We start from the raw sequence: 57,671 nt of genomic DNA on the forward strand, positions 1-57,671 counted from the left end.
TTTGAAGCAACAGTCTTTGGCTGTGGTTTCTTGAGAAAAACCCGATCAGCAATGGTCGGGTTTTTTTTCGTCTGGCGATTCCTTGCCACTCCTTTCCTTTTCAGGCACCCACCTGGTGCATTGCGCATAAAATACAACAGCTTTCAGTATTTATATAAGTGCTTATATAAATACTGTTACTATCGCTACATGAAACAAGGACTCGGAACACAACTACGCCACCTGATCGAACTGCTGGACGGCGCCGTCCAGCAAGCCTACGCGGATGCTGGCCTCGATTATCGGCCGCGCTACACGCCCGTGATGCGGGTGCTGGCGCAACAGCAGAGCGCGACCATCGGCCAGCTGGCTGAGCTGGCAGGCATCACGCAGCCGGCCGTCACCCAAACGGTGGCACTGATGAAAAAGGAAGGCTTGCTGCTGGTGGCTGCCGATGGCGAGGATGGTCGCCAGCGCGTGGTACGCCTGAGCAGCAAGGGCGAGGCACTGCTGCCCCGCCTGCAAACTTGCTGGCAGGCGACCAAGTGTGCTGCCGACAGCCTGGATGCGGAATTGGCATTTCCTTTATCCACATGCCTGGCGCAAGCCATCACGATGCTGGAACAGCGCTCATTTGGTGAGCGCATCCGGGATACAAGCAAGCAGGTAAAAACAGCGCCCTGAAAACTATCTGAGGAAAGCGACGATGGACAACACCCTGAGCATGGCAACAAAAAAATCCACTCTGGCCCGCCTGATGGCCTATCCCCTGGTGCAGATTGTGCTGGGCATGGTCCTCACCTTTGCCGGGATACCGCTGGTGATGGGTATCGCTTCGCAACTGGTGGAAAAGCCCTATCGCATCTTGTGGCCGCAGTTGCTGGCGGCGGTACTGGTGTGGTTCGGCTACCGTTTCTACGTGCGGCGCATCGAAAAGCGCCAGCCGGCCGAACTGGCAATGCCGGGCATGGCGGGTGAACTGGGGCGTGGACTGCTGCTTGGCGCCGGCTTGGTCTGCCTCACCTTTGTCGTGCTGGCAGCGCTGGGCGTATATCAGTTGAGCGGCGTCAATGCCGTGCATGCCGCGTTGTTGCTGCCGCTGGCCGAACTGGTGCTGGTCGGCATGGCCGAGGAAATGATGTTTCGCGGCATCCTGTTCGGCGTGACGGCACGTGCGCTGGGCAGCAAGGCCGCCATCGTGATTTCATCGCTGGTGTTCGCCCTGGCCCATTTGCCCAATGCCGGTTTTTCGCTGCTGGCCATCGCCGCGATTGTCACCTATGGCGTGCTGCAGGCCGCACTGTACATGCGGACGCGCCGCCTGTGGGTTTGCATCGGCACACATGTCGGCTGGAATTACTGTGTCAGCCAGGTATTTTCCTCGACGGTATCGGGCCATGCAGCCACGGATGGCCTGCTGCGCGGCGAACTGGCCGGCAATGTCATGCTGACGGGCGGCGCCTTTGGTGTGGAAGCGTCGCTGGTGACGATCCTGCTAATCGGCGCCGTCGCCGCCTATGTGCTGCGCCTGGCCTTTGCCGGCGCACCACGCTAGGCTGCAGCACCGGCCTTATTGCCCAGCCACCACCGGCGTGGCGCCGCTCCTGGCCACCCACTCGATCAGCGCATCGACGGCGGCGCGGCCATTGCCGTTGCCCACCAGGTCGCTATTGATCATGGCGACGACCACGCATAGCTGGTTGTTGGCGTCAGGCACGTAGCCGGCGATGGCCACGACATTCTTTAATGTTCCCGTCTTGATGCGGGCCCGCGCGGCGGCCGGGCTGTTCAGCAGGCGCTTGCGCATGGTGCCGTCCAGTGCCACGATGGGCAGGCTGGACTGGAACTCGGGGGCCCACGGACTTTGCTGCATCGCCTGCAGCACGCCGGCCATTTGCGCTGGCGCAATGCGTCCCGTGCGGGACAAGCCGGAGCCGTTGTCGACCAGCATGCCCTGGGTATCGATATGGTGCCGCTGGAACCATTCCTGGATCACTTGCCGCGCCCGGTTGGCCGTGTCTTCCGGTGCCGCCATGGCAACTGGGCGGCTGCCCAGCCAGCCATCGCTTTGCAGGCTGCCCAGGCTGAGGAACAGGGTGCGGGCCAGGGTGTTGTCGGAGGTCTTGTTGATATCGCGCAAGACTTCCGGCAAGGCGCGCGCCACGTGGTCGGCCAGCATGCGCGTACCGATCGGTTCGGCCGTCGGCGGCAAGCCCGTCAACGGCGCTTCGCGCACCGTGCCCGTGATCGTGCCGCCCAGGCGTTTCCACGTGGCGCGGAACAGGCGGTCCGCATAATCGTTGCGATCAAGCACATTGATGCTGGTGGCCTTGCTGCAATTTTGCGGGAAAGTGCCGTGCAGTATTACCTGCAGCTTGCCGCCCGCATCGCGCCGGTATTCTGGCGGACGCCAGCCATCTTCCCATCGCGCGCAACTGCCCTTGACCAGCTTCATGTCGCTGGTGATGCTGACGTTCTCGAGCGGCGGCTGCATGAGGATGCTCAATTGCCGGTCCGTCGAGTTCATATTGATATCGAGCAAATTGGTGTTCAACAACAAGGCATCGGGAATGACGTTGTAGCGGAACTCGGCCGACTCGTCGAACGGTGGCGCGCCGATGTCGGGCCGGGCCGGCTGGAACAGCTGGCGGTCGAGGATCAAATCGCCCCTGATCTTGACGATGCCTTGCGTGCGCAGGGTTTGCAGCATGTGCTCCAGCACGTCCGCGTTGAAATCCGTGTCGGCGCCGCCGCGCAGGATCAAGTCGCCCTTCAGCACGCCATTGATGACGTCGGCGCTGGTGCGCAGTTCCGTGCGGCCGCGGAAGATGGGGCCTAATTGCTCCAGGCCCACGGCCGTCGTCACCAGCTTCATGGTGGACGCGGGCTGCATGCTGCGCTCGGCCCCATGCGACAGCACGGTGGTGTTGCCGCGCAAGACGATGGCGCCCATGGCGTCTTCGGGAATATTCGCGCTGCGCAACAGCAGGCTGACGGATTCGGGTAATTGCGCGTGGGCATTCGACAAGCCGATGCCAGCCAGCAAGGCGGCGATGAGGATGGGACGGAACATGGCTCTCCTTAGTGGAAAAAGACGTAGGCAACGAAGACGGCGGTGATCACGCCAGCCAGATCGGCGATCAGGCCGGCCGTGATGGCATAGCGCGTCTTGCGGATGCCCACCGAGCCGAAGTACAGGGCCACGATATAGAAGGTGGTGTCGGCCGAACCCTGGAACACGCAGGCGAGGCGGCCGACGAAGGAGTCGACGCCGTAGGTGTTCATGGCGTCGATCATCATGGCTTTCGAGCCGGAACCGCTGAGCGGCTTCATCATGGCCGTCGGCAGGGCGGGCACGAAGTCCGTATTGATGCCCAGGTTGGCGAAGAACCAGTTCATGCCACTCATCAGAAAATTGAACACGCCCGCATTGCGGATCACGCTGATGGCCACCAGCATGCCGACCAGGTAGGGAATCACGGTGATCGAGGTCTGGATGCCGCCCTTCGCCCCTTCGATGAAGGCGTCATACACGTTCACCTTCTTGCGCAGGGCGCCGATGATGAAGATGGCAATGACGCTGATCAATACCAGATTGCTGACCACCTTGGAGACCAGCTCGATTTCCTGTTTCGTCAGGTATTGCGTGAAGTACCAGATCATGGCGACGATGGCGCTCGTCATGCCGCCCATCCAGCCCAGCACGACCCGGTTGAGCAAGTTGATGCGCTGTTTGATGGACACCGTGATGATGCCGACCATGGTGGCGACATAGGTGGCGATCATGCACGGGATAAAGATGTCGGACGGGTCGGCCGCGCCGAGGATGGAGCGCTGCGCCATGATGGCCAGCGGAATCAGGGTCAGGCCCGAGGTGTGCAGTACCAGAAACATGATTTGCGCATTCGTCGCCTCTTCCTTGTTCGGATTCAAGGTTTGCAGGCTTTCCATGGCTTTCAGGCCGAAGGGCGTGGCCGCATTGTCCAGGCCCAGCAGGTTGGCCGAGAAATTCATCACCATGTGGCCTGTGGCCGGATGGTCTTTCGGAATTTCCGGGAAGATGCGCGAAAAGAATGGCGCGATCACTTTCGCCAGCCAGCCGACGATGCCCGCCTTTTCACCGATGTTCATGATGCCGAGCCACAAGGTCATCACGCCCGCCAGCGGCAGGGCGATATCCATCACGCCCATGCGCGCCGTCTCGAAGGTGCCGTCGATGATGCGCTTGAAGATATCGGTATCGCCGAGAAACAGCCACTGCAGCACTGCGGCCAGGAAGCCAACGAGGAAAAAGCCGGACCAGATGTAATTAAGTGCCATATGCGATCAGTTCTGTATTTCGGGGAGGTGAAAAGGTGCTGCAAGCAAAGTATAGAGGCAGCCCGATACGAGTTGATGAAAGAATGCAGCAATCGCATGCCAAAAAGTTATAAGCTGGCAGCCTGTTTTCATTGGCGCCCCGTAGCTTGCCCGCGTAGTGTGGGGGATGCCTGTCGCGTATCGCTGTTCGTTACCCTTGTCTGCACTGGATCACTGATGATGTTTTTACGCAAAACCGCCTGCGCTGCCGGCCTGGCCCTGTTGACGCTTTTCACTGCGCCCGCGCATGCCGCCGTCGATGCCCGCGCGAACAAGACCCTGCACTTGTTTTTGAGCACCAGCGAGACGGGCCTGGACCCGGCCGTGGCCTCGGACCTGGCCAGCCTGAACTTGATGGAAAACATCTTCGACCCGCTGCTGCGCTACGACTACCTGGCGCGCCCGGTACAGCTGCAGGGCAATACGGCGCGCGGCTTGCCGACCGTGGAAGATGGCGGCCGCACGTATACCTTTCACTTGCAGCCCGGCATTTTCTTCACACCCGATCCCGCCTTCAAGGGCCAGCCGCGCGAAGTGACGGCGCAGGACTATGTGTACAGCCTGACGCGGCTGTATGACCCCAGCCTGAAGTCGCCGTGGCTGTTCTTGCTGGAAGATAAGCTGGTGGGCGATGCGGCCCTGAAAGCCAAATTCAGCTACGACACGCCGATCGCCGGTTTGCAGGCGCTGGACAAATACACCTTGCGCATCCGCCTCAACGCCATCGACCCGAATTTCCTGTTCTACCTGGCCATGCCGGCGACCGCCGTGATGGCGCGCGAAGTGGCTGAAGCGTACCCGGCGCCGGGGCAGATCGGCAATCACCCCGTGGGCACGGGGCCATTCCTGGTGAAGGAATGGAAGCGCAGCGACAAGATCGTGCTGCAAGCCAATCCGACTTTCCGTCCGACCGTGTTCCATACGGAAGCCAGGGCGCTGGCCGCCTTGCCGGCCGATGCGCGCGTCATCGCCGCCGCGCTGGAGGGTAAACGTTTGCCCCTGGTCGAGCGCATCGAGGTGCGCATCGTTGAGGAATATCAATCGCGCATGCTGGGATTCCTGAAGGGCGAATTCGATTACCTGGAACAAGTGCCGGAATCGATGACGGACATGGTGCTGGAAAACGGCGCCCTGAAACCGGCGCTGGCCGCCAAGGGCTTGCAGCTGACGCGCTTTCCCGTGCTGCAGACGTATTACATGTGGATGAACATGGACGACCCCGTGCTGGGCGGCACGAGCAAGGACAAGCTGGCCCTGCGGCGCGCCATCGCCCTCAGCTACAACAGCCGCGAAGACATCGCGCTGCTGAAAAAGGGGCTGGCCTTGCCGGCGCAGTCGCCGCTGCCGCCGAATGTGCTCGGTTACGACAGGCAGTACCGCAGCCCCGTCGGCTACGATCCGGCGCTGGCGCGCGCCCTGCTGGACCGCTTCGGCTACAAGGCGGGCCCCGACGGTTTCCGCACGCAGCCGGACGGCACGCCCTTGCTGCTCACCATGCATACGGAGCCGAGCACGGTGGGCCGGCTGCGCGACGAATTATGGCGGCGCAACCTGAACGCCATCGGCCTGCGCGTGGAATTTAAAAGCGACAAGAAGACGGAAATCATCAAGGCGTCGCGCCTGGGCAAGGTGCAGATGTTCGAGACCAACTGGATCGCGGACTTTCCCGATGGCGATAACTTTATGCAATTGTTGTACGGTCCCAACAGTGGCCGCGCCAACTATGCCCGCTTTAACTTGCCCGATTACAATAAACGCTATGAGGAGGCGCGCCTGCTATCCGATACGCCGCGCCGACGCAGTCTGTACTTCGACCTGTTTCAGCTGATCCACGCTTACACGCCGTGGGTGTTGCTGACGCATCCCATCTCTGCCGACCTGCAACAACCGTGGCTAAAAAACTACAGGCGCCACCCCGTGGAATTCACGTCCTGGCGCTACCTGGACGTCGATCCCGCCAAGGGCCGCCCCGCAGGCAAGTGAGCACGCAGTTGAAAAGGGCATTCATTCCAAAAAGTTATGGTTAGGAAAGCATTTTTCATTGGCTGGCCGCGGATGCATCGCGCTACTCTGAAAATGAAAACAAATAAAGTCATGCGCAAATGTCATAAAAAAATGTACCGCGAGACAGACGTTGCGACATATCTAACAGCCTGACTTGAGAACTCAAGTTTCGATTGCCCAACAAGGAGAAGACCAGTGAAATTGAAGAAACTAGCGCAGTTGGTGGCATTGATGGGGGTGGTGGGGCCGGTGATGGCACAGGAAGCGGCGACGCCAGCGATGCAACGGGTCGAAGTGACGGGCAGCAGCATCAAGCGCGTGGCCAAGGAAGGCGCGCTGCCGGTGCAGGTCATCTCCTTTGACCAGATCGAAAAACAGGGCATCACGACGACCGAGCAGCTGGTGCGCACTCTGTCGGCCAACGGCACGGGCGCCGATAACATGACGTCGGGCAATAACGTGTTTGGCGCCGATGCCGACCGTGTCAGCGGCGGCGCCTCGTTCGCCTCGCTGCGCGGCCTGGGACCGTCGAGCACCCTGGTGCTGCTGAACGGCCGCCGCATCGCCACGCATGGCGCCAGCGGCAAGTCGGTCGACTTGAACTCGATCCCGCTGGGCGCAATCTCTCGCGTGGAAATCCTCAAGGATGGCGCCTCCGCCATCTACGGCACGGACGCCATCGGCGGCGTGATCAATTTCATTCTGAAAACCAATTACAGCGGCGTGGAAGCGTCCGTTTCCACCAACGATACGCAGGCCGGCGGCGGCGCCACGCGCCGCGCCTCCATCCTGGCAGGCACGGGGTCGCTGGAGTCGGACCGCTACAACATCATGGCCAGCCTGACGGTTGATAAAGCGCAACAGCTCAATGGCCGTGACCGCTCTTTCGTCAACGGCTTCCAGCCGGAACGCGGCCTGTCGCCCGATACCACGGGCACGCCGTTTGCGAATCAATTGTCGGGCGCGGGCACGGCGCTGGGCGCCTCGTTCCAGCTGCCGGGTGACCCAAACAAGTACCTGCAAGCCAATCCGCTGAGCTTCCAGGGCAAGTGCGACACCGTCGCCGGCATGTCGCAATACCAGACGGAGCTGTGGAAAGACGTGACCTCGCCGCTGCGCACCAGGTATTCGTGCGCCTACGACTATGGCGCCGACTATGTTCTGCAATTCCCCGTCGAGCGGGCCAATCTGCTCTCGCGCGGCACCTTCCAGCTGGCGCCCGACCACCGCATGTTTGTCGAAGTGCTCGGTTCGCGCACCAAGGCCACGGCCATCCTGACGCCGATGCAGGTGCAGGCGACCATCGCCAACAAGGCCGTGTATCCGGTCGGCGGCGCGTATTACCAGGATCTGTCGGCCTATATCCCGTCGTTCGACAAGAGCAAGCCGATTTCCTACAAATGGCGCGCCAATGACGTGGGCAACCGCACGCAGGAAAACACCACCGACAACGCGCGCGTGCTGGTGGGTTTTGAAGGCAACTTCGGCAAGTGGGATTACAAGGCCGGCATTTCGCGCGCCGAAAGCAGCACCAAGACCAAGCTGACGGATGGCTATTCCTACACGGACAAACTGTACGCAGCCCTGGCCACAGGCATCATCAACCCGTGGGTGGGCGCCGGCCAGAGCCAGACGGAAGCGGCCAAGCAATTGATCGAATCGACCAAGTTCCGTGGCGACTTCCAGCACGGCAAGACGACCCTGACGCAGATCGATGGTTCCGTCTCGGGCGAGCTGTTCCAGCTGCCGGCCGGCGCGCTGGCCATGGCGGCCGGCTTCGACTTGCGCCGCGAAGGTTACAATTTTGCGCAAGACGTCGACGCCACGCAGATTTTGCTGTCGCCAGGCAATGCCGCACTCAAAGATGCCAGCCGTACCGTCAAGGCCGTGTATGCGGAGCTGCTGGTGCCGGTCACGAAGGACCTGGAAATGCAGCTGGCCATCCGCCGCGACGATTACAGCCTGGTGGGCGCGACGACGAATCCGAAAGTGGCCTTCCGCTACCAGCCGACCGACTTCCTGCTGTTCCGTGGTTCGGCCAGCAAGGGTTTCCTCGCGCCAAGCTTCCAGCAGCTGTATTCCGGTTCGCTGAGCCAGGAATTGCCGAACGGCGTGGTCGACCAGGAAGGTTGCGCCAAGCATCCGGGCGTGCCCGAATACTGTGCCATCGACCGCCTCGACTACAAGACGGGCGGCAACACGAATCTGAAGCCGGAAACGTCGAAGCAGGGCAGCGTCGGTTTTGTCATCGAACCGTTCAAGGGCTATTCCGCCTCGTTCGACTACTGGGCCATCAATACCAAGGACCGCATCCTGAACCGCACGCCGCAAATCGTGCTGGCCAATTACCAGGCGCTGAACCAGTACATCCACCGCAATCCGGACGGCACCATCGAGTACGTGCAGGCGGGCTGGATCAATGCGGCAGGCAGCCGCGTGCGCGGCCTCGACGTGGGCTTGCGCGGCGAAGGCAAGGTCAATGACGCGAAATGGACGGCGACCCTGGACGGCACGTATATGGACAGTTTCAAGTTTGCGGAATATCAAGGCCAGGAATACCAGGAACTGGTCGGCAAGTTTTATACGCGCGACCTGTATTTGCGCTGGAAACATAACGCCAGCTTTGGCGTGTCGCGCGGCGACTGGAGCGGCTTGCTGGTGCAGAGTTTTTCGTCGGGCTACAAGGACCAGCTGCCGAATGGCGGCAAGGGTACGCCGCCGCCGGGCTTCAAGCCGGACGTGTCCAGCTACACCACGTATAACCTGTCGGGCACGTACACGGGCTTCAAAAATACCACCATCACCGTGGGTATCCAGAACTTGTTCGACCGCGATCCCCCATTCACCGCGCACAACGTGGATGAAGTGGTGGGCGCCGGCTGGGACCCGCGCGTGGCCGACCCGCGCGGCCGCTCGCTGTCGTTCCAGCTGAAGTACAAGTTCATGTAAGGCGGTCATGCCGGCGGCGATCCCGTCGGCATGCTAACCTCGTGCGGCGGCGCCTGGCGTCGCCGTTTTTATTTCAGGAAAGGGCCGCATGTCCAGTCAGACCAATCTCAGTCGGCGCCGCTTCGGCGGCTTGCTGGCCGCCACCGTGGGGGCGGCAGGCACACCGGCGTGGGCGGCGGCCGCGCAAGGGAAGGACAAACGCATGCAACAGCAACACGCATTGATCAAGCCGGCGCGCCTGCGCGACGGCGACCTGGTCGCCATCATCGCGCCGGGCGGTTTTACGGATGAGGAGGCCATCGCCAGGGCCCAGCGCAATATCGAATCGCTGGGCTTGCGCGCCAGTCTGGGCGCCAACATCCGCGCCGTGCACGGCAACTATGCGGGCACGGTGCAGCAGCGCCTCGACGATCTGCATGCGGCCTTCGCCGATCCCGAGGTCAAGGCGATCTGGGCCATCCGTGGCGGTTCCGGCTGCATTTCGTTGCTGGCGCTGCTCGACTACGCCTTGATCCAGCGCAATCCGAAAGTGCTGGTCGGCTACTCCGACATCACGGCCCTGCACCTGGCCATCGCCCGCAAGACGGGGCTGGTGACTTTCCACGGACCCGTGGCCTCGTCCACGTTTTCCGACTACACGGTGACGCAGCTGCGCAATGTGCTGATGACGCCGCAAGACAGCTACACGATACCGATGGCGCTGGACAACCACCGCCGCGCGCAGACGCAGCCGAACTTCGCCATCCGCACCGTGCACGGCGGCCAGGCGACGGGACGCTTGACGGGCGGCAACCTGTGCATGGTCAGCGCGCTGGCCGGCACGCCGTATGCGGCCGATTTCCGCGAGCATATCCTTTTCCTCGAAGAAATCAATGAAGTGCCGTACCGCATCGACCGCATGCTGTGCCAGCTCGACCTGTCCATCGGTTTCAAGCACGCGGCGGCCTTGATGCTGGGCATTTTCGAGCATTGCGAGGCGGCCGAGGGCGATACGGCGCTGACGCTGGACGAAACCCTGGATCAGCATTTGCTGCCCTTGCGCGTGCCGGCCGTCAGCGGTTATTCGTTTGGCCACATCCGCCACCAGTTCACGCTACCGATGGGCATACTGGCCACCCTGGATGCGGACCGGCAAACCTTGACCTTGCTGGAGCCGGCCGTCTGCTAGCGTACGGTGCAGCGGGGCGATTGTCAGTATGCTAGTGTGATAAGGCGTGGCACGAGGCCGCGCCGCCTTCTACACCGCTTCCGCCATGATCAACCGCCACGCCAGTACCTACATCCTCAGCCACCCGCTGGCCTTCGCGCTGCAGGTGCTGAAGGGTTTCCGCGCCAACCAGGGCTTGCTGCTGGCGGGCGCCGTCGCGTATTACTCACTGCTGTCCATCGTGCCCCTGCTGATGCTGGTGGTGGTGGCCCTGTCGCACGTGATCGCGCAGGATGAATTGCTGCAGACAATCGGCCATTACCTGGAATGGCTGGTGCCGGGACAATCGAAGGCCATCGTGGGCGAGATCGCGCATTTTCTCGACAACCGGGGCGTGATCGGCTGGCTGCTGCTGCTGACCATGCTGTTTTTCAGCTCGCTGGCGTTTACCGTGCTGGAAAACGCCATGAGCGTGATCTTTGTTCACCGCGTCGCCATCCGCCGCCGCCATTTCCTCATTTCCGCCGTGCTGCCGTACTGCTATATCCTGTGCCTGGGCGTGGGGATCTTGCTCATCACGCTGGTGGCGGGCAGCCTGCAGGTGATGGGCGAGGAAAGCGTGCGTTTCCTGCGCCATGACTGGGGCCTGGAAGGCGTGTCCGGCGTGCTGCTGTATCTGCTGGGGCTGGCGGGCGAAATTCTCGTGCTCAGCTCGATCTACCTGGTCATGCCGGTCGGACGATTGTCGATCACGCATGCGCTGATCGGCGGCGTGACGGCGGCTCTGCTGTGGGAAATCGCCCGCCACGTGCTGGTCTGGTATTTTTCGACCTTGTCGCAGGTCAATGTCGTGTATGGCTCGATGACGACGGCCATCGTCGTCATGTTCAGCCTGGAAATCGGCGCCACCCTACTGCTGCTGGGCGCGCAAGTGATTTCCGAGTACGAAAGAGTGGCCCGCGGCGGCGAAGAAGACAAGCCGCTGGCGCTAAGGACTTGATTTAAGGTATGGCTTCAATTCGTTGTTGCACCGCACAAAAAGCTGTGCTATACTCCGTTCAGTGATTGAGATTTGGCAACAAATTATCTCACCATCCAGTTTCAGCGCGGCGACCGACAGGTGTAATGTCGATGGCCTGACAGTGCGAAGAAATGGATTTTGTAATTCCGGATACGATGGTCGATTTACACCTTGGAGTCACCATGCAGATAGCATGGGAGTCCGAAAATCAGGAGGCACTTTGCAGATAGCACTGGCGTCCATGACACGATTAAAGCATTGGTAATACATTGGAACAAGCCCGCGTTTTAGCGGGCTTTTTTTCGTCCATTGTTGGCAGTCGCTCGGGGTCAGACCCGGCGGGTCTGACCCCAGCATTTGCCGTGGGGTCTATAAATCTCGCGCAATCAAAATCTTCTGGATATCGCTGGTCCCCTCATAAATCTGGCACACGCGCACGTCGCGGTAGATGCGCTCGACGGGGAAGTCGGACACATAACCGTAGCCGCCGTGCACCTGGATGGCGTCCGAGCACACTTTTTCCGCCATTTCCGACGCAAACAGCTTGGCCATGGCCGCTTCCTTCAGGCAGGGCAGGCCCGCATCCTTCATGGCCGCCGCGTGGCGGATCAGCTGGCGCGCCGCTTCGATCTGCGTGGCCATGTCGGCCAGGCGGAATTGCACGGCCTGGTGTTCATAGATGGGTTTGCCGAAGCTTTCCCGTTCGCGCGCATAGCTCAGGGCCGCTTCATACGCGGCGCGCGCCATGCCCACGGCTTGCGAAGCGATGCCGATGCGTCCGCCTTCCAGGCCGGACAGGGCGATCTTGTAGCCTTGCCCTTCTTCGCCGATCAGATTTTCCGCGGGGATGCGGCAATTCTCGAACAGGATTTGCGCCGTGTCCGACGAATGCTGGCCCATCTTCTGTTCCAGTCCAGCCACGATGTAGCCTGGCGTGTTCGTCGGCACCCAGAAGGCGCTGATGCCGCGCTTGCCGGCCGCCTTGTCGGTCACGGCCATGACGATGGCGACGTCCGCATACTTGCCACTGGTAATAAACTGCTTCGTGCCGTTGATTACATATGCATTGCCGTCGCGGGTGGCCGTGGTGCGCAGGGCGGAGGCGTCGCTGCCCGTATGCGGTTCCGTCAGGCAAAATGCACCCAGCATCGTGCCTTGCGCCAGCGGACGCAGCCATTGTTCCTTTTGTGCATCATTGGCATACATCATGGCGATGCTGCACACGGGGCAATTATTCACGGAAATGATGGTCGACGTACCGCCATCGCCGGCGGCGATTTCTTCCAGCACCAGGGCCAGCGACACGTAGTCGAGGCCGGCGCCGCCCAGCGCTTCCGGCACGGCCACGCCAAAGGCGCCCAGCGCGGCCAGTTCCTGCAATTCTTCTTTCGGGAAATGATGTTCCTTGTCCCAGCGGGCCGCATTGGGCGCCAGGCGCTCGCGCGAAAAACTGCGCAGCGCTTCCTGGATCATCGATTGTTCTTCATTGAGTATCATGGGACGTCGTCTCGTTTGTTTTTATGGTGTGTGGGGAACTACCAGCCTATGGGCTTGCCGTCGTAGTTGCGGAACACGGCCTTGTCCGTGGCCGGCAGGCTGGCCAGGGTGGCGCGGATGCCGGCTGCGCTTTCCTCGGGAGAAATATCGGCGCCGGCGCCGCCCATGTCCGTGCGTACCCAGCCCGGGTGGAAAGCGACGCAGCTGACGCCTTGCGGGCCATGCACGAGGCTGGTATCGATCAGCACGGAATTCAAGGCCGCCTTGCTGGCGCGGTACAGCGAACCGCTGGGGTTGCCCCGCTCGCTCAGGGAGCCCATGTGCGAAGACAGCACGGCGAGTTTCCCCTTGGCATTGGCCACCAGCGGCGCCAATATCGGCAGCAACCGCATGGCCGCCAGCACGTTGGTGTGCATGACGAGGTCAAAATCGGCTTGCGCAGGGAAACCGTCGTGGCGCGGGCCGTACACGCCCGCATTGAGGATGGCCACGTCGAGCTTTTCATCGTCGAGCTTCCAGCCCAGGCCGGCACAGCCTTCCACATCCGTCACGTCCAGCTGGTGCGCTTCCGCGCCCAGTTGCCGCAGGGCTTCGCAAGCGTCCGGCGTGCGCGCCGTGGCGATCACTCGCCAGCCATCATGGCGGTATTGACGGACGATTTCGTGGCCGATGCCGCGCGAGGCGCCGATGATCAATGCGGTTGGCATATGTTTTCTCCCTGAAAATAAAATGAAAGGCGCGCACCGTGGTGCGCGCCCGTGCTCAGGAAGAGCTTATACCAGTTCGATCGCCATCGCCGTCGCTTCGCCGCCGCCGATGCACAGGGCCGCCACGCCGCGCTTGCCGCCCGTCTTTTTCAGGGCGCCCAGCAGGGTGACGATGATGCGCGCGCCCGAGGCGCCGATCGGGTGGCCCAGCGCGCAGGCGCCGCCGTGGATGTTGATCTTGCTGTGCGGAATGTCGAGGTCATGCATGGCGGCCATCGGCACGGCGGCGAACGCTTCATTGATTTCGAACAAGTCCACCTTGCTGCTGCTCCAGCCCGTTTTCGCATACAGCTTCTTGATGGCGCCGATGGGGGCCGTGGTGAATTCGTTCGGCGCCTGCGCGTGCGTGGCGTGGCCGTGGATTGTCGCGATGACGGTGCAGCCGAGTTTTTTCGCCGTCGATTCGCGCATCAGCACCAGGGCTGCCGCGCCATCGTTGATCGACGAGGACGAGGCGGCCGTGATGGTGCCATCCTTCTTGAATGCGGCCTTCAGGGCCGGGATTTTTTCCAGGCGGGCTTTTTGCGGGCCTTCATCGATGCTGACGACGGTGTCGCCGCCGCGGCCGGAAACGGTCACGGGCACGATTTCCCATTCGAAACTGCCATCCTTGGTGGCCGCCTGCGCGCGTTTCACGGATTCGATGGCAAACGCGTCCTGCGCTTCGCGCGTGAAGCTGTACTGGCTGGCGCACTCTTCGGCAAACGTGCCCATCGAGCGGGCATTGCCCTTTTCATCGCGGCTGTAGGCATCTTCCAGGCCATCCATCATCATGTGGTCATAGATCATGCCGTGGCCGATGCGGTAGCCGCCGCGCGCCTTCGGCACCAGGTAGGGGGCGTTGGTCATCGATTCCATGCCGCCCGCCACCACCACGTCGGCGCTGCCGGCGAGCAAGGTGTCATGCGCGAACATGGTCGTCTGCATGGCCGAGCCGCACATTTTCGACAGGGTCACGGCGCCCGTGGAATCGGGCAAGCCCGCCTTGCGCAAGGCCTGGCGCGCGGGCGCCTGGCCCTGGCCAGCCATCAGGCAATTGCCGAAAAACACATGTTCAACGGCATCCGGCGCCACGCCGGCCCGCTCGACGGCGGCGCGGATGGCCACGGCGCCCAGGTCGCTGGCGGTGACGTTGGCAAAGTCGCCCTGGAAGGCGCCCATGGGGGTGCGCGCGGCACCGACGATTACGACTGGATCATTCATGTTGGATCTCCGGTTGAGGGGTGGGAAGGTGACTGCATACAAAAACGCAGGTGCTGCGGATAAGGGAAGACGTCCTCGATATGGCCGTCTTCGATGCGCTGCTTGCGCGCCTGCCAGTATTGCGCCGTCAGCAGGTCGGCATGGTGCTGCATGAAATAGGTGCGGATGCGGGGATTGCCCAGCAGGAAGGTGCCGAATTGTTCGGGAAACACATCGTGCTTGCCGATGGGATACCACGGTTCGGCCGACATTTCTTCCTCCTCCGTACGGGCTTGCGGGATGACGCGGAACTGGCAATCGGTGATGTACTCGATTTCATCGTAATCGTAAAATACGACACGCTGATGACGGGTCACGCCAAAGTTTTTGTACAGCATGTCGCCAGGAAAAATATTTGCCGCCACCAATTCCTTGATGGCGTTGCCGTATTCGACGATGGCGTGTTCGACCAGGTCGTCGCGGCCTTCCTTCTCGGCATTGCTCAGCCACATGTTCAGCGGCACCATGCGCCGCTCGATGTACAGGTGGCGGATGATGATCTGCTCGTGGTCTTCCTCGACCAGCGAGGGGGCAAACTGTTTCAGCTCGGCCAGCAGTTCCGCGGCAAAACGGGCGCGGGGAAAGGCCACGTTGGAATACTCGAGCGTGTCGGCCATGCGGCCCACGCGGTCGTGGTGTTTCACCAGCAAATACTTTTGCTGGACTTGCGCGCGCGTGGTTTCCTTGGGAGGAGGAAAGAAATCCTTGATCACCTTGAAGACATACGGAAACGACGGCAGGGCAAATACCAGCATCACCAGGCCGCGGATACCGGGCGCGCTTTCAAAATGATCCGACGAATGTTTTAAATGCTGCAGGTAGTCGCGGTAAAACAAGGTCTTGCCCTGTTTTTGCAAGCCCAGTATCGTATAAATTTCACTGCGAGGCTTGCGCGGGAGCAAACTTCGGAGAAATTGTACATAGGCGGACGGCACTTCCATATCCACCAGGAAATACGCGCGCGTAAACGAAAACAGCACGGCGATCTGCTGGTGCTCGAACAGCACCGTGTCGAGTACCAGCTTGCCGTGGCGGTTGTGCAGGATGGGCACGACGAACGGGTATTCGCGGTTGCCGTTGATGGCCTTGCCGACCAGGTAGGCGCCTTTGTTGCGGTAGAACAAACTGGTCAGGACCTGGAGCTGGTGGTTCGGCTCCAGCCGGTCGCTGCCGAACAGCTGCTGCAGGCGCGCTTCCACCTGGGCCACGTCGCGCTCCAGGTTGGCAAATGCGCAGTCCAGCTGGAAGTTGCTCACCATGCGCTGCAAGGTGTGGCGCAAGCCATCCTGGCCCGGGTAATACACGCGGTAGGTGGGCGCCGGGTCTTGCGTTTCGATGTATTCCGTGGAAACGACGGGGCGCACGAAAATATAGTCGTTATTGAAATAGGTGCGGTGCAGGATGTTGCAGCAGACGGAATTGAAGAAGGTTTCCGCCAGCTCCGGCTGCTTGTGTTCCGTCAGCATGCCGATGTAGTGCAGCTTGAGTTCGCGCCACACTTCGTCGCTCAACTCCGACTCTTCGTACTCATCTTCGAGCATCTGCACGCATTCCTGCACGCGTTTGTCATAAAAGTCGATGCGTTCGCGGGCCGCCGTCTGTGCCGCGCTCCAGGCGCCTTGCTCGAAATACTGCTTGGCTTGCTGGCTCGTTGCGCGAAACAGACGGTAATGCTTGTCAAAGCCGTCGCGGATGGTGCGCGCGATATCGAATGCAATCTGGGAAGAGAGCAATTTGGGGAAGGCAATGTGCGTCATAGTTGTGCTCGCATGAATGGCTCATCACCCAGTCGATACCCGCGCGCCCGTGCTTACTTGGTTTCCGCAAACAATTCGCGGCCGATCAGCATGCGGCGGATTTCGCTGGTCCCGGCGCCGATTTCGTACAGCTTGGCATCGCGCCACAGGCGGCCGGCCGGATACTCGTTGATGTAGCCGTTGCCGCCCAGCGCCTGGATCGCTTCGCCCGCCATCCAGGTTGCCTTCTCCGCACTATACAGAATGGCGCCGGCCGCATCCTTGCGCAACTGGCGCACGGCTTCCGGCGTGGTGGCGCGGTCGCAGGCCTGGCCCACGGCGTAGACATAGGCCTTGCACGCCATCATGGTCGAATACATATCGGCCAGTTTGCCCTGCATCAATTGGAATTCGCCGATGGGCTGGCCGAATTGCTTGCGGTCATGCACGTAGGGCACGACCAGGTCCATGCAGGCCTGCATGATGCCCAGCGGGCCGCCGGACAGCACGGTGCGCTCGAAATCGAGGCCCGACATCAGCACGTTGACGCCCTTGCCCAGGCCGCCCAGCACGTTTTCGGCCGGCACTTCGCAATCCTGGAACACCAGTTCGCCCGTGTGCGAGCCGCGCATGCCCAGCTTGTCGAGCTTTTGCGCGATGGAAAAGCCCTTGAAATTCTTTTCGATCAGGAAAGCCGTCATGCCGCGCGGACCCGCTTCCAGGTCGTTCTTCGCGTACACCACCAGCACGTCCGCATCGGGGCCGTTGGTGATCCACATCTTGGTGCCGTTCAAGACCCAGCGGTCGCCCTTGAAGTCGGCGCGCAGCTTCATGCTGACGACGTCGGAACCCGCGTTCGGTTCCGACATGGCCAGCGCGCCGATGTGCTCGCCCGTGATGAGTTTCGGCAGGTATTTCGCTTTTTGCTCGGCCGTGCCGTTGCGCTTGATCTGGTTCACGCACAGGTTCGAGTGGGCGCCGTAGGACAGGCCGACGGAGGCCGAGGCGCGCGAGATTTCTTCCATGGCGACGATGTGCGCCAGGTAGCCCATGCCGGCGCCGCCGTATTCTTCGCTGACGGTGATGCCGAGCAAGCCCATGTCGCCCATCTTGCGCCACAGGTCCATGGGGAACTGGTCGGTGCGGTCGATCTCGGCCGCGCGCGGCGCGATTTCGGCGGCGGCAAATTGTTGGATCGCTTCGCGCAGGGAGGCGATGTCGTCGCCGTGGTCAAAGGTCAAGCCTGGGAGATGGAGCATGTCGTCCTCGTCGTTATAAGTGTGGCGGTCATGGGTGCCGGGTCAGTGAAGCTATGATACTCAGTTGTGACGTTTACGTAAACGTAAAGTGGCGCGCGCGGCAGGTGTCCGCCGCTTGCCTTGCTAGGTTGTTTGCGCCTTATCAATATTCAAGTCCGCCAGCATGCGCGCGCACGCGTCTTCATGCGCGCTGATTTCCGCCAGCGCCATTTCGATATCGATGCGCTGCTGCTCCAGCGTTTGCCGGTGCTGCGCCAGCACGCCCAGGAAGCGGTCCATCTGCGCGCGCGTGTCCTTCGGCGACTCGTACATGTCGACCAGGCTCTTGATTTCCGACAAGGCCAGGCCCAGGCGTTTGCCGCGCAGGGTCAGTTTCAGGCGGGTGCGGTCGCGCGGCGTGTAGACGCGGCTGCGGCCGCCTGCGCCTTCGCGTTTCGGGCTGAGCAAGCCCTGGTCTTCATAGAAACGGATGGCGCGCGCCGTGATGTCGAATTCCCGCGCCAGTTCGGTAATGGTATAGGTCGTCATGGGTGCGGGCGGTGTCGGTTGCATGGGTGGTCGGTCGTCAGATGGGATGCGGCGAGGCAGGTGGTGGCAAAGTGCCGTTTACGTCAACGTCAATACTATTGTAGCGTGCCCTGCCCGTGCTGCAACAAAGAAAAAGGAGGCGTGGGCAGGGGGATTTGGCGAATAAGGCAACAATTACTGAAAATAAATTGATTCTTCTTGCGCAAACGCGCTTAAGATCGAGAGTTGGTGGCCAAGATGACACCAAAAAGAGCTTTCCTGGCATAACGGCGACATTCTTTTCGCTGCGATGGCAGTAAAATTTTTGGGCGCAGATTCTTTCCAATAGGCACGATCAAAAAACAACGTTCCACTATGAGTACGTTGTATAGATTGTTTCTATATTGAAAACAAAATGGCCCTTCTGAAAACTTTGTCTACGAGAAATTGTATGACATGGGCATTGCGCGTATCGGCAGAGGAGGGCATTATCCGATACCGTACGTTGTAATGCCAAACCGAGGCTTTGAATCGTGCTGCAGTGCGAAAATCAAGGCTAGCCGCGAATTTGACCCGAAGCCACACAGAATCGCAAGAGAAAATTCGGCCCACTTTTTCACCTGAAAAGCCTGGCTGGAGTGTTAATTGTTAATTGATACTCTTTTCAAATGTAACAATCTGTATGGTCATTCAAGAAACTGACTTTCATGTTACAACATGAAATAGTACACCTATGAATTCTTCTAACGAACGCGAAAGCTTCAGCCAGCGACTTCAGTTGGCTCTCAAAAACGCCCATTACTCTCCAGACAGCCCGACCAGACTGGCCCGGGAATTCAACATCCGTTTCGACGGACGCCCGATTACCGTGCATGCAGCTAGGAAATGGTTAGTAGGTGAAGCAATTCCCACGCAAGAAAAATTGCGCATGATTGCCCAATGGTTGGGCGTTCCCGCGGAATGGTTGCGTTTTGGCGGCCCGGAAAGCGCCACGCCGAATGGCGAAGCGGGCAGCGCTTTATCGCGTTTTGAGTCCGCCGATGTGAAATTAATTGCCGATTTGCAAAGATTAGATGAACATCATCGTCAAATCGCGCGAGAATTTATTCGCATGCTGGTGAGAGTCAACTACCAAAAGTAAGCATCCAGGCCCTCCCCGGCCGGCGCCGTCCGCCTTTCACTGGCGGCGCTCCCCCTGTCCTTTTATTTGCGCAAGGTCATACTGGAGACATGATTTTGCCGCACAATAAGACCTCGCATGTTGCGCTGCAGCGGGATTATTTGACAATAATCCCGTACGCAGCGGCGCAGCGGCCAATACCAGCGCATAATCACATCAGAAGCAGCCAGTTCATCCACTACGGAGCCGAGCATTTGAGCCGTCTTATGAAAAGTAACTACAGCAATACCGCGCAGCTGAAGGACTTGATGACCGTGCCCCCCATGACTGCCGCGCAACATGCGGAAGTGATGCGCAAACGGATCGCCCACCGCAGGATGGTTGAAGAAGCCAGGGATTTGAAGCAGGCCAGTGCTCATCAGTTCGACAAGAGGTGAGTGGTGGATGCCTGACCAAAGCTGCTGCGCGTCGGCATAGGTAGTCTGCGATGCTCACCGTGCTGGAGCACGGTGAGCATCTCGACCACCTCTTCCTTCCGCTCGCTACGCTTTTGTCAGGCATCGTGACGTGCGTAGTTTTCAGTAGTTTTTCAGTTTGCTGCTGATGGATCTGGGGTTTTCAGGCCATTCCACCGCGGTGCCAGGCTGTGCTCGATGCCGAGCAGGTCGATGACGCGCGCCACCGTATGGTCGACCATCTCCGCGATGCTCTGCGGGTGGTGATAAAAGCTCGGTAATGGGGGGAAGATGATGCCGCCCATTTCGGTCACGGCCGTCATATTGCGCAGGTGCGCCAGGTTGAACGGCGTTTCGCGCACCATCAAAATCAGGCGCCGGCGCTCCTTGAGCACCACGTCGGCGGCCCGCGTGATCAGATTATCCGACAAGCCATGCGCGACGGCCGCCAAGGTCTTCATCGAACACGGTGCGACGACCATGCCATCCGATTGAAATGAGCCGCTGGCGATCGAGGCACCGATGTCGCGCAGCTTGTGCACCACGTGCGCCTGCGCTTCGATGTCCTTGCGCCCCACGCCCGTTTCCTGGTGCAGGGTCAAAACAGCGGCATCGGACAGGACCAGATGCGTCTCGACGCCGGGGATGGCGCCGAGCAATTGCAGCAGCCGCAAGCCATACACGGCGCCCGTGGCGCCCGTGATGGCCACGACGATACGGCGCGGCCGCTGCGTTTGGCTATCAGGCATCCAGCAGGGACTTCAGTTCGCCCGATTCAAACATTTCATTCATGATATCGGAACCACCGATGAACTCGCCTTTGACATACAGCTGCGGAATGGTCGGCCAGTTCGAGTAATCCTTGATGCCCTGGCGAACTTCCGGGTCATCCAGCACGTTGACCGTGGCGATGTTTTCCACGCCGCACGCTTTCAGGATCTGGATGGCGCGGCCGGAAAAGCCGCACTGCGGGAACTGGGCCGTGCCCTTCATGAACAGCACGACTGGCGTGTTCGTCACGGTTTCTTTGATCCAGGTTTGTACGTCGCTCATAGCTGCCTCTGATGGGTAAATAAATAGATGCCGTCATTTTATAAGAAAACGACGGCACGGGTATGCGCTCAGGTCATAAATCGGGCAAGTCAGCCACGTTGAGGCTTATAAGGTCTTGCCCAGGCAGGCCGATTGCGCCGCGCCCACGTATTTACCCCAGGCAAGGACCGGCACATAGCCGTGCCTGGCATAAAACGCCACCGCGCGGGTATTCGCCACGCGGGTGGACAGGTGCAGGGCCTGATAGCCATGCCGGCGCGCCTGCGCCTCCACATGGGCCAGCAGGGCCGCGCCCACGCCTGTGCTGCCGGGGCGCGCATACATGCGCTTGAGTTCGCCTATGGCGCTGTCCGCTTCGCCCAGCGGGCGCAGGGCGGCGCAGCCGAGCAGGGTGCCGCTGGCATCGCGGGCCAGGTAAAAGCCGCCGCGCGGCGTTGCCGCTTCGGCATCGAAGGAGGAGCGGCCGCTGTCGCCGTTGATGCGCAGCAGCGCGTCCGACAATGCGTCGAGCAGCAGCTGCGCATCCGGGCAGGCGGCGTCCACCGCCAGGATGACAAGGTCATGCCCGGCGGCCATGGGCTTAGCCGCGCAGCTTGGCGAAGGCGGCGGCCATGCTGCCGGCCGGCTCGGGCGCGTTGCGCGACTGCGACTGGTGCTGCGCCATGCTGCGGCGGTCGTTGCGGTCGCCACGCTGCTCGGGCTTGCTGCCCGCCTGCGGCGCGCTGTCCGTCAGGCGCATGGTCAGCGCGATGCGCTTGCGCTTCTCGTCGACTTCCAGCACTTTGACGCGCACGACCTGGCCCGCTTTCACCACCGTGTGCGGGTCCTTGACGAAGGTGTTCGACAGGGCCGAGATGTGCACGAGGCCATCCTGGTGCACGCCGATGTCGACGAAGGCGCCAAAGGCGGCCACGTTGGTGACCACGCCCTCGAGAATCATGTCCGGGCGCAAGTCGCGGATTTCTTCCACGCCTTCCTTGAAGGTGGCGGTGGTAAATTCCGGACGCGGGTCGCGGCCCGGCTTTTCCAGTTCCTTCAAGATGTCGGAAATGGTCGGCACGCCGAAGGTTTCATCCGCGTATTTTACCGGGCTGAGGGTTTTCAGCAGCGCCGTTTCGCCGATGACGGCCTTGATATCCTTCTTGATGTCCGCCAGAATCTTTTCCACCAGCGGGTACGATTCCGGGTGGACAGCCGAGGCGTCGAGCGGGTTCTCTCCGCCCATCACGCGCAGGAAGCCGGCCGCCTGTTCGTAGGTCTTGTCGCCCAGGCGCGGCACGGCCTTCAAGGCGGCGCGCGAGGTGAACGCGCCCTTCATGTCGCGGTAGGTGACGATGCTTTGCGCCACGCTGGCCGACAGGCCGGACACGCGCGCCAGCAGGGGAGCGGACGCGGTATTGACGTCCACGCCCACGGCGTTCACGCAATCTTCCACCACGGCATCGAGCGAGCGTGCCAGCTGGCTTTGACTTACATCATGCTGGTACTGGCCCACGCCGATCGATTTCGGGTCAATCTTGACCAGCTCGGCCAGCGGATCCTGCAGGCGGCGCGCGATCGACACGGCGCCGCGCAGCGACACATCCATGTCCGGCAATTCCTTCGAGGCGAATTCGGACGCCGAATACACCGACGCGCCCGCTTCCGAGACGACGATCTTCGTCATCTTCGCTTCCGGGTGCTGCTTGATCAAATCCTGCGCCAGTTTATCGGTCTCGCGCGAGGCGGTGCCGTTGCCAATCGAAATCAGGGACACATTGTGCTTGGCGGCAAGACGGCCCAAGGTGTGCAGGGAGCCGTCCCAGTCGTTCTTCGGCTGGTGCGGGTAGATCACGGCAGTGTCGACGACCTTGCCGGTGGCATCGACCACGGCGACCTTGACGCCCGTGCGCAGGCCGGGATCGAGGCCCATGGTGGCGCGCTGGCCGGCCGGCGCGGCCAGCAGCAGCGCTTTCAGATTGGTGGCGAAGACGTTGATGGCGTCGAGTTCCGAGCGTTCGCGTAGCGCGCCCATCAGTTCCGTTTCCAGGTGCATGAAGCTTTTTACGCGCCAGGTCCAGCGCGCCGTGTCCGCCAGCCATTTGTCGGCCGGGCGGCCTTGTTGCTTGATGCCGAAGCGGGCGGCGATGCGGCCTTCGCACGGGTTGTGCGGCGCATCCCATTTCGGTTTTTCCGCTTCCGTGTCCAGGCGCAGGGTGACGTCGAGGATGCCTTCGCGGCGGCCGCGCAGCAGCGCCAGCGCGCGGTGCGATGGCACGGTGGAAATGGTTTCCGAGTAATCGAAATAATCGGCGAATTTTTCGCCTTCGTCCTGCTTGCCTTCCACCACTTTCGATTCGACGATGCCGTGTTCCTGCACGTATTCGCGCAAGGTTTGCAGCAGGGTCGCGTCTTCGGCGAAACGCTCCATCAGGATCTGGCGCGCACCGTCGAGGGCCGCCTTGGTGTCGGCCACGCCCGGGTTGTTGCCGTCGGCACTCGTAAACGCGTCGCGCAGGAACTTGCCCGCTTCCATTTCCGGCGTCAGTTCCGGGTTTTCCAGCAAGCCGTCGGCCAGCGGCATCAGGCCCGCTTCGATGGCGATCTGCGCCTTCGTGCGGCGCTTCTGTTTATATGGCAGATACAGGTCTTCCAGGCGCGTCTTGTCTTCCGCGTGCATGACGGCGTCGAGCAGCTCGGGCGTCATCTTGTTCTGTTCCGTGATCGACGCCACGATGGCGGCGCGCCGCTCTTCCAGCTCGCGCAGGTAGCGCAGGCGCTCTTCGAGCAGGCGCAGCTGGATATCGTCGAGGCCGCCGGTCGCTTCCTTGCGGTAACGGGCGATGAAGGGCACGGTGGCGCCTTCGTCGAGCAGTTCGATGGCGGCGGCAACCTGCACCGGTTTGGCGGCAAGTTCAAGGGCAAGGCGTTGTTCGATAGTGGGCAGCATGGTTGTTTCCAGAGCGATCAAGCCTGGAATGATACGCAATCGGCGCGATTGCGCAATCTTGACAGCGCAAATGGACTGTGCGTTGACAAGCGGCCTAGCGGGCCGGCAGCAGCGGGCTGGCGGGCGCGGGAGCCGGCGGCCTCTGCGGCGTGACGGACTTGCCGAAGGCATTGCCCATGCGGTGTTCGAGGGCGGCGCGGTTGTACAGGCCCAGCTGGTTGGACGGGCGCTGCACGGTCGCTTCGGCGCCGGACAGGGCGGGCGGCGGTCCGTTCATGGTGTTGCTATTCGGCAATAATTTTTCATTCAAGCAAGATATGGATGGCGCGCGCCGGCCGTTCGCTTCCACTTCCACGCAGCCCTTCGGCGGCGCGGCGGCCTTCACGACGACGGTGTGCTCATCCGCCTGCGCGGGCAGGGCGGCGCAGATCAACAGCAACAGCGATAACAGGCGTGCCATGGCGGCTCCCGGAGCGGTGGGGAAGCGGCCAGCATAGCAAAACCATGTGTCGCGGCGATGACACGCCAGCGTGGCCGCTATATGACCGATGTCATGCAGTTGTCATTTTATGAAGCTACCATCCTGCCATTCTGCTTGAGCTAGCGCAGTCAAGACACTTCATGAGCAGGCTTTTTTCGTTGATTTCCCTGGAAAATGACACCAACCCACCGCCGCGCCGCAACGGGCAATGCCCTGTCCGCCTGCTTGCTGATGACATTGATGACATTCATGACATTCGCGCGTCCCGCTGCCGGCGCGGATGGCGCGGATGCCAGCGCGCACGCGACCCTGCGCTTCGACTTGCCCGCCCAGCCGCTCGACGCGGCCCTGGTGGCATTCGGCGAAATGACCGGGTATTCCGTGCTCGTCAGCAGCCAGCTGGCGGCGGGCAGGATGGCGGCGCCCGTGCGCGGCGAGTACACGCCGGCCGAGGCGCTGCAGCGCTTGCTGACCGGCACGCAACTGGGCGCGCGCTTCAGCGGCAGCAATGCGTTTACCTTGCTGGCGCTGGCCGACGCCCCCGTGGCGCCGGCGCCCGTGCCGGCCGAGACCGCTCCCGCCGCACCACCGTTGCAAGGCTATGCTGCCATCCTGCAGCGTTCGCTCACGCGCGCCCTGTGCCGCTTGCATCCGGATGCCTTCGGCCGCTACCGCCTGGCCTTCCAGCTGTGGCTTGACGAGCGGGGCAAGGTGCGCGACGTGCACGTGCTGGAAGGGAGCGGGGTGGCGCAGCGCGACCGCGCCGTGCTGCAGCGTTTGCGCAGTCTGCTGATGGATGGCGCGCCGCCGGCGGGCTTGCCGCAGCCGCTGACGATTTTACTGACGCCGCGGCCCGACCCCGGCGCCGATTGCGCGCCCTACCTGCCGGCCGGGGCGACTTGACGATGTCGGACTTGCTGAAAGCCACCTTGCGCAAGCTGTTCCTGGAACGCTACGGACAGTTTCGCCGCCACCTGCAGCGCCGCCTGGGCTCGGAAGACCTGGCCAACGATGCGCTGCACGAAACATATTTAAGAGTGGAAAAGATGACGGCGCCCGAGGCGATCAGCTACCCGTCCGCGTATCTGATGCGCATCGCCATCAACATTGCGGAAGATCAACGCCGCGACAATGCGCGCCTGCTCAGCCTGCCCGACATCGACGATCTGTACGAGATGGCCGACGAGCTGGCCGACCCGGCCCGCACCTTCAGCGCGCGCGCCGAACTGGAAGAACTGGAGCGGGCCTTGCAGGAGTTGCCGAAACGCCGGCGCGCCATCGTCATCGCCGCTCGCGTCGACCAGTTGCCGCACCGCGACATCGCCGAACGCTTCGGCATTTCCGCCCGCACGGTGGAGAAGGAATTGCGCGCCGGCCTCGAACATTGCTGCGAACGCATGGGACGCGATTTCATCCAGCGCTTCGGTCCCGGCGCGGGAAAAACGTCTAAACATCATGATTGAACAAGCGGAAGACGACATGGGTGTCATCCAGAAGGAAGCGCAGGCGTGGGTCGTGCGCCTGGCCTCGGGCCAGGTCAGCGAACGCGATGCGCAAGTATTTCGCCACTGGTGCGCGCGCAGCCGCAGGCATGCGACGGCGTTTGCCGAGGCGCGCGCCGTGTGGAGTGCCATGGCGCCGGCCGCGCATGCCGTCAAGCGGGCGCAGGCGCCCGTGAACGTGGCGCGGCGCGCCTGGCTGGGTGGCGCCGTGGCCGCCTCGCTGGGCTTGCTGGTGCTGCGCCCGCCCACGGACCTGTGGCCGGCCGTGGCGGGCCTGGGCGCCGACTACGCCACGGGCACGGGCGAGCAGCGCGAAGTGGTGCTCGATGGCGGCGTGCTGGTGCAGATGAATACGCAGACGCGCCTCGACGCTGCGCCCGTGCAGGACGGCGCCGCGTCGCTGGTGCTGCTGGCGGGCGAGGCGGAATTCCAGGCCGGCCTGCGCGGCGCGGCGCGGGTGCGCGTGCAGGCGGGCGACGGCACCGTGTCGGCCGGCAGCGCGCGCTTCAATATCCGCCTGTTCGGCCAGGAAGTGTGCGTGACGTGCCTGGCGGGCCGCCTGCGCGTGTCGCAGGCCGGCAACGATGCGGAACTGGCGCCCGGCCAGCAGCTGCGCTACCGGCCCGAGCATTTCGGCATCGCGCGCGCCGTGGCAAAAAGCGATGTCAGCGCGTGGCGTCAGCGGCTGCTGGTGTTCAAGCAAAGCACCCTGGCCGAGGTGGTGGACGAGGTGAACCGCTACCGTCCCGGCAAGCTGATCCTCAATGGCGACGCCTTGAAACACACGCGCGTGCAAGCGAGCTTTTCGCTCGACCGCCTCGACGACGTGATCGCCCTGATCCAGGACGCGTATGGCGCGCGCGTGACGCGGCTGCCGGGCGGCATCGTGCTGTTTGGCTGAGCGCCAAGGCGGTGCGCCAATTATGACATTTTCATGACCTTTTGCAGTCCCGGACCTTGTTGCCTGTCAATGCTGCTGGAAGCCGCGAATCAGTGCCTGCCGCCCGCCCCCGTGCGTGTCGCGCGCCGCCTCGCGATATCGGTCAGCAACGGAACATGAAAAGGGAATGTCGCCATGCAGCGAAGCAAGTCGGTCACGAAACACGCATCCTCCTCCGCCATGGCGGGCAGCCAGACGGGCCGCCCGGTGCGATTGAAACCGCTGGCGCTGGCCATCGCCATGCTGCTGCAGGCGGGCGGCGCGCAGGCGCAGCAGCCGTTCAGCGGCGCCTGGTTCGCCGGCAAGGGCGCCAACCAGGGCACGGCTGCGGCCACGGGACGCTTGCCGAATGGCCAGCCGGCCACAGCGCTGAACAATCCCCTGCTGCAGCAGCAAAAGGCCGAAGGCAAGCTGCAGCAATCGCTGAATAACCTGTTGCTGGCCGCGCGCGGCATCGCCGCCGAGCAGGCGGTGCAGGCGGCCGCGCGCCAGGCCGCGCTGGCGGCGGGCGGCGCCCCCGATGGCCTGGTCAAGGGCGGCTTGCAGGTCGACACGAACAGCCTGACGGCCGGCTGGCTCAATGCCCAGGGACCCGTGCAGACCCAGGCCGACGGCAAGAGCGTCGTGAAGGTCGTGCAGACGGATGACAAGGCGATACTGAACTGGGAAAGTTTTAACGTCGGCAAGAACACCACCTTGCAATTCGACCAGAAATCAAACTGGTCCGTATTGAACCGCGTCAATGATCCGCTGGCGCGCCCCAGCCAGATCCAGGGCCAGATCAAGGCCGACGGCACGGTGATGATCGTCAACCGCAACGGCATCGTGTTTACGGGCAGCAGCCAGGTCGATACGCGCAACCTGGCGGCGGCCGCCATGGGCATGAGCGACAGCCAGTTCAAGAGCGGCCTGTACGGCAAGACGCAGGGCACGGGCGCCGTGCCGACCTTCGCGAATGACTTGCTGCTGGGCCAGAATACCTCCACGCATGGCAAGGCCGAGGCGGACGTCGTCGTCGCCGCCGGCGCGCGCATCGACACGCGCAAGCCGCAGACAGTGACGGAAGGCGGCGGCTACGTGCTGCTGGCCGGCCGCAGCGTCGACAACGCGGGCGCCATCACCACGCCGAATGGCCAGACCACCCTGGCCGCCGGCGACGCCATCGTCGTGCGCCCGGGACAGGGCACGGACAAGAACCAGTATTCGAGCACGCGCGGCAATGAAGTCGAGATGCTGCGCGTGGCGGACAGCAAGGCGGGCAGCGTCGTCAACAACGGGCTGATCCAGGCGGCCGGCGGCGACATCACGCTGAGCGGCAACACGCTGCGCCAGGATGGCGTGCTGCTGTCGAGCACCAGCGTCAATGGCCGCGGCAGCATCCACCTGGCGGCGGCGGGCGAGAATGCCGGCGTCACCCTGGCGCGCGGCAGCGTCAGCGCCATTGTCATCGACGACAACGGCGCCACGGCGCTCGATGTGCAGCGCGATACCTTGCTGAAAGACACGGGCAAGGGCACGGACACGCCGCAGGACCGGCGCGACCAGTCGCTGGTGCGCATCGTCTCGGCCGGCAATGTCGAGTTCGAAGGCGATTCGCTGACCCTGGCGACGGGCGGCCAGGTGCTGGTCGACGCGGCCCGCCGCAGCCACGTGGCACGCGACGCCGCCATCGACGTCTCCGGCGCCGTCGGCGTGAAGGTCGACATGAGCAGCAACAATGTGCTGATCAATGTGCAAGGCAACGAACAGCGCGACGCACCGGGCAGCCGCGACGCGAAATACCTGAACAACAGCGACGTGTGGGTCGACCGCCGCGACCTGGTGCTGGTGCCGGCCGGCACCAACGGCTACGCCACGGACCGCTGGTACACGGCCGGCGGCTTGCTGGAAGTAAGCGGCTACCTCAATACCAGCGGCCACGGCATCGGCGAATGGGCGGCTCAGGGCGGCACCGTCGGCTTTGGCGGCGGCGAAGTGGTGACGCAGGCCGGTTCGCGCATCAACATCGCCGGCGGTTCGCTCGACGTGCAGACGGGCATGGTCAAGCAGACGTGGCTGAAGGGCGCCGATGGCGCCATGTACAAGCTGAGCACGGCCCCTGGCGACAATCTGTACACGGGCTTGTACCGCGGCTATGAAAGCACGCATGCGCGCTGGGGCGCGAATACGACGGAAACCCATGCGAATGCCCTGATCGGCCCGCGCGAGCGCCTGGAAAACGGCTATACGGTGGGCCGCGACGCGGGCCGCCTGATCGTTTCCACGGGCGCGGCCGTGCTGGAAGGCGATATCGATACGTCCGTGTTCCAGGGCGAGCGCCAGCAGCGCAAGCGCGATGACGGCATGGACAGCTACAAGCAGGCACAGACGTCGGCGGCGCGCGCCGGTCAATTGATCGTGGGCAAAATGACGCCCGTCTTCGATACCAGGACGGGCCAGCTGCGCGACAGCCCGCAAGCCGTGCCGGACAAGGTGCAAATCGGCAAGGTGGCGGGCATCGCCGATGGCCAGCTGCTGGGCGAAGCCTTGCCGGCCGCGCGCAGCAAGACCTTGCAGCTCGATGCCGACTGGCTCAACGGACTGGAGCTGGGCGCCCTGAATATCTATGCCTACGACAAGCTCGACGTCAATGCCGACGTGCGCGTGGCCGATGGCGGCGACATCGCCCTGCACGCCACCGACGTGGCCCTGAAGGCGAACGTGAGCGCGCGCGGCGGCAGCATCGCCGCCGGCGACATCGTTTCGCGCTACCTGGCGGGTGCGGGCGACGTATGGGCTGAAGGCAAGCTGGTGCCGGACAACCGTCCCACGGGAACGGCCGGCGTGCGCGTGGCGCCCGGCGTGCGCCTCGATGCGCGCGGCCTGTGGAGCAACCTGGAACTGGACCCGGGCGCCGTCGCCGGTTTGCCGTATATCAATGGCGGCAAGGTCGTACTGAAAAGCTCGGGCGGCATCGACCTGGCCGGCGGCAGCGTCATCGACGTCTCGTCCGGCGCCGCCCTGATGGGCAATGGCAGCCTGCAGGGCGGGCGCGGCGGCGACATCACCCTGGCGGTAGACCTGCCGACGGAGAAGGCGCCGACGGGCGCCATGCTCAAGCTCGACGGCGAATTGCGCGGCCATGGCGTGAAGGGCGGCGGACGCTTGACGATCGACAGCGGCGCGGCCGTCAGCATCGGCGGCAAGCTGCTCGAAGGCGGCGTGTTGCCAGCCGGCAGCAGTTCGCCGCTGGCTCTGCGCCTGGCCGATGAACTCCCGATCGCCAAGGGCGAGAAGATCCCCCTGGATTTCGCGTTGACCACCAGCGTGATCAAGCCGGGCCAGGCCTTGAGCAAACCCGTGACGGTGGATGTGTCGGTGCAGAAACCGCTGGTCCTGGGTGCCGACCTGCTGTTGCCGCCAGGCGCGCACGTCGTCATCGACAACAAGACGTATGTCTGGGCTGGCTCCACCGTTCCAGCCGGCAGCGTGCTGACGGTCATCAATGGCTTGAATCCCGGTTTCGTGGTGTCGGCGGCGGTCTTTCCGAACGGCTTGCCGATCCAGCCGGTGACGACGCAGTATGCGGCGGGCAGCATCGCCGCCGACGACGTACGCGCACCGCGCGGCCTGCTGCTGCCGGCCGGCACGGTGCTGGGGCGCGACACGGCCGTCAAGCCGCTGCTGGCGCTGGACGCCAGCCTGTTCCAGAGCGGTTTTGCCGACTATGCCGTCACGGGCCGCGATGGCGTCGTGGTGGTCAAGGATGCGCAGATCGACGTCACCATGCCCGTGCTGCGTTTCAATCCCGCCACAGGCCATACGGTGGCGGGCGGCACCGATCCTGGCGCCGCGCTGGAACTGTGGACGCCGCAGCTGTACCAGGAAGATGCGCGCAAGGCCAGTCTGACGCAGCGCGCCGGCGCGAATTTGTCGCTGACGGCCGGCAGCCCGCACGTCAAGGGCGGCATGGTGGTGCAGGAGGGCGCCGTCATCCAGGTCGATCCGGGCCGCCAGATCAGCCTGACGGGCAATGACCAGATCACCATCGACGGCAAGCTCGCAGCCTGGGGCGGCAAGATTGCCGTCCTGCCAGGCACGTTTGGCACGGGCAATGAGATGGACGTACCGAACGGCAAGGGACAAGCCACGTCGATCTGGATCGGCGACAAGGCCGTGCTCGATGTCGCGGGCCGCGCCACGGTCGCCACCGACATGCGCGGCGGGCGCTATGGCCGCGCCGACCAGGGCGGCAGTATCGAAATCGGCGCCCGCTACAAGGCCGACGCCGCCAGCGTCGACGCGGCCGATGCGTTTGTCGTCGTGCGTCCGGGCGCGCTGCTCGACGCCAGCGGCGCGCAAGCCACGCTGGATTTGCCGAACCAGGGCACCGTCAACGTGGCCGGCAACGGCGGTTTGATTTCGCTCAATTCGTATAACGGCATCTTTGCCGACGGCACCCTGCGCGCGGCGGCCGGTGGTGCCGGTGCGGCCGGCGGCACCCTGGCGCTGGCGCTGGACACGCCCAATTATGGCAAGGTCAACCGCTACAACTTGCAAGGCGACAACGTGGACAACGCGGTGCGCGTGCCGCGCGAAATGCAGCTGGCGCAGGTGCAGGGCGACAGCGTCTTGCCCGACGACTTGCGCGCCGGCCAGCAGGATGCGGCGCTGCGCTACGGCAGCGCGCGCCTGGGCGCCGACCGCGTGCAGGCGGGCGGCTTCGACAACCTGGCCCTGCATGTGAACGGCATGCTCAGTTTTGACGGCGACGTCAAGCTGTCGCTGGGCCAGAGCCTGCGCCTGAGCGCCACCTCGCTGGGCCTGGCGCAGCAGCCCTTGCCCGATGGCCAGGACAAGGCGGACAGCCTTGCCAGCCAGGTGCGCCTGGCGGCGCCGTACGTGCGCCTGGGCACGGCCGTGCGTGCGCAGAAGGACGACTACATCGTGCCCAATGCCGTGAAAGGCTCGAAGAACCTGGGCAAGGGACGCGGCATGCTGGGCGTGCCGCTGGTGGCCGAGGATTCCCTGCTGCAGATCGATGCGGGCATGCTCGATATCGCGGGCGAGGTCAACATGGGCACGCGCGGCACCATTGCGCAGAGCAGCGGCGCCGACCTGGTGGTCGAGCGCGATGCCTTCGAGCAGCTGACCCTCAACAGCCGCGGCGACATGCGCCTGTCGAACAGCGCCGCCCTGTACCAGCCGGGCAATGCCACCCTGGTGGCCGCGCAGATCTACCCGGCCACGGGCGACAGCGGCATGGTCACGGTGGGCCAGAAGAGCGGCATCGACGAGTATGGCAATATCCGCGTCACGCTCGACCCCCTGCGCACGCTCAATATCGGACGCAGCGGCGACGGCGCCACGCCGAACCAGCCATTTTCCGTGTTCGGCACCCTGAGCCTGGTTGCGCCCACCATCAACCAGCATGGCGTGCTGCGCGCGCCGCTGGGCCAGATCAACCTGGGCGCCGAAGGCTTTGAAGCCAATACGGGCCGCGTCAACCTGTTGCCTGGCAGCCTGACGTCCGTCAGCGCGAAAGGCTTGACGATGCCCTACGGCGGCACGCTCGATGGCTTGAGCTACCTGTATGACGGCAACGATGTCGTCTTCAAGGGCGTGGGCAACGGCCCGGAGATCGCCTTGACGGGCGCCGCCATCGACGTGCAACAAGGCGCCGTGCTCGACATGTCGGGCGGCGGCACCTTGACGGGCGCGGCCTTCCTGGCCGGACGCGGCGGCTCCACCGACGCGCGCCTCAATCCGCTGGTGCAGATGAAGCCGAACGGCGGTTTTACCTTGCCCGGCCTGAACACCAACCCCGTGTACGCCATCCTTCCCGGCGTGCAGCCGGACGTGGCGCCTTTGACGGCCGAGCAAGGCGCGGGCAAGCCCGCCGTGGGACGCCAGATCACCATAGCCGCGGGCGTGCCCGGCCTGGCGGCCGGCACCTACACCCTGCTGCCATCGAATTTCGCCCTGTTGCCCGGTGCTTTCCGCGTGGAACTGAATGGCCTGGCCGGCGCCGTCGAGACGGGCGGCACGATCGCCATGCGCAATGGCTCGTTTGCCACGGCGGCGCAGACGGGCATCGCCGGCACGGCGATCCGCGACGCGGTGGCGCAGCAAGCCATCCTGACGCCGGCCGACGTGCTGCGTACCTACTCGCAATACAATGAAACGGGGTATGCCGCCTTCGCCGTGGCGCAGGCCACGCGCGACGGCGTGCCGCGCGCCGCGCTGGAGCGCGATGCCAAGGGCGTGCGCGTGCAGCTGATCGCCCCGTCCGTGCACAGCGTCAAGGACAACCATACGCCGTTGATGATGGATGGCAGCGCCCTGTACGCGCCGGCCGAGGGCGGCTTCGGCGGTTCCCTGCTGCTGGGCACGGGCAACCATGCGTCGACCCGCTACGAAGTGCTGGCCGACGGCACGGCGCCGCTGGCCGATTTCAACGGCGTCTCCGTGCATGCGTCGCAGATCAATGCCTTCGGCGCCCAGCGCGTGGGCATCGGCGGCTTGCCGCGCGTGACCTACAGCGAATTTGGCACGGGCAGCAACCAGCGCGCCAATATCGCCGGCATCAAGGAATCGGCGGGCGGCATCGTGCTGCGCGACGGCGCCGTGCTGAAGGCGGCCGAAGTGTTTCTGGTGACGGCGAGAAAAGACGACGGCATCGTCCTGGAGCAGGGCTCCGGCATCAATACGCTGGGCCGCGGCAAGGCGGCCTGGGATTCCCGCGACGGCTATGTGTACGAGCCGATGGGCAGCGTGCTGGCCGTCTCGAACGGCTGGCTGGACATGCTGCCGGCCGCGCCGCCGTCGTCCGAATCGTATGGCCCCGGCATCATCGATATCGGCGCCTGCAGGAAGGCGGAAGGCGCCTGCGGCGGCAGCACCTCGCTGTATTCCGAGGGCACCATCGCCGCCGTGACGGAGCGCGCGTTTACCCTGCGCGACAACGTGCGCTACGGCACGCGCAACCTGGTGCTGGCGATGGGGTCGATCAATGTGGGCAGCGAGGCGTCCCTGGCGGACGCCCGCGCCCGCGGCGCCTTGCCGGACGGCCTGGCGCTGAACCAGGGCGTGCTCGACCGCCTGCTGCGCGGCGACACCAGCACGGGCGCACCGGCGCTGGAAAACCTGGGTTTGACGGCGCGCAATTCCTTCAACTTCTATGATTCGTCGCAGCTGTCGACCATCGATGCGGCCACGGGCAAGTCGTCGCTGTCGCGCCTGGTGCTCAATACGCCCGCCATCTACGGCTATGGCGGCACGGACGCGCTGGCGCGCATCCACACGGACACCCTCGTGTGGCAGGGCGCGACGAATGCGCCCGGCGCCGTCGTCGCCAATGGCCCCGGCACGGGCAGCGGCCGCCTGCAGGTCGACGCCAGGCGCATCGAGTTCGGCTTCACGCCGGACAGCCGTCCCGACACCATCCACAATCTGGACCGCCTGGTGCTGGGTTTTGGCCAGGTGGCACTGAATGCCAGCGAACAGCTGACGGCCAACAACAAGGGCAGCCTGTCCGTGTACCAGTCGCAAAGCGCGTGGGATACGGCCACGAATGGCTATCACTACAGCGGCGGCGATTTGCTGATCAACACGCCGCTGTTGACGGGCGCGGCCGGTTCCGTCAACCGCCTCACGGCGGGCGGCGCGCTCAAGGTGAGCGCACCCGCGGGCGCTGCCGCCGCCACGCCGACGAACGCGGCGCTGGCCGGCGCCCTGGGCGCCGAAGTGGCGCTGAGCGGCAACAGCGTCAGCGTGGATACGGCGGTGGTCTTGCCGAGTGGAAAATTGACCCTGTCGGCCGAGCGCGATGTATTGCTGGGCGACAAGGCCAAGCTGGACCTGGCGGGCCGCAAGATCGATTTCTACGACACGAGCAAATACAGCTGGGGCGGCGACGTGATCCTCGACAGCCGCGAGGGCGACGTGCGCCAGGCGGCCGCTTCCGTGATCGACGTGTCGGCCGTGAACAACCGCGCCGGCAAGCTCAGCGTGATCGCCACGGGCGAGGCGGCCGGCACGGCCGACTTGCGCGGCAGCGTGCTGGGCGGCGCCAGCGGCAGCTATGACGCGGGCGGCACCCAGGTAGCCTACGCGGCGGGCGGCCTGGAGCTGCGCGCCCAGCATGTCGGCGACTTCGCCGGCCTGAACCAGCGCCTGACCACGGGCAAGGTATTCGGCAGCCGCAGTTTCCAGCTCAAGCAGGGCAATCTGGCCATCGGCGACGAGCTCAAGGCGCGCGAAGTGAGCGTCTCCGTCGACGGCGGCAGCCTGACGGTGAACGGCCGCATCGACGCCAGCGGCGAACAGGTGGGCAGCATCCGTCTGGCCGGCCGCGACGGCGTGACCATCCAATCGGGCGCCGTGCTCGATGCGCACGGCACGCTGCTGCGCACGGACAGCTATGGCCAGGTGATCGAGGCGCCGAACCGCGCCGTGATCGAACTGGCGTCGCCGGGCGGCCGCCTGACCCTGGAAACCGGCGCGCGTTTCGACCTGCGCAGCGGAGACAAGGGCGGCAACTACGGCAGCATCGACCTGAACGCGCGCCGCCTGGGCGGCGCCACGGGCGACGACATCGACATCGACGCGGCCGGCGCGCTGAACATCGCCGGTGCGCGCAACATCAACGTCAATGCCTTCTGGCAATACAAGGATGCGCCGGCCGGCACGGGCAAGGATGCGGACGGCCGCAGCTACCAGGGCATCAACCAGGCTTACCTGGACGAGAAGCACGCGGACAGCCAGGCTTTCATGCTACACGCGCTGGCGAACGGCAACTTGATGAACAACAAACTGCGCGGCTTGCGCGGCGACGCCAACGCTTTCCATTTGCGCCCAGGCGTCGAGATCGTCAGCGCCACGCCGGGCGGCGACCTGCATATCGATGGCGACATCGACCTGTCCGGCCATCGCTACGACGGCGTCAATCCGCTGGCGCGCCTGAGCGGCGTGTACGGTTCGGGCGAGGCCGGTGCGCTGGTGCTGCGCGCCGGCGGCAAGCTCAGCGTCTTTGGCAGCATCACGGATGGATTCGATACCAGCGCCCTGCCCGTCACGATGGATGACAAGGGCTGGCAGCTGGTGAAAGGCCGGCTGCCGTGGGGCGGCGAGGTCGTCGTGCCGCAAGCGGGCCTGGTGACCCTGGCCGAAGACACGTATTTCAAATCGGGCACGAGCGTCAATTTCGCCGTGCCGATGAAAGCCATGGAGTTGCGCAGCGGTACCTTGCTGGCGGCGCGCGCCACCTTGACGGCGGAGTTGGACTTGCCTGCCGGCAGCGTGCTGGGCGGTGCCGTGCGCAATGCCGACGGCAGCGTGCTGTACGCGGCCGGCACGGTCTTGCCCAAGGCGCTGACCTTATCGAGCGGCATGCAGCTCGATGCCGGCCTGCGCCTGCCCGGCGCGGCCCGGGTGGCGGCCATGGTGTGGCCGGCCAACGTGGCCCTGCCCTTCCCCGAAGGCCGGCCGTGGGACGTGGCCGATAGCACGAATGCCGTCAATGGCGTGGTGCTGGCCTCGGCGCTGGCGCTGGACAAGGGCAGCGTGCTGCCCGCCGGCACCGTGGTCAGGCTGCCGGGCGACGTCACCATGGTGTCGCTGCGCAGCGCGGATGGCAGCGGCAACCAGGGCCGCAACCTGGCGCTGGCGCCCATGCTGGCCCAGGGTTCGCAAGCGTGGTCGCTGCGCCTGGTGGGCGGCGCCGATACGGCGGCGGCCGACACGCGCGCGTTGAAACCGCATGCGAAGGATGCGCATCTGATGCTGGCCGATACGCATTACGGCATGGCCACTGTCCGCGAGTTGGTTCCAGGCACTGGCTTGCCCGCAAAGTATGAATGGGGCGAAGATGCCGGCCTGTTTGGCGAGATACCGGGCACGCCGATCGACCTGGCTTTCTTTCCCGACGAAGAAGCGCTGCTTGGCTTCAATGAATATGGCGCAATCGTGGTCAAGATTCAGGATGGCACGGAGCCTGAATACGTGCACGTGACTGCGCCGGCGCGCCAGCCCCTGTTCAGCGTGCTGCGCACGGGCACGGGCGACCTCGATTTGCTCGCTGCTGGCGACTTCGACATGCGTTCGCTGTATGGCGTCTACACGGCGGGCACGCAGTCGGCCTCGCCGCTGGTCGATGGCAAGGATCTGTTCAACCTGCCGCGCGGCCTGAACGCCAAGGGCCAGCTGCTCGGTGCGCTGGGCACGGACTTTACGCCGTTCGTCGATGGCGGCAGCCGGAGCCTGTACCGCGCCTGGTATCCCGAGCATGGCGGCAATCTGCTGCTGCGCGCCCAGGGCGACGTCAAGGGCGATACGCTGGGCAGCTCCACCCAGCGCCGCGAGGATGCCATCGGCTGGCTGCGCGCGCAGCAGGATACCAGCGACATCGGCACCTGGCTGTGGCGCCAGGGCAGCGGCAGCACGGGTGGCGGCGTGCCGACGGCATGGTGGATCAATTTCGGCACCTATGTCGCGCGTCCCGAAGGCGTCGACCTGTTCTCGGGCTTGCCGGGGCTGTCGGGCTTTACGGGCATCGGCACCCTGGGCGGCGGCAATCTGCTGCTGCAGGCGGGTGGCGACGCCGGCATGCTGGCCTCGCGCGCCGATCCGGGCGGCGAGTTCGCGCCGCGCAGCCAGGGCCTGAACGTGGCCGTGGGCAGCACGGGCAGGGTGACGCCGGACGGCAAGCTGCTGCTGACGGGCGGCGGCGACCTCGACATCCGTATCGGCGGCGGGCTGAACCCCGTGGCCGAGGTGCGCAGCTTCGACAGCAATAGCGACCGTCCTAACCCGAACACGCGTTTCGAACGCCAGGTGCCTGGACTGAACAGCACGCTCACCAACCTGCGCGGCGCGCTGCGCCTGGAAGCGGGCGCCGTGGGCGGCATCGAATTGCGCTTCGACCGCGCCGATCCGACGGAATCGCGGCCGTACGAAACCTACACGGCGGGCACCGCGATCGCCAGCGGCGGACCCATCCTGGTGCCGGGCGACAGCGGCGTGCGCATCGATGCGCGCGGCGACGTGGTGCTGGGCGGCGTGGCCGATGCGGGCCGCGTGAAGCAACTGGGCTATGGTTCGCCGTTCAGCTACCAGGGCGTGGAGCGCACCGGCGAAGGCTGGAGCTGGTTCTCGCTGTGGACGCCGGCCACGGCCATCGACCTGTTCAGCGCGGGCGGCAACCTGACGCCCACCTCGTCCTGGATCAATGCGACGCCCGGCGACAACCACGCGCCGACGGACGGGCGCTTCGTCATGCCGTCCGTGCTGCGCGCCGTGGCCGCCAGCGGCAGCTTGTACTACGGCAATGCCAGCCTGGGCAGGCTGGGTGGTGATGGCGGCAAGGTGGACATGCCGCAAAACGGCGTGATCCTGGCGCCGTCGCCGGTGGCGCCGCAATTTGTCAGGACGGGCACGGGCCAGCTGGAAATGCTGGCCGCCGACTCCATCCATGCGGCCGGTTATCCGATCACGCCATCGGGCGCCGACCCGCGCATGCTGCCGAATCCGTTCAATCCGGGCTTCGTCGGCGCACTGGACAAGGTCTGGTTCGGCCTGCTGCCGCTGCATAACGTCAGCGCCGATGCGCTGGCGCCGGGGGCATTGAAATGGTTTGGTACGACGTCGAATGGCGCCAGCGATGCCAATCAGCAAGTGTATCCGCTGTTCAGCATGACCCCGCCGACGGTCTCCGACTATGTGCCGGCAGGCCAGTTGCCTGCGCACTTCTATGCCAACAGCGGCGACATCGTCGGCCTGCGCACGGGCGGTATCGTGTACCGGGGCAACCTGAAGGGCGTCAGCGGCGCCCTGGGCCTGTGGTACGAGGGCGGCGGCGCCGTGGCCGTGCGCGCCGGACGCGACATCGTCAACTCCGGCACGCCGCTCGGCAACGTCGAGAGCGTGCCGGACGGCGCGGCGGGATGGACCGGCCAGCCCTTTGCCAACAGTCCCGAGCTGCCGGAAAAGCCGGTCGTCTTCGGCAGCTCGTCGGCGCGCGGCAATCTGTTCGTGCACCGCCATGCCGATGACGTTTCCGTCGTCAGCGCCGGGCGCGATATCCGCTACAGCACCTTCTATGTGGCGGGGCCGGGCCAGCTCAATGTGAGCGCCGGACGCGACCTGTACATGGCCGACAAGGCGGAATTGCGCAGCCTCGGCTCCATCGTCCATGTCGGCCAGGACAAGCGCGGCGATGGCGCCGGCATCAGCGTGGCCGCCGGCGTGGGCCGCAACGGTCCCGACTATGCGGCTTTCGCGGCGCGCTACCTGGACCCGGCCAAGCTGGCCGACCCAGGCAAGCCGCTGGCCGACCAGGCCGGCAGCGCCGTATATGTCTACGGCGGCAAGCTGACCCTGGCCGACTGGCTGCGCGGCCAGTTTGGCTACAAGGGCGACGAGGCGGGCGCTGCCGCCTTCCTCGGCACGAAGCAGGCCGAACTGGAGAAGGCCGGCCAGCAAACGGGCGGCGTGCGGCGCGACCTGGCGCGCGAATACGCGCAGGTCAGCCAGCTGCACCTGGTGAACTGGCTGACGGCGCGCTTTGGCGGCGACAGCGGCCTGGGCATCCGCTACGACCCGGCCACCGATGCGCGCAGCTTCTTTGCCGCCTTGCCGAAGGAACAGCAGCAGGTGTACCTGAGCAACGTCTATTTTGCCGAGCTGAAGGCGGCCGGACGCGAGTACAACGATCCGGACGGCGCGCGCCGCGGCAGCTATCTGCGCGGCCGCGAAGCCATCGCCACCCTCTTCCCGGCGCAGGACAAGGCGGGCAAGAAGATCGAGTACCAGGGCGACCTGACGATGTTCAGCAGCGCGCTGTACACCGTCAGCGGATACAGCGGCGTGTACACCAAGCGGCCCGTCGCGGGCGTGCGCTACCTGAGCCCGCAGGAATGGGCCGAGGCGGGCCGTCCCGACTACAACGTGCCTTACGTGACCGTCAACGATGCCGGCATCCACACGGATTTCGGCGGCGACATCGGCATCACCGTGCCGGGCGGCCGCGCGCTGATCGGTGTCGACGGCGGCTATGCGCCGGGCGCAGGCTCGGGCGTGCTGACGCAGGGACAGGGCGACATCCAGATGTATGCGAAAGACAGCATCCTGCTGGGCCAGAGCCGCATCTTTACTACCTTCGGCGGCAACATCCTGGCCTGGTCGGCCACGGGCGACATCAACGCGGGCCGCGGCACCAAGTCCACCGTCGTCTACACGCCGCAGCGCCGCGCCTACGACAGCATCGGCCTCGTCAGCCTGTCGCCGAGCACGCCGACGACGGGCGCCGGCATCGCCACCCTGAACCCGATTCCGGAGGTGCCGCCCGGCGACATCGACCTGATCGCCCCGCTGGGCACCATCGATGCGGGCGAGGCGGGCATCCGCGTCTCGGGCAACGTCAACCTGGCCGCCTTGCAGGTGGTGAATGCGGAAAACATCCAGGTGCAGGGCAAGTCGGCGGGCATGCCAACCATTGCCTCGGTGAACGTGGGCGCGCTCAGCAATGCCAGCGCGGCCGCGACACAGGCCGTGACGGCGGCGCAGGACGTGCTGCAGCGCGAACGGGCCGCCACGCGCCAGGCGCAGCCATCGTTGTTCACGGTGAAAGTATTGGGCTTTGGCAACGAGCAGGCGGACGAAGCCGGTGTCGGCAAGCACCAGGGCGGCGAGCCGCAGGCGTCCAGCTACCAGCCGGCCGGCGTGGTGCAGGTGCTGGGCGCGGGACCGTTGACGGCGCCGCAGCTGCAGGCGCTCACGCCGAACGAGCGGCGCGGCCTGCAACCGTGAGATTTATGAACATTTGATGACATTCGGCAGTCGCCGCGCGCGGCGGCTGTCTAGGCATCAGTAGATCAGTATTGGCAGCAAAAAAACGCCGGCCCAGCGCCGCAACACAGGGCAACCGTTTGATTTTAAGGTGAATGGAAGATGCGTGAGATGACAAAACAGGGCAAGGGGGCAGCACCCGCGGCACCCGCGACCGCCTTGACGATGCTGTGCCTGGCCATGCTGGCGCTGCCCGGCATGGCGCGCGCGCAGGATGCCGTCCCGGCGGCGGCAGCCGTGGCCACGCCGGAACGGCAAGTGACGATCGAGGAATACCTGGTGCGCGGCAATACCGTGCTCGACGCCCGCGCCATCGAAGCGGCGGTCTCGCCCTTCCTGGGGCCGGGCCGCACCCTGAAGGACGTGGAAGGGGCGCGCGACGCCCTGGCTGCGGCATATCAAGCCCGGGGCTACCAGTCCGTCTACGTGGACTTGCCGGAGCAGCAGGTGGAGCAGGGCGTGGTGGTGCTGCTGGTGAGCGAAACCAAGGTGGGCCGCTTGCGCGTGGTCGGCGCGCAATACAACTCGCCGCTCGACGTGCGCCAGCAAGTGCCGGCCCTGACGGAAGGTACGGTGCCCGACTTTACGCAGGCGCAAGTGGAATTGACGGCCCTGAACCGTGGTCCCAAGCGCCAGGTAATGCCGCTGGTCAAGCAGGGTAGCCTGCCCGGCACCATGGACGTGGACCTGAAAGTGGACGACAGCAGCCCGTGGCGCGCCAGCGTGGGCTTGAACAACGATTACAGCGCCGATACGAAGAAATTGCGTACCAGCATGTCGGTCGGCCACGACAATCTGTGGCAGATGGGTCATAGCGCCACCATCAGCTTTTTCGGCACGCCGGGCGACCTGAACCAGACCAAGGTGTGGTCCGCCTCGTACGTGGCGCCGATCGGCACGCAGGGCTGGAGCGTGGAAGCGACGGGCTACCAGTCGAACAGCAACGTGGCCAGCACGGGCGGCACCAGCGTGCTGGGCAAGGGCCATGCGCTGGGCATGAAGCTCAACTACACGGTGCCCAACAGCGGTATCTGGTGGCACAGTTTTTCCGCCGGCATCGATTTCAAGGACAACCAGGAAGCGCTCAAGCTCAATGGCACGGGCAGCAGCGTTCCCCTGAAATATGTGCCGCTCAGCGTGTCGTATAACGGCTTTGCGCAGACGCAGGCGGCGACCTACGGCCTGGGCCTGTCGCTGGTGGCCGGCACGCGCGCCTCGTTCGGCTATGGCAGCGACAGCGCCGCCTACGACAACAAGCGCTACAAGGCTTCGCCCAGCTTCCTCGTCCTGAAGGGCGACGCCAATGCCACCTATACCCTGGGCAGCGGCGCGCAGCTGCATGGGCGCATGTCGGGCCAGCTGGCCGATGCGGCGCTGGTGTCGGGCGAGCAGATGGCCGCCGGCGGCGCCAATTCCGTGCGCGGTTACCTGTCGGCCGAAGCGACGGGCGACTACGGCGTGTCCGGCACCGTCGAATGGCGCACGCCCCAGCTGACGTATTTCAGCCGCCTGGAAAACTGGCGTTTATTCGCCTTCGCCGATGGCGCGCGCCTGCGCCTGCGCGATCCGATGATCGAGCAGAAAGACCTGTTCGGCCTGGCCTCCGTGGGCGTCGGCAGCAGCTTCCAGTTCCTGCGCTACCTGAATGGCCGCATCGATTTTTCGTATCCGCTGCGCGATGGCCCGCGCACGCACAAACACGTGCGCCGCATCAATTTCAACCTGTCGGCCAGCTACTGACGGGCCAGCTCAACAGCACTGCACTTTTTTAGACTTTTCTTCGGAGAATCACTGTCATGCAACGTTTTCTTTTTCTGCTCACGATCCTGGGCACGCTCGTTCCCGGCCTGGCGCATGCCTGGTGGCAGCCCGACTGGGCTTACCGCAAACCCGTCACCGTCGATGCTGGCCCGAAGGCGGGCGCCGTGGGCGGCGATCCCGGCCGCATTCCAGTGCTGCTGCGCTTGCATTCGGGTAACTTCAACTTCGAAGGCGTCAGCGACAACGGCGCCGACCTGCGCTTCGTGGCGGGCGACGATAAAACGGTGCTGAACCACCAGATCGAGCAATTCAACCCGCTGCTGGGCATCGCCCTGATCTGGGTCGACGTGCCGGCCCTGACGGCCGGTACGGCGCAGCAGCTGTGGATGTACTACGGCAATCCGAAGGCGCCCGCATCCGGCAACGGCCAGCGTACGTTTGATCCCGACTACAGCCTGGTGTACCACTTCAGCGAACCGGGCGTGCCCTCGCGCGACAGCACCGCCTACGGCAACCATGCCCAGACGGCCGTGCCGGCGCTGGACGGTTCCGTCATCGGCGCCGGCGCCCGCCTGGGCACCACGCCATTGATGCTGCCCGCCTCGCCATCGCTGGCGCTGGCCGCCGGCGCGCCGTTCACCTTTTCCGCCTGGGTGCGTCCGGACAGCCTGGGCGCCCAGCAAGTGCTGTATGCGCGCCGCGACGGCGCCAATGAATTGCTGGTCGGCGTGGACCAGGGCGTGCCTTTCGTGCAGGTCAATGGCCAGCGCAGCAAGCCGGGCCAGCCCATCCAGGCGAATCAATGGTCGCACCTGGCCGTCAAGGCCGACAAGAACAATGTGGCCCTGTACGTGGGCGGCCGTCCGGCCGTCTCGCTGGCCACCGCCCTGCCAGCCTTGACGACGGCCGCTTCGGTGGGCGCCGATGCGCCGCCGGTCGCCGCCGGCGCCGCCGCCCTGGCCAACTTCACGGGCGCCATCGACGAGCTGCGCCTGTCGCGCACGGCCCGTCCCGACGCCCTGCTGCTGGCCGATGCCGTTTCGCAAGGTTCCGAATCGCGCCTGGCCGTGTTTGGCGCCGACGAACAGCAGGCCGGCAAAAGCCATTTCGGCTTCATCATCGCCGCCATGCCGCTCGACGCCTGGATCGTCGTCGGCGTGCTGGGCCTGATGATGGTCTTGTCGTGGATCATCATGATCGGCAAGGGCCGCAGCTATGGCGCCATCTCGCGCGCCAATGCGCAGTTCATGCAATCGTTCCACGAAGCGGCCGGCGCGCCGCTCGACCACCTGGCGCGCAACGGCAAGCTGAGCGCTTCCGTGAAGACGGATTCCTCGCTGTGGCGCCTGTATGACGTGGCCATCGACGAGATGCGCCGCCGCCACGACCGCGGCTACGACCTGAACGCCGTGTCGAACGCCACCATCGGCGCCATCCGCGCCGCCATGGATGGCGTGATGGTGCGCGAAAGCGAACGCATGTCGAAACGCATGATCTGGCTGTCGACCACCATCGAAGGCGCGCCGTACGTCGGCCTGTTCGGCACCGTGATCGGCATCATGCTGGTGTTCGTCGTGGCCGCCATGGCCGGCGCCGTGGACATCAACTCGGTGGCGCCAGGCATGGCCGCCGCGCTGCTGTGTACGGCTGCCGGCCTGGGCGTGGCGATTCCCGCGCTGTTCGGCTACAACTGGCTGTCGTCGCGTTCTGATGCCATCGTCGCCGATATGGCTGTATTCGTCGATGAATTTGCCACGCGCCTGGCGGAAGAGCAGGGCGACGGACGCCAGATGCGTCCCGTGCTGCAGCAGGCGTGAGGGGCGCATAACCATGGCCACCTCCGCCAAGTTTACCCCCCGCAAGCGTAGCGGCGGCATCAACATCACGCCCTTCGTCGACGTGCTGCTGGTGGTGCTGGTGATTTTCATTCTGACCAGCAACGCCAGCATTCCCGGCATCAAGGTCGACCTGCCCAAGGCCAGTTCGGCCATGGCGCTGGAAAAACCGAAGACCAAGGCCATCACCATCGACAACGCGGGCCAGGTCTTTCTCGATGCCTATCCCGTCACCCTGCCCGAGCTGGAAGAGCGCTTGCGCACGGAAAAGGCCCTGACGCCCGACTTCCCCGTGATCGTGCGCGGCGATGCCGCCGTGCAATACGCGAAAGTGGTCGAAGTGCTGGACTTGCTGCGCCGCATCGACCTGAACCAGGTGGGCCTGGTGACCGGCAAGCCGGCATGAGGAGCGCAAGGTGAAGCGTGACGACATGATGAAGATGGCCGCCTCGGAACCGTCGGGCGCCGCGCAGTGGTGGCGCCGCTGGGGCGGCGTGGCCGGCGGCGCGCTGCTGGCCGCTGGTCTGGCCGCGCTGGTCTGGTATTTGCTGTCCGACACGGCCGCCACCAAGCGCGAAGTGGCGGCCCCGCCGATGCTGATGCTGCCCCCGCCGCCACCGCCGCCGCCGGAGCCGGAAAAACTGCCGGAACCGACACCGGACAAGGTGGTGCCGGAAGTGTCCGAGCCGGAACCGACGCCGGCCGACAAGCCCATGGATGACGCGCCGGAAAGCCCGTCGCCGGACAAGGGCGACCCCGTCACCATCGACGGCGCGGCGCAGGCCGGCAGCGACGCGTTCGGCATCCAGGCCGGGCGCGGCGGCGGCATGACGGGCGGCGGTGGCGGCGGCGGGCTCGGCGCGGGATCGTATGGCCGCTATGTGGCCAACGCGCTGCAGCTGGCGTTTGCCCGCGACCCGCGCACGCGCCAGCTGGCATTCAGCGATATCCGCGTCGACCTGTGGCTCGATGCGGAAGGCCGGACGACGAAAGTGCAGCTGGTGCAAGGCACGGGCAATGCGCAGACGGATGAGCAGGTGCTGGCCATGGTGCGCGATTTCCGCGCCGATGAGCGGCCGCCGGCGTCCCTGCGTTTTCCCGCGCGAGTATCGATCAAGGGCCGCCGCCCGTAAGCGCATGAATTTAATTCCTCATTTACCGAAAGAAGCGATGAATTCCTTATTTTCTTCCCCACAGCGTGCGCGCCGCCTTCCGCTGGCGCTGGCCGCCCTGGCCCTGAGCATGGCGGCAGGCGCCGTGCAAGCGCAGGCACCGGCCGACAGCACCATGGTCAAACTGATCCGCGGCCTGATCCAGAGCGGCGCCCTGAACAAGGACGCCGGCGAAGCCTTGCTGGCGCAGGCGCAGAGCGAAGCGCTGGCCGCCGCGCAAGCCCGTCCGGCCGCCGCGCCGGCCGCCCTGGCGCAGGTGCAGCCGGGCGACGTGCGCGTGCCGTACATTTCGCAAACCGTGCGCGAGCAGATCCGCGACGAGATCAAGGGACAAGTGCTGGCCGAAGCCAAGGCGGGCGGCTGGGCGGCGCCGAATGAAACGCCGGCCTGGACCAAGCGCATCCGCGTGGAAGGCGACGTGCGCGCGCGCTACGAATCGCGCTATTACGACATGGCCAACAGCAATATCGAGATCGACTGGCGCTCGCTCAACAGCGGCAGCGGTTACGACGTCAATTCCAACACCAACCTGGCCCTGCCGGCGCTGCTGAACACGCGTCAGGATCGCAAGAATTTGCTGCGCGCGCGTGCCCGCCTGGGCATCCTGGCCGACATTTCCGACAGCACGCAAGCGGGTATCCGCCTGGCCAGCGGCAACGACGACAGCCCGGTGTCCACCACGCAAACCCTCGGTGGCGGCCTGGGCAAGAAAAACATCTGGCTGGACCAGGCCTGGCTGTCTTACCAGCCCGCTTCCTGGCTGAAACTGACGGCGGGTCGCTTCGATAACCCGTTTGTTTCCGGCGATGAACTGTTTTCCAGTGAACTCAATTTCGACGGCATCGCCGCCAAGGTGCAGCAGCCGGTGGGCGCCAGCAAGGACGTCACCGTGTTCGGCACGCTGGGCCTGATTCCGCTCGAGTATTCGTCCGACAATGCGCCTAGCCGCAGCCAGGCAAAAATGTCCAGCGAAAACAAGTGGCTGCTCGGTGCGCAAGTGGGCGCGTCGTGGAAGATCAATAGCGACCACCAATTGCGCGGCGCCGTGGCCTACTACAACTTCCGCAACATCAGCGGAGAATATTCGCAGCCATGCGCGCTGTACGCGGGCGCCGATGGCTGCAGCACGGACTGGTCGCGTCCATCGAGCATGCAAAAGGGCAATAGCTTGATGTTGCTGCGCAATATCGCCCTGAATCCGCTGGACCCGGCGAATACGCCGCAGCCGCAATTCGTGGGCCTGGCGTCGAAATTCCGCCTGGCCAACCTGAATGCGCGCTGGGATAGCAAGGTGGCCGGCGGCACGGACTTGCGCATCGAAGGCGATTATGTGCGTAACATGGCCTACGACAAGAACGAGATGTGGGCGCGCGCCAAGGGCGGCATCATGAACAACTTCGGCGGCACGGGCGGCATCTCGCAAGCCGATTTCAGGAGCGGCGGCAATGCCTACATGCTGCAGGCGACCCTGGGCAAGGCCAGCCCGGCGGCGCGCGGCGACTGGAACGTGCTGCTTGGCTACAAGCGCATCGAGCCTGACGCCTTGCCTGACGCTTACAACGATTCCACCTTCCACCTGGGCGGCACGAATGCGCGCGGCTACTACCTGGGCGGCGCGTATGCGCTCGACAAGAATACCTGGCTGAATGGCCGCTGGACGTCGAGCCGCGAAGTGTTCGGTTCGGCACTGTCGATCGACACCCTGCAAATCGAATTGAACGCGCGTTTTTAAGGAGCCATGATGTTGATATTCAACAAAACGCGCTTGCCGGTTCTGCTGATGCTGCTGGCCGGTGGTGCCGCCCAGGCGCAGGGACAGAAGGGGCAAAGCATGGAAGAGCGTTTGCGGGCCGAGTTGCGCAATGTCACGGCGCAATTGCAGCAGACGCGCGGCGAGCTGGAAATGCTCAAAGCCAAGGGCGTGCCTGCCGCCAAGGCGGCGCCGATGGCCGCGCCCGCCAGCGATGGCTTGAAAAAGGAGCTGGCGCGCAGCCAGTCGCAGCTGGCCCAGGAGCGCGCGCAGCGGGAAAGGCTGGCAGCCGAACAACAGCGCAGCACCGCCGCCGCGCAAGAGGCGGCCGCGAATCTGGCGCAGTACCGCCAGGCCGGCGAACGGCTGGCCGCCACGGGCAAGCAGATCGAAGCGGAGCGGGCGCGCCTGGACGGCGAAGTGGCGGCGCAGCGCGGCGCGCTGGCGCGCTGCGAGAGCAAGAATGCCCAGCTGTATGCGGCCGGGCAGGACATCCTGCGAGCGTATGAAGGCCTCGACGTGCTGGACGTCATGAAAGCGCGCCAGCCGTTCGCCGCGCAAAGCCGGGTCAAACTCGAGCAAATCGCGCAGCAGTACGGCGACCAGCTGTACCAGGGCCGCTTTGATGCGCGTCAAACAAGTGACACGCCGGCCGCGCCCGCACCGGCACCCCAATAATTTTATTTTTGAAATGAATGGAATGACGATGGAACACACCAACACCTTGCTGACCACCCTGAATGCGGAACAAACGGCCGAGGCCATCAAGGCGGCCGGCTGCGCCGTCACCAGCATCGAACACGATGGCGTCGTGCGCCTGCACAGCGCCAGCCATGGCATCGGCTTTCAGGTGCTGTGGGGTAATGAAGCGTCGCCTGGCCAGTATGCGGACCTGACCTTGAGCTGCCCGCTGCGCGTGCAGGGCGGCGACTTGCCGGCCGGCTTGCTGGCCGAGTGGCACCGCAGCAAGCGTTTTGCCCGCGTGGCCCAGCATGGCGATTTCGTCGTGCTGGAGATGGATGTGCTGGTCGCCGGCGGCGTCAGCAAGGAGTACCTGGATATCAATCTGCAACTGTGGACGCAGATGATGGGCCAGTTCTTCTTGTTTTTGCGCAACTTTACGCCGGCCGATACGAGCACGGCACCGGTAGTCGAGGCCGCCAGCGTGGCGGAAGACGACACTGTGCCAGCCTGATAAGCGATCGAGCGGCGGCAAAAATGGCCCGTGACGGGCCTTTTTTGCCGCTGGCGGGCCCCAAGTGTCGTATTAAATACTTATTTTTTAGGCATCGCGCATTAAAACTGCTCAAAGAGCGTGTGTGAATCAAGCCAGCAACGCCTGTATGGCGGATAATATTGCCTGTTGCCGATTTGGATACGACCTTTACACAAAAATGCGCCCCATGGATTTTACCCGCGACGAAACCAGTGAAACCCCAGTTGCCCCGGCCAGCGCGCCGGGAGCGCCTTTGCCGTATGCCGTCGCCACCTGGCTGCAGCGGGTGGAGGCTGCCGCCCATCCGAAGGCCGTGCTGACGATTGCCGAGCCTGATCCCAAACTCAACCAGCACCGCCTGATCTACGTGCTGGCGCCCACCAGCGGCGGCCGCCACGTGGCCCTGTGCCTGTACAAGGCGCGGCTGCGGCCGAACGGCGACGTGGCGGCGGCGTCCCCCATCAGCGAAATCTTTTCCCTGCTGTCGGCGCCGCCCACGTTCTTGACGCCAGCCGACGAAGACCTTGTGCGTTTCTTCGTGGCCATGCGCAGCGGGCAGAATTCGCAGACGGGCAGCGCCACGGAGCCGAAAGGCAAGGTGGGCGCGGCCCTGCTGAAAATGCTGGCCGAGCAGGATAAATTGCTGTGGGCCAATTCCTGGGCCGATGTCGGCAACGGTCTCGTGTATCCGTTGAAGGAAGGTCCCGTGCGCCCCGCGCGCCTGTTCTGGCGCGACGAAGGCAAGACCATGCGCCTGGGCTGGCAAGTGGATCCGCCGGAAGGCGCGAAGCACCATGGCGCCGACCAGATCGACTACATGCTGCCCACCGATCCGCCGTGGTACATCGACAACCTGTCGTGCGGCGTGCTGGAACTGAACCAGGGCGGCTCCGACATTTCGCTGGCCGATCTGCAGGCGCTGGTGGCGCAGGCGCCGCCCCTGAACGCGAACGACAAGGTGCGCGTGTCGCAACTGCTGCTGGCGCAAGGCTTGCAGCATCTGATGCCGCTGCCGCAACCGTTGCCGCAGCGCTTGCGCAAGGACGTGCCGGCGCAACCGGTGTTGTTGCTGGACAGCGCCATGCTGGCCGACGGCAGCCTGCAGCGCTGGAGCGACTTCGCCGTGCTGTCCTACGACTACGATGGCGAAAGAGTCTCGTTCGATCCGTCGCAGCGCGTGGTGCGGCAAGTGGGCGAGGTGACGGAAATTATCCAGAGAAACACGGTCGATGAAGCGCGCGCCCTGGCCGCCCTGGCCGAGCTGCAATTCAAGAAGCCGGGCTCGGCCCCCTTGAGCGGTTTGAAGGGCGCCTTGCTGCTGCCTTCCCAGGCGGAATGGCTGCGTTTTGCCGAGTCCGGCATCGACGCCTTGCTGGAGCAGGGCTGGATCGTGGAAAAGACGGCCAAGTACCGCTACGACGTGAGCGATGTGGGCGACTGGTACGCGGAGATCGATGACCAGGACCCGGACAGCGGCAACGCCTGGTTCGAGCTGGAACTGGGCATCGTCGTCAACCAGGAAAGAGTGCCGCTGCTGCCCGTGCTGGTGCAGCTGATCCGCAACGCGCCCAACGATTTCAACCCGAAAGTCATCGAAGCGCATGCGGACGATGACCAGATGCTGGCAACCTTGCCGGACGGTACGCGCGTGGCGCTGCCGTGGGGCCGCGTGCGCCCCATCCTGAACACCCTGGGCGAACTGTATTTCAGCGACAAGATCAGGCATGCCGTGCGCATGTCGACGCTGGACGCGGCGCGCCTGGAAGAGCTGGCGCGGGGCCTGGAGATGCAATGGACGGGCGGCGAGCAGCTGCGCGCCATGGGCCGCAAGCTGAGCCAGTTCGGTTCCGTGCAGAAAGTGGCGGCCCCGGCGGGCTTGCAGGCGACCTTGCGCGATTACCAGGCCGATGGCCTGGCGTGGATGCAATTCCTGCGCGACCATGACCTGGCGGGCATCCTGGCCGATGACATGGGCCTCGGTAAAACCGTGCAGACGCTGGCGCATATCCTGGTGGAAAAGGAAGCGGGCCGTCTCACGCATCCGGCCCTCGTCATCGCACCGACGAGCTTGATGGGCAACTGGCAGGACGAGGCGGCAAAATTTGCGCCCAGCCTGAAAGTATTGCTGCTGCAAGGCAAGGACCGCGCCCAGCAATTCGACCAGATCGACCAGTGCGACCTGGTGCTGACGACGTATGCCCTGTTGCCGCGCGACGAGGAAACCTTGCGCGAGCACGATTTCCACCTGGTCATCCTTGACGAATCGCACTACATCAAGAATACGCGCAGCAAGGCGGCGCAAAGCGCGGGTCTGCTGCGCGCGCGCCACCGCCTGTGCCTGTCCGGCACGCCGCTGGAAAACCATCTGGGCGAACTGTGGTCGCAATTCCACTTCCTGCTGCCGGGCTTGCTGGGCGACGAGAAGACCTTCAATACCCAGTTCCGCCATCCGATCGAGCGCCAGGACGACCCGCTGCGCCGCATGCTGCTGAACCGCCGCATCAAACCGTTCCTGCTGCGCCGCACGAAGGACAATGTCGCCAAGGAATTGCCGCCGAAGACGGAAATGGTGCGCAAGGTGGAATTGACGGGCCCGCAGCGCGACCTGTATGAAACCGTGCGTCTTGCGATGGATCAAAAAGTACGCGAAGAAATCGACAAGAAGGGCGTGGCGCGCAGCCAGATCGTCATCCTCGAAGCGTTGCTGAAACTGCGCCAGGTCTGCTGCGACCCGCGCCTCGTCAAATCCTTACCGGCGAAGAAGCAGACGGCCGGTTCGGCCAAGCTGCTCGACCTGATGCAGATGGTGGAAGACTTGCTCGACGAAGGACGCAAGATCCTCGTGTTCTCGCAATTTACCAGCATGCTGGAATTGATCGAGGAAGAACTGGAATCGCGCGACATCCCGTACGCCTTGCTGACGGGCGAGACGAAGGACCGTGGCGCGCAAGTGGCGGCCTTCCAGCAGGGTGCCGTGCCCATCTTCCTGATCAGCCTGAAAGCGGGCGGCGTGGGCCTGAACCTGACGGCGGCCGACACGGTGATCCACTACGATCCGTGGTGGAATCCGGCGGCGGAAAACCAGGCCACGGACCGCGCCTGGCGCATCGGCCAGGACAAGCCCGTGTTCGTCTACAAATTGATTGCGAAGGGCACGCTGGAAGAAAAAATCCAGCTGCTGCAGCAAAAGAAATCGGAACTGGCGCAATCGATCCTGGCCGAAGGCGAAGCGCAAAAGATGGCGCTCACGCAGGAAGACTTGCAGCAGATTTTCGCCCCGCTGGAAGATTAACGCTGCCGCACGCTTATACTTGGCGATTCTTTCCTGCCAGGTATAACGCATGCTGCCCTTTCTCCTCCTGCTGCTTGCCGGCGTCATCCTCATGGCGCTGCGCTTCGTCCAGTTGCGCCGCGCCCTGCTGCGTGCGCGGGCGGGCGAAGCGCAGTTCCGCCTGCTGGCCGAACATGGCCGCGACGCGGCCTTCCTGCTCGACGCCGCCACCCTTGATTTGATCTACATCAGCCCCGCCGCGCAACGCCTGACCGGTTACGACCTGGCCGCCTTGCGCGAACACACGGCACGCCTGGCGGCGGACGTGCCGGCCCGGCTGCAGCGCTGGCGCGACGGCGACACCAGCCGTTTGACCCTGCTGCGCGAAGTGGAGCTGGCGCATGCCGATGGGCATCCGCTGGCGCTGGAAATCAGCTCGACCATCGTGCCTGCGGCGGCGGGGCGGGGCGTCACCGTGGCGGGCACGGTGCGCGACGTCAGCGCCGCCCAGGCGCAGGAAGCGGAACGGGAAAAGGAGCAGAAGCGCTTCGCCTCGATGCTGTCGCATGAATTCCGCACGCCGCTGGCCACCATCGACGGCGCCATCCAGCGCCTCGTCTCGACGTCGAGTGACGCCGACGAGGCCACGCGCAAGCGCTACGTGAAAATCCAGACGGCCGTCGACCGTTTGTTGGCCATGATTGACGACTATTTGTCGCCCGAACGCATGGCGGCCATCGGCCGCGAGCGTGCCGCCGACGGCATCGCGCCGCTGGCCTTGCTGCAGCAGGCGGCCGCCACCGTGCCGGCCAGCCACCGCGTGCAGCTGGAACTCGACGAAGACTTGCCGGCCAGGCTGCGCTGCGATGTGCCCGGCATGGCCTTGTGCCTGAAAATCCTGCTCGACAACGCCGTCAAGTTCAGTCCGCCGGGCAGCAGCATCGGCTTGTCCGCCAGGCTGGTGCCCGAGGGCGGCGTGGCCCTGTGCGTGCGCGATGCGGGGCCCGGCTTGCGGGAAGAAGAACTGGCGCAGCTGTTCGAAAAAGGTTTCCGTGGAACCGATGCCACGCATGCCGGTGCGGGCCTGGGCCTGTACATGGCGCGCGCCGTGGTGGACGTGCATGGGGGGAGTTTGCAGGGGCATAATCTGCCCGAAGGCGGGGCGCTTTTCCGGATTTGGCTGCCGCTTCCTGTCTAGACAAGGAAAAGCCTTGCTTCCGCTGAAGGCAACCGTGATAATTCCTTGACGTAAACCTATTGTGCCGTCCATCATGGTGCAGAAGTGAATGGCATGGTTTGCCCACGGTAGCTCACTAACGGAAGAATGGCGTAGCAATGACGAAAATACTGATCGTCGAAGACAATCTGGACTACGCCGAAGACATGGCGGAGTTTCTCGTTGAGCTCGAACACGAAGTCCATATCACCAGCTCCGCTGGCGGGATGTGGACGGCGTTGAGCCATGGTAATGTCGGCGTGGTCGTGCTGGACCTGGGCTTGCCCGATGAGGATGGCTTCAACGTCATCCCCCGCATGCGCCAGCTGTATCCGCAAATCGGCGTGCTGGTGCTGACGGGGCGTGTCGCTTTCGACAGCCGCATCCTCGGTTTGCGCCTGGGCGCGGACCATTATCTGACCAAGCCGATCAAATTCCCGGAACTGGCCGCCCACATCGAGGCGCTCGACCGCCGCGTGGGGCCGCAAGATCCCGTGCCCGAGCCAGGCAAGTGGACCTTGAAAGTAAGCGCTCGCCAACTTGAGTTGATGGGCGCCGTCATCGCCTTGACGGAAAAAGAATTCAACTTCCTGCACCTGCTGACCATCAACACCCGCCCCGTGCCGCGCGACGTCATCGTGGCCGGCATGGGCGGCGAAGACCCCGATGCGGGCCGCCGGGTCGACATGCTCGTGTACCGCCTGCGCAAGAAAGCCAAGACGGGCCTGGGCCAGGACTTGCCGCTGCGCAGCGCGTATGGCGAGGGCTACAGCCTGTCGGCCAGTTTCAATTTGTCCTGATCGCCAGAGCGGTCCACATGAAACTGCGTTTCCTGCTTGGGCTGTTGCTGATCGTTGGGGCATCCAGTGCTGTCCTGTGGCTGCGTCAGGAATGGAAAATCGACAGCTGTCTCGACAATGGTGGCCGCTGGAACTATTCACTTATTGTTTGTGAGGGGGCATGAGCATCCTGTTCTCAAATCAAGGGACAGAGTCAGCCGCTTTTTCCAGCATTTCAAATAAAACAGGGTCAGAGTCGCGTCCTGCGCTCGCAAGTGTGTAGAATCAAGGTCTTAGCCTTCATTTTACGACTTTTCCCATGGCCCGTTTGCCCCGCCTCATCATTCCCGCACTGCCCCATTACGTGATCCAGCGCGGCAGCAACCGCCAGCCCGTGTTCCAGGATGCACTTGATTACGCGCAATTTTTGTCCTGGCTGAAAACGGGCGCGAAAATGTTCAAGGTGGCCATCCATGCCTATGTTTTATTGCCAGATCAGCTACATTTATTGGCGACGCCAGCCGATGCGACGGGCCTCGGACAGCTGATGCAGTGGCTGGGACGCTATTACGTGCCGTATTTCAACCAGAAATACGGCCGCGAAGGGGCGCTGTGGCAGGGACGCTACAAAACGTCCGTTATCGATCCCGACAATTTCTTCCTTACATGCTGCCGCTACCTGGAATGCGTGCCCGTGCAAACGGGTCTGGCGGGCCAGGCGCTCGATTACAGCTGGTCCAGCTATGCCCACCATGCAGGCGTGCGCCCCGATCCCGTGATCACCGACCATGCGCTGTACTGGGCACTGGGCAACACGCCGTTCGACCGCGAGGCGGCGTATCTGCGCCTGTTCGAACAAGGTCTGGGCAGCAGCCAGGTGAAAACCGTGGAACAGGCTGTATTGAAGGGCTGGCCGCTGGGTTCCGACGCTTTCAAGCAGGCGCTGGAGCAGAAAATGCAGCGGCAAGTGCTGCCCGCCAAGCGGGGCCGTCCCCGCAAAATCGTCGCCGAGTCGGACGCCAATTGAAAAGCATTCGCATTTAAAACAAAAAACGGTTTCTTTCTGACGTTTTATTGAAATGGCTTTGACTATGTCCCTATTAAATTTTTGAAGCGATGGAATCGAATTTAATTCGACTCCGACCCTAATTGTTCTAGTTGAGTTTTTTGTTGCGTTGCACTACTCTAGTTTTTCGATAGTCATATGCAGCGGAGAAGCCCATGAAAGCGCAAGGCCTGTACGACCCAGCCAATGAACACGATGCCTGCGGCGTCGGTTTCGTCGCCCATATCAAGGGCAACAAGACCCATTCGATCGTCGAACAGGGTTTGCTGATTCTGAAAAACCTCGATCACCGGGGCGCCGTGGGCGCCGATGCGCTGATGGGCGATGGCGCCGGCATCCTGATCCAGATTCCCGACCAGTACTACCGCGAAGAAATGGCCAAGCAGGGCGTGGAATTGCCGCCGCCTGGCGAATACGGCGTGGGCATGGTCTTCCTGCCGAAGGAACACGCGTCGCGCATCGCCTGCGAACAGGAAATCGAACGCGCCGTGCGCATCGAAGGCCAGGTCGTGCTGGGCTGGCGTAACGTGCCCATCGATACGGACATGCCGATGTCGCCCACCGTGCGCGCCAAGGAACCCGTCATCCGCCAGATCTTCATCGGCCGCGGCCCGGACATCATGGTCACCGACGCGCTCGAGCGCAAACTGTATGTGATCCGCAAATCGTCGGGCCACGCCATCCAGGCCTTGAAGCTGCTGCACGGCAAGGAATTCTTCGTGCCGTCGATGTCGGCCCGTACCATCGTCTATAAAGGCTTGCTGCTGGCCGACCAGGTGGGCGTGTACTACAAGGACTTGCAGGATGCGCGCTGCATCTCGGCCCTGGCCCTGGTGCACCAGCGTTTCTCGACGAATACTTTCCCCGAATGGCCGCTGGCCCACCCCTATCGTTTGATCGCGCACAATGGCGAGATCAACACGGTGAAAGGCAACTTCAACTGGATGCGCGCGCGCGAAGGCGTGATGAAGTCGGCCGTGCTGGGCGACGATTTGCAAAAGCTGTTTCCCCTGATCTATGAAGGCCAGTCCGACACGGCGTGCTTCGACAATGCGCTGGAATTGCTGCTGATGGCCGGCTATCCGATCGCCCAGGCGATGATGATGATGATTCCGGAAGCGTGGGAAAACCACACGACGATGGATGACAACCGCCGCGCCTTCTATGAATACCACGCGGCCATGATGGAACCGTGGGACGGCCCCGCCGCCATGGCGTTCACGGATGGCCGCCACATCGGCGGCACCCTGGACCGCAACGGTTTGCGTCCGGCGCGCTACATCGTCACGGACGACGACCTGGTGGTGATGGCGTCGGAATCGGGCGTATTGCCGATTCCCGAGTCGAAAATCATCCAGAAATGGCGCTTGCAGCCCGGTAAAATGTTCTTGATCGACCTGGAAGCGGGCCGCATCATCGATGACCAGGAACTGAAAAACACCTACGCCAACGCCAAGCCGTATAAAGCGTGGATCAACTCGGTGCGCATCAAGCTCGACGAGATCAAGCTGGCCGAAGGACAGGCGAAACAGGACCGCGCCCAGGGCGAAAAGGCCCAGCCATCGTTGCTGGACCGCCAGCAGGCGTTCGGCTACACGCAGGAAGACTTGAAATTCCTCATGGCGCCGATGGCACTGGCCGGCGAAGAGGCGACGGGTTCGATGGGCAATGACTCGCCGCTGGCCGTCATGTCGAACAAGCTGAAACCACTGTATAACTACTTCAAGCAATTGTTCGCGCAAGTGACGAACCCGCCGATCGACCCGATCCGCGAAGCGATGGTGATGTCGCTCGTGTCGTTCATCGGCCCGAAACCGAACTTGCTCGATACCAACAACGTCAACCCGCCGATGCGCCTGGAAGTGGCGCAGCCCGTGCTGGGCTTTGACGACATGGCGCGTCTGCGCAACATCAGCGCCTACACGGGCGGCAAGTTCAAGTCGTATGAACTGGACATCTGCTACCCGCTGGCCTGGGGCAAGGAAGGCGTGGAAGCGTGCCTGGCCTCGCTGTGCGCGGAAGCCGTCGACGCCGTGAAATCCGGCCACAACATCCTGATCGTCTCGGACCGCGCCATCTGCGCCGACCAGGTGGCGATCCCCGCGCTGCTGGCCACCTCCACCGTGCACCAGCACCTGGTGAGCAAGGGCTTGCGCGCGTCCACCGGCCTCGTCGTGGAAACGGGTTCGGCCCGCGAAACGCATCACTTCGCCTTGCTGGCCGGCTATGGCGCGGAAGCCGTCCATCCGTACCTGGCCATGGAAACCCTGGCCGAGATGGCGCACGGTTTGCCTGGTGACTTGTCGGCGGACAAAGCCATCTACAATTACACCAAGGCGGTGGGCAAAGGCTTGATGAAAGTCATGTCGAAGATGGGCATTTCCACGTATATGTCGTACTGCGGCGCGCAAATCTTCGAAGCCATCGGCCTGAACAAGTCGCTGGTGGACAAATACTTCAAGGGCACGGCCTCGAACGTGGAAGGCATCGGCGTGTTTGAAGTGGCGGAAGAAGCGCTGCGCCTGCATGCGCTGGCCTTCGGCAACGATCCCGTGCTGGTGGATAAGCTCGACGCGGGCGGCGAATACGCGTTCCGCGTGCGCGGCGAAGACCACATGTGGACGCCGGATGCGATTGCGAAATTGCAGCACTCCACGCGCAGCAACAATTTCTCCAGCTATAAGGAGTACGCGCAAATCATCAACGACCAGAGCCGTCGCCACCTGACCCTGCGCGGCCTGTTCGAGTTCAAGCTCGACCCGACCAAGGCGATTCCGCTCGACGAAGTAGAACCGGCCAAGGAAATCGTCAAGCGTTTCGCCACGGGCGCCATG

Annotated in this window: 38 protein-coding genes (1 of these 38 running past the window's edge); 25 read left to right on the top strand and 13 right to left on the bottom strand. The window is 64.0% G+C overall.

Annotated features, from left to right (window positions below; all coding sequences use genetic code 11):
* Both AC1RJW_RS26690 and AC1RJW_RS26695 read left to right on the top strand, forming a co-directional pair.
* Nucleotides 1–663, top strand: a 663-nt coding sequence (locus AC1RJW_RS26690) for a MarR family winged helix-turn-helix transcriptional regulator (RefSeq protein ID WP_493047603.1), incomplete at its 5' end; no start/stop codon positions are given.
* A 22-nt stretch (nt 664–685) separates the two neighbouring features.
* On the top strand, nt 686–1,534 hold the full coding sequence (locus tag AC1RJW_RS26695; protein WP_493047604.1) for a CPBP family intramembrane glutamic endopeptidase: 849 nt from the start codon (nt 686–688) through the stop codon (nt 1,532–1,534).
* 15 nt (nt 1,535–1,549) lie between these two features.
* On the opposite strand, the gene dacB is transcribed toward AC1RJW_RS26695, so the two are convergent.
* Nucleotides 1,550–3,052, bottom strand: a complete 1,503-nt coding sequence (gene dacB / locus AC1RJW_RS26700; RefSeq protein ID WP_493047605.1) for a D-alanyl-D-alanine carboxypeptidase/D-alanyl-D-alanine endopeptidase — start codon at nt 3,050–3,052, stop codon at nt 1,550–1,552.
* Nucleotides 3,053–3,060: 8 nt separating this feature from the next.
* Complete coding sequence (locus AC1RJW_RS26705; protein ID WP_034753725.1) at nt 3,061–4,299, bottom strand: nucleoside recognition domain-containing protein; 1,239 nt, start codon at nt 4,297–4,299, stop codon at nt 3,061–3,063.
* Nucleotides 4,300–4,518: 219 nt separating this feature from the next.
* Between AC1RJW_RS26705 and AC1RJW_RS26710 the strand changes: the two genes are divergently transcribed.
* The 4 genes from AC1RJW_RS26710 to AC1RJW_RS26725 all read left to right on the top strand — a co-directional run bounded on the left by AC1RJW_RS26710 (nt 4,519) and on the right by AC1RJW_RS26725 (nt 11,438).
* Entirely contained in the window at nt 4,519–6,321 is a 1,803-nt protein-coding gene (locus AC1RJW_RS26710) for an ABC transporter substrate-binding protein (RefSeq protein ID WP_493047662.1), read from the top strand.
* Between the two features lie 216 nt (nt 6,322–6,537).
* On the top strand, nt 6,538–9,291 hold the full coding sequence (locus AC1RJW_RS26715) for a TonB-dependent receptor (protein WP_493047606.1): 2,754 nt from the start codon (nt 6,538–6,540) through the stop codon (nt 9,289–9,291).
* 88 nt (nt 9,292–9,379) lie between these two features.
* Complete coding sequence (locus AC1RJW_RS26720; RefSeq protein ID WP_493047607.1) at nt 9,380–10,459, top strand: S66 peptidase family protein; 1,080 nt, start codon at nt 9,380–9,382, stop codon at nt 10,457–10,459.
* An 85-nt stretch (nt 10,460–10,544) separates the two neighbouring features.
* On the top strand, nt 10,545–11,438 hold the full coding sequence (locus AC1RJW_RS26725; RefSeq protein WP_230542061.1) for a YihY/virulence factor BrkB family protein: 894 nt from the start codon (nt 10,545–10,547) through the stop codon (nt 11,436–11,438).
* 390 nt (nt 11,439–11,828) lie between these two features.
* Here AC1RJW_RS26725 and AC1RJW_RS26730 read toward each other — a convergent pair whose 3' ends face one another.
* The 6 genes from AC1RJW_RS26730 to AC1RJW_RS26755 all read right to left on the bottom strand — a co-directional run bounded on the left by AC1RJW_RS26730 (nt 11,829) and on the right by AC1RJW_RS26755 (nt 18,488).
* On the bottom strand, nt 11,829–12,956 hold the full coding sequence (locus AC1RJW_RS26730) for an acyl-CoA dehydrogenase family protein (protein ID WP_493047608.1): 1,128 nt from the start codon (nt 12,954–12,956) through the stop codon (nt 11,829–11,831).
* Between the two features lie 38 nt (nt 12,957–12,994).
* Nucleotides 12,995–13,663 carry an SDR family oxidoreductase gene (locus AC1RJW_RS26735; protein ID WP_493047609.1) on the bottom strand — a complete coding sequence of 223 codons (669 nt, stop codon included), beginning with the start codon at nt 13,661–13,663 and terminating at the stop codon, nt 12,995–12,997.
* A gap of 66 nt (nt 13,664–13,729) precedes the next feature.
* Nucleotides 13,730–14,926 carry an acetyl-CoA C-acyltransferase gene (locus tag AC1RJW_RS26740; protein WP_493047610.1) on the bottom strand — a complete coding sequence of 399 codons (1,197 nt, stop codon included), beginning with the start codon at nt 14,924–14,926 and terminating at the stop codon, nt 13,730–13,732.
* Nucleotides 14,923–16,722, bottom strand: coding sequence for a bifunctional isocitrate dehydrogenase kinase/phosphatase (gene aceK / locus AC1RJW_RS26745; RefSeq protein WP_493047611.1), 1,800 nt, complete (start codon nt 16,720–16,722; stop codon nt 14,923–14,925). Before aceK ends, AC1RJW_RS26740 begins: the two co-directional genes overlap by 4 nt.
* Nucleotides 16,723–16,775: 53 nt before the next feature.
* Entirely contained in the window at nt 16,776–17,960 is a 1,185-nt protein-coding gene (locus AC1RJW_RS26750; RefSeq protein WP_475416723.1) for an isovaleryl-CoA dehydrogenase, read from the bottom strand.
* A 123-nt stretch (nt 17,961–18,083) separates the two neighbouring features.
* Nucleotides 18,084–18,488 (bottom strand): MerR family transcriptional regulator, encoded by a 405-nt coding sequence (locus AC1RJW_RS26755; RefSeq protein ID WP_489630736.1) that lies wholly within the window; start codon nt 18,486–18,488, stop codon nt 18,084–18,086.
* Between the two features lie 712 nt (nt 18,489–19,200).
* Between AC1RJW_RS26755 and AC1RJW_RS26760 the strand changes: the two genes are divergently transcribed.
* Both AC1RJW_RS26760 and AC1RJW_RS26765 read left to right on the top strand, forming a co-directional pair.
* The gene (locus AC1RJW_RS26760; RefSeq protein ID WP_034753756.1) at nt 19,201–19,608 is read left to right on the top strand and encodes a hypothetical protein; all 408 of its coding nucleotides are present in this window, start codon (nt 19,201–19,203) and stop codon (nt 19,606–19,608) included.
* 89 nt (nt 19,609–19,697) lie between these two features.
* Nucleotides 19,698–20,024 carry a hypothetical protein gene (locus tag AC1RJW_RS26765; protein WP_493047666.1) on the top strand — a complete coding sequence of 109 codons (327 nt, stop codon included), beginning with the start codon at nt 19,698–19,700 and terminating at the stop codon, nt 20,022–20,024.
* Nucleotides 20,025–20,176: 152 nt separating this feature from the next.
* On the opposite strand, the gene AC1RJW_RS26770 is transcribed toward AC1RJW_RS26765, so the two are convergent.
* The 5 genes from AC1RJW_RS26770 to AC1RJW_RS26790 all read right to left on the bottom strand — a co-directional run bounded on the left by AC1RJW_RS26770 (nt 20,177) and on the right by AC1RJW_RS26790 (nt 24,484).
* Nucleotides 20,177–20,791, bottom strand: coding sequence for a UbiX family flavin prenyltransferase (locus AC1RJW_RS26770; RefSeq protein WP_493047612.1), 615 nt, complete (start codon nt 20,789–20,791; stop codon nt 20,177–20,179).
* A complete protein-coding gene (gene grxD, locus AC1RJW_RS26775; protein WP_034753766.1) occupies nt 20,784–21,095 on the bottom strand; it encodes a Grx4 family monothiol glutaredoxin in 312 nt (103 codons plus the stop codon). Before grxD ends, AC1RJW_RS26770 begins: the two co-directional genes overlap by 8 nt.
* Nucleotides 21,096–21,200: 105 nt before the next feature.
* Entirely contained in the window at nt 21,201–21,671 is a 471-nt protein-coding gene (locus AC1RJW_RS26780; RefSeq protein WP_493047613.1) for a GNAT family N-acetyltransferase, read from the bottom strand.
* Between the two features lie 4 nt (nt 21,672–21,675).
* Entirely contained in the window at nt 21,676–24,024 is a 2,349-nt protein-coding gene (locus tag AC1RJW_RS26785; RefSeq protein WP_493047614.1) for a Tex family protein, read from the bottom strand.
* A 94-nt stretch (nt 24,025–24,118) separates the two neighbouring features.
* On the bottom strand, nt 24,119–24,484 hold the full coding sequence (locus tag AC1RJW_RS26790) for a hypothetical protein (protein ID WP_493047615.1): 366 nt from the start codon (nt 24,482–24,484) through the stop codon (nt 24,119–24,121).
* Nucleotides 24,485–24,679: 195 nt separating this feature from the next.
* On the opposite strand from AC1RJW_RS26790, the gene AC1RJW_RS26795 reads away from it, so the two are divergent.
* From AC1RJW_RS26795 to AC1RJW_RS26875, 17 genes are all read left to right on the top strand, one after another.
* Nucleotides 24,680–25,408 carry a secretin and TonB N-terminal domain-containing protein gene (locus AC1RJW_RS26795; protein ID WP_493047616.1) on the top strand — a complete coding sequence of 243 codons (729 nt, stop codon included), beginning with the start codon at nt 24,680–24,682 and terminating at the stop codon, nt 25,406–25,408.
* The gene (locus tag AC1RJW_RS26800) at nt 25,375–25,968 is read left to right on the top strand and encodes an RNA polymerase sigma factor (RefSeq protein ID WP_326459542.1); all 594 of its coding nucleotides are present in this window, start codon (nt 25,375–25,377) and stop codon (nt 25,966–25,968) included. Before AC1RJW_RS26795 ends, AC1RJW_RS26800 begins: the two co-directional genes overlap by 34 nt.
* Nucleotides 25,961–26,908, top strand: a complete 948-nt coding sequence (locus AC1RJW_RS26805; protein ID WP_493047617.1) for a FecR family protein — start codon at nt 25,961–25,963, stop codon at nt 26,906–26,908. The genes AC1RJW_RS26800 and AC1RJW_RS26805 overlap by 8 nt, the downstream gene beginning before the upstream one ends.
* Before the next feature lie 174 nt (nt 26,909–27,082).
* Nucleotides 27,083–40,732 (top strand): filamentous hemagglutinin family protein, encoded by a 13,650-nt coding sequence (locus tag AC1RJW_RS26810; protein WP_493047618.1) that lies wholly within the window; start codon nt 27,083–27,085, stop codon nt 40,730–40,732.
* Between the two features lie 141 nt (nt 40,733–40,873).
* Complete coding sequence (locus tag AC1RJW_RS26815) at nt 40,874–42,511, top strand: ShlB/FhaC/HecB family hemolysin secretion/activation protein (protein WP_493047619.1); 1,638 nt, start codon at nt 40,874–40,876, stop codon at nt 42,509–42,511.
* Nucleotides 42,512–42,567: 56 nt separating this feature from the next.
* Nucleotides 42,568–44,349 (top strand): DUF2341 domain-containing protein, encoded by a 1,782-nt coding sequence (locus AC1RJW_RS26820; RefSeq protein WP_493047620.1) that lies wholly within the window; start codon nt 42,568–42,570, stop codon nt 44,347–44,349.
* A 13-nt stretch (nt 44,350–44,362) separates the two neighbouring features.
* Nucleotides 44,363–44,773 carry an ExbD/TolR family protein gene (locus AC1RJW_RS26825; protein ID WP_034753784.1) on the top strand — a complete coding sequence of 137 codons (411 nt, stop codon included), beginning with the start codon at nt 44,363–44,365 and terminating at the stop codon, nt 44,771–44,773.
* Nucleotides 44,774–44,783: 10 nt separating this feature from the next.
* Nucleotides 44,784–45,500 (top strand): energy transducer TonB family protein, encoded by a 717-nt coding sequence (locus AC1RJW_RS26830; protein WP_493047621.1) that lies wholly within the window; start codon nt 44,784–44,786, stop codon nt 45,498–45,500.
* Nucleotides 45,501–45,537: 37 nt separating this feature from the next.
* A complete protein-coding gene (locus AC1RJW_RS26835; RefSeq protein ID WP_493047622.1) occupies nt 45,538–47,271 on the top strand; it encodes a putative porin in 1,734 nt (577 codons plus the stop codon).
* 6 nt (nt 47,272–47,277) lie between these two features.
* The gene (locus AC1RJW_RS26840) at nt 47,278–47,967 is read left to right on the top strand and encodes a hypothetical protein (RefSeq protein ID WP_493047623.1); all 690 of its coding nucleotides are present in this window, start codon (nt 47,278–47,280) and stop codon (nt 47,965–47,967) included.
* A gap of 28 nt (nt 47,968–47,995) precedes the next feature.
* Nucleotides 47,996–48,484: a YbjN domain-containing protein gene (locus tag AC1RJW_RS26845; RefSeq protein ID WP_493047624.1), complete on the top strand. Its 489-nt coding sequence runs from the start codon at nt 47,996–47,998 to the stop codon at nt 48,482–48,484.
* Nucleotides 48,485–48,692: 208 nt separating this feature from the next.
* Nucleotides 48,693–51,797, top strand: a complete 3,105-nt coding sequence (locus AC1RJW_RS26850) for a DEAD/DEAH box helicase (RefSeq protein WP_493047625.1) — start codon at nt 48,693–48,695, stop codon at nt 51,795–51,797.
* A gap of 49 nt (nt 51,798–51,846) precedes the next feature.
* Nucleotides 51,847–52,974: a PAS domain-containing sensor histidine kinase gene (locus tag AC1RJW_RS26855; protein ID WP_493047627.1), complete on the top strand. Its 1,128-nt coding sequence runs from the start codon at nt 51,847–51,849 to the stop codon at nt 52,972–52,974.
* 137 nt (nt 52,975–53,111) lie between these two features.
* The gene (locus AC1RJW_RS26860) at nt 53,112–53,792 is read left to right on the top strand and encodes a response regulator transcription factor (RefSeq protein ID WP_034753797.1); all 681 of its coding nucleotides are present in this window, start codon (nt 53,112–53,114) and stop codon (nt 53,790–53,792) included.
* 17 nt (nt 53,793–53,809) lie between these two features.
* Complete coding sequence (locus tag AC1RJW_RS26865; protein WP_493047628.1) at nt 53,810–53,956, top strand: hypothetical protein; 147 nt, start codon at nt 53,810–53,812, stop codon at nt 53,954–53,956.
* Nucleotides 53,957–54,090: 134 nt separating this feature from the next.
* Nucleotides 54,091–54,798, top strand: coding sequence for a transposase (locus tag AC1RJW_RS26870; protein WP_493047629.1), 708 nt, complete (start codon nt 54,091–54,093; stop codon nt 54,796–54,798).
* A gap of 194 nt (nt 54,799–54,992) precedes the next feature.
* Nucleotides 54,993–57,671 carry the 5' portion of a glutamate synthase-related protein gene (locus AC1RJW_RS26875; protein WP_493047630.1) on the top strand. Its footprint extends 2,022 nt past the window's final position, so 2,679 of the gene's 4,701 nt are visible here — the first part of the coding sequence; its start codon is at nt 54,993–54,995; its stop codon lies beyond the right edge, outside the window.

Source organism: Janthinobacterium sp. GW822-FHT07A03, from assembly GCF_058798815.1.

Excerpts from the sequence above, each read along its gene's own strand:
- AC1RJW_RS26695 (WP_493047604.1), top strand. The coding sequence starts at position 686 with ATGGACAACACCCTGAGCATGGCAACAAAAAAATCCACTCTGGCCCGC.
- dacB (WP_493047605.1), bottom strand. The coding sequence starts at position 3,052 with ATGTTCCGTCCCATCCTCATCGCCGCCTTGCTGGCTGGCATCGGCTTG.
- AC1RJW_RS26705 (WP_034753725.1), bottom strand. The coding sequence starts at position 4,299 with ATGGCACTTAATTACATCTGGTCCGGCTTTTTCCTCGTTGGCTTCCTG.
- AC1RJW_RS26710 (WP_493047662.1), top strand. The coding sequence starts at position 4,519 with ATGTTTTTACGCAAAACCGCCTGCGCTGCCGGCCTGGCCCTGTTGACG.
- AC1RJW_RS26720 (WP_493047607.1), top strand. The coding sequence starts at position 9,380 with ATGTCCAGTCAGACCAATCTCAGTCGGCGCCGCTTCGGCGGCTTGCTG.
- AC1RJW_RS26725 (WP_230542061.1), top strand. The coding sequence starts at position 10,545 with ATGATCAACCGCCACGCCAGTACCTACATCCTCAGCCACCCGCTGGCC.
- AC1RJW_RS26730 (WP_493047608.1), bottom strand. The coding sequence starts at position 12,956 with ATGATACTCAATGAAGAACAATCGATGATCCAGGAAGCGCTGCGCAGT.
- AC1RJW_RS26735 (WP_493047609.1), bottom strand. The coding sequence starts at position 13,663 with ATGCCAACCGCATTGATCATCGGCGCCTCGCGCGGCATCGGCCACGAA.
- AC1RJW_RS26740 (WP_493047610.1), bottom strand. The coding sequence starts at position 14,926 with ATGAATGATCCAGTCGTAATCGTCGGTGCCGCGCGCACCCCCATGGGC.
- aceK (WP_493047611.1), bottom strand. The coding sequence starts at position 16,722 with ATGACGCACATTGCCTTCCCCAAATTGCTCTCTTCCCAGATTGCATTC.
- AC1RJW_RS26750 (WP_475416723.1), bottom strand. The coding sequence starts at position 17,960 with ATGCTCCATCTCCCAGGCTTGACCTTTGACCACGGCGACGACATCGCC.
- AC1RJW_RS26755 (WP_489630736.1), bottom strand. The coding sequence starts at position 18,488 with ATGACGACCTATACCATTACCGAACTGGCGCGGGAATTCGACATCACG.
- AC1RJW_RS26760 (WP_034753756.1), top strand. The coding sequence starts at position 19,201 with ATGAATTCTTCTAACGAACGCGAAAGCTTCAGCCAGCGACTTCAGTTG.
- AC1RJW_RS26765 (WP_493047666.1), top strand. The coding sequence starts at position 19,698 with ATGATTTTGCCGCACAATAAGACCTCGCATGTTGCGCTGCAGCGGGAT.
- AC1RJW_RS26770 (WP_493047612.1), bottom strand. The coding sequence starts at position 20,791 with ATGCCTGATAGCCAAACGCAGCGGCCGCGCCGTATCGTCGTGGCCATC.
- grxD (WP_034753766.1), bottom strand. The coding sequence starts at position 21,095 with ATGAGCGACGTACAAACCTGGATCAAAGAAACCGTGACGAACACGCCA.
- AC1RJW_RS26780 (WP_493047613.1), bottom strand. The coding sequence starts at position 21,671 with ATGGCCGCCGGGCATGACCTTGTCATCCTGGCGGTGGACGCCGCCTGC.
- AC1RJW_RS26785 (WP_493047614.1), bottom strand. The coding sequence starts at position 24,024 with ATGCTGCCCACTATCGAACAACGCCTTGCCCTTGAACTTGCCGCCAAA.
- AC1RJW_RS26790 (WP_493047615.1), bottom strand. The coding sequence starts at position 24,484 with ATGGCACGCCTGTTATCGCTGTTGCTGTTGATCTGCGCCGCCCTGCCC.
- AC1RJW_RS26795 (WP_493047616.1), top strand. The coding sequence starts at position 24,680 with ATGACACCAACCCACCGCCGCGCCGCAACGGGCAATGCCCTGTCCGCC.
- AC1RJW_RS26805 (WP_493047617.1), top strand. The coding sequence starts at position 25,961 with ATGATTGAACAAGCGGAAGACGACATGGGTGTCATCCAGAAGGAAGCG.
- AC1RJW_RS26810 (WP_493047618.1), top strand. The coding sequence starts at position 27,083 with ATGCAGCGAAGCAAGTCGGTCACGAAACACGCATCCTCCTCCGCCATG.
- AC1RJW_RS26815 (WP_493047619.1), top strand. The coding sequence starts at position 40,874 with ATGCGTGAGATGACAAAACAGGGCAAGGGGGCAGCACCCGCGGCACCC.
- AC1RJW_RS26820 (WP_493047620.1), top strand. The coding sequence starts at position 42,568 with ATGCAACGTTTTCTTTTTCTGCTCACGATCCTGGGCACGCTCGTTCCC.
- AC1RJW_RS26825 (WP_034753784.1), top strand. The coding sequence starts at position 44,363 with ATGGCCACCTCCGCCAAGTTTACCCCCCGCAAGCGTAGCGGCGGCATC.
- AC1RJW_RS26835 (WP_493047622.1), top strand. The coding sequence starts at position 45,538 with ATGAATTCCTTATTTTCTTCCCCACAGCGTGCGCGCCGCCTTCCGCTG.
- AC1RJW_RS26840 (WP_493047623.1), top strand. The coding sequence starts at position 47,278 with ATGATGTTGATATTCAACAAAACGCGCTTGCCGGTTCTGCTGATGCTG.
- AC1RJW_RS26845 (WP_493047624.1), top strand. The coding sequence starts at position 47,996 with ATGGAACACACCAACACCTTGCTGACCACCCTGAATGCGGAACAAACG.
- AC1RJW_RS26850 (WP_493047625.1), top strand. The coding sequence starts at position 48,693 with ATGGATTTTACCCGCGACGAAACCAGTGAAACCCCAGTTGCCCCGGCC.
- AC1RJW_RS26855 (WP_493047627.1), top strand. The coding sequence starts at position 51,847 with ATGCTGCCCTTTCTCCTCCTGCTGCTTGCCGGCGTCATCCTCATGGCG.
- AC1RJW_RS26860 (WP_034753797.1), top strand. The coding sequence starts at position 53,112 with ATGACGAAAATACTGATCGTCGAAGACAATCTGGACTACGCCGAAGAC.
- AC1RJW_RS26865 (WP_493047628.1), top strand. The coding sequence starts at position 53,810 with ATGAAACTGCGTTTCCTGCTTGGGCTGTTGCTGATCGTTGGGGCATCC.
- AC1RJW_RS26870 (WP_493047629.1), top strand. The coding sequence starts at position 54,091 with ATGGCCCGTTTGCCCCGCCTCATCATTCCCGCACTGCCCCATTACGTG.